This is a genomic window from Afipia sp. GW821-FHT04G03 (assembly GCF_059419985.1).
The window spans coordinates 339061-396731 of the sequence record NZ_JBWKSV010000002.1 but is presented as its reverse complement, the minus strand read 5'-3'; the positions used below and the strand labels follow the sequence as shown (position 1 = coordinate 396731).

The following is a 57671-nucleotide window of genomic DNA, read 5'->3' as shown; positions in this document are numbered from 1 at the left end:
GATATCGATGAGCGCGCCATCCAGCACAGCTCCGGTCTGAAGAATCCCGGCGAGATCGCTGCACTGCTCGCGGGCAAGAAAGCCCTGTTTGTCTCGATGACGCGTCCCGGGCGGTATATCGTCGGAGCGGACCAGACGCTGGCATTGGGTGAGCAGCTTTTCAGCAAACCTGCGAATCGGGTTGCCGCACAGGCACAAATCGCGCTGCTGTCGGGAGAGACTCATGAACTGCACAGTGCAGTCAGCGTCGTGAAAGACGGCGTTGCGCTGTTTTCTCATGTTAGCGTCGCCCGCATGACCATGCGGCCACTGACGGAAAAAGAAATCGCTGCCTATCTTGATGAAGCCGGTGACGTCGTGACCGCAAGCGTCGGCGCCTATCAGCTGGAAAAGACCGGCGTGCATCTGTTCGCACGCATCGAAGGCGACCACTTTACCATTCTGGGATTGCCGATGCTGCCGTTGCTTGGTTTCTTGCGCAGCCGCGATCTGCTGGCTGTATGACGAAAGAATTGCCGATGCTGTTGCTGGGACTGACGGGTTCGATCGGGATGGGGAAGTCGACCACCGCGAAACTGTTCGAGGAGGCCGGGGTGCCGGTCTACGACGCCGACGCCACCGTGCATAAAGTCTACGAAGGCGAGGCGACGCCCGCGGTCGAAGCGGCGTTCCCCGGCAGCACCGCGAACGGCAGGGTCGACCGGCAGAAGCTGTCGGCCATGGTCGTCAACAATGCCGAGGCCATGAAGCGGCTTGAAACGATCGTGCATCCGATGCTGCGTAGCCATCAGCTCAAGTTCCTGAGCGACGCGGAAAAATCCGGCGCGCCGGTGGCTGTGCTCGATATTCCACTGTTGTATGAGACCGGCGGTGAGGGGCGCGTCGATGCGGTGGTGGTGGTGACCACGACGCCCGAGATCCAGCGCGAGCGCATTCTGGCGCGAGACAATATGACCCCCGACAAGCTGGATGCGATCCTGGCGCGTCAACTTCCAGACGCCGAAAAGCGCAAGCGCGCCGATTTTGTGGTGGACACATCGCACGGCCTGGAGCCGGTGCGGCAGCGGATCGGTGAAATCCTCCGCGAAGTCGTTAAGATGCCGAAACGGCGAACCTGATTCGCTCAACTTGCTGGCGTTCACATGCGCGAAATTGTTCTCGATACAGAAACCACAGGCCTCGATCCGCTGCGCGGCGACCGGCTGGTGGAGATCGGCTGCGTCGAGATGGTCAATCGCATGCCCACCGGGCAGACGTTTCATGTCTATCTCAATCCCGAGCGCGACATGCCGCAGGAAGCCTTCAATGTGCACGGGCTGTCGAGCGAGTTTCTTGCCGACAAGCCGCTGTTCGTGGCGGTGGCGGACGATTTCCTGACATTCATCGCGGACGCGCCGCTGGTCATTCACAACGCGTCGTTCGATATCGGCTTCATCAATGCCGAACTTGCCAAGGTGTCGCGCGCGGCAATTCCGCGTGACCGCCTGGTCGATACGCTGACGCTGGCCCGGCGGAAGCATCCCGGCGTGTCGAACCGGCTCGACGATCTGTGTTCGCGCTATGCCATCGACAATTCCCGCCGCACCAAGCACGGAGCGTTGCTCGACGCGGAACTGCTGGCGGAAGTTTATATCGATTTGATCGGCGCGCGGCAGTCGCAACTGATCCTTGCGGCCGAGGCGCCGCGGGCATTCGGCGCAGGACAAACCGATGCGCCGCGCCGGCAGCGGGAGACGCCGCTTGCCCCGCGCCTCACTGAGGCGGACACCGCCGCGCACGCAGCCTTTGTCGCGACTCTCGGTGGGTTGCCGATCTGGAACGAGTTTTCAAAAGAGTCGTAAGCGAAGCGAGATCGCTTCGCCGTTATCAGCTCGGCTTGCTCTGCTGCTGCTGCTCGGCCTGACGCGCCATGTTCTGGCGGTAGAGGCCGACGAAATCCACCGGATCGAGCATCAGCGGCGGGAAGCCGCCATTGCGCACCGACGATGCGACGATTTCCCGGGCGAACGGGAACAGCAGCCGCGGACATTCAATCATGATCAGCGGATGCAGGTTTTCCTGCTGCACGTTCTGGATGCGGAAAACGCCGGCATAGACCAGCTCGAAACCGAACAGCAAGAAGCTCTCGTTTTCGCCCTTGCCCTCGATGGTCAGCGCGACTTCGTAGTCGTGCTCGGCGACCGCAGTGGCGGTGACGTTGATCTGGATGTTGATCGACGGCTGCTTGTCCTGGGCGGCGAGCGAATTCGGCGAGTTCGGATTCTCGAATGAGAGATCCTTGATGTACTGCGCCAGGACGTTGAGCTGGGGCGGAGCGGAATTCTCGAGAGGAGCGCCGTTGCCGTTGGTCATGAAGATGTCTCTCCGAGAATGTGGAAGCGGGATCGCATAGACGCGCCCCGGTCGGATTGGCCTGCCAAAGCGCGTCGATTGCAGCCAGGGCGGCCCCGGAACAGGCGCACGCCCTTGTCGGGGCGAGTGGCTATCATAGCCTTGCCGCATTCGACAAGGACGATAGACCCATTCTGCTCCGTTTGGGTTGGCCGCAACCGCCAGATCGGGTAGAATCGGCCTAAATCGCGGCTGCGAATGGCTAAAATCCTGCCTTTCGGGCCTTTCAAAGCGCGGCATATAGCGGTGTTGGCTGGGTCGGGTTTCGTGCCTACATGTTGTTGGCAAATGCCTGAGTGACCCATCTCGGGAAGTTTCTCGGGTGACGTGCAGCACCGATCAGAAAGTGAATGCGACGTGGATATTTACACCATCATTTTTCTGGCTTTGGCCGTCTTCATTTTTCTGCGGTTGCGGAATGTGCTGGGACAGCGGACCGGCGACGAGCGCCCGCCATTCGACCGCGCGGCGCGTGATGTTTTGCGGGGCGCTCCCGATAATGTCGTGCCGATGGGGAAGACCATCGATCAGGCGCCGCTGGCGCCGTCGGCGGAACCCACCGTCGCCCCCGACCGCTGGAAGGGAATTGCGGAATCCGGCTCCTCCCTTGCGCGCGGTCTGGACCAGATCGCCGTCACCGATCCCTCGTTCGACGCGCAGCATTTCATTACCGGCGCGAAGAGCGCCTATGAAATGATCGTGCTGGCGTTCGCCAATGGGGACCGCCGTGCGCTGAAGGATTTGTTGTCGTCCGAGGTCTATGAGGGCTTCGAGGCCGCGATCAAGGAACGCGAGCAGCGCAGCGAGAAGGTCGAGACGCGTTTCGCGTCGATCGACAAGGCCGAGATCGTCAATGCCGAGACGAGGGATCGCGCCGCGCAGATCACCGTGCGCTTCGTGTCCCAGATGATTTCGGTCACGCGCGACAAGGACGGCGCTGTCGTCGATGGCAACGCGGAAAAGCTCACCGATGTCACAGATGTCTGGACGTTCGCCCGCGACATCGCTTCGCGCGATCCAAACTGGAAGCTGGTTGGGACGGAAAGCGGACAATAGAAAAAACGCCGTTCCCGGCGCGCGCGCCGGGGCGCTTGGCGCGTGGCTGAGCGCCGGCGCATTCGGATTGCTCGCAACCGTAACGCTCGCCATCGCAGACGCCAAAGCCCGGGATATTCACAGCCGGTCCGTTGAGCATCACGGCGAGCATCATGACGCCGAGAAGCGTGGCCCGGTTCTCTGGCCGCTGGAAATCCCCGAAAGCCAATACGCACCGTTGAAATGGTCCGAGGTCATCGGTTGGGCCGAAGATGATCCGTTGCCGGCATTCAAGACGTTTCGCCTCAGTTGCAAACCGATCGCGGCGCAGAAAACCCCGCTCGCGGACAGCAAGGCCCTCGGCACCTCGTTGCGCGATCCCTGCATCGCGGCCCGCGCCGACGACATTTCCGACAGCGTGAAGGCGCGCGAATTCTTTGAGCGGCATTTCGTGCCGTTGCAGATTTCGCGCATCGGCGAAGACGTTGGTTTTGTCACGGGCTATTACGAACCCATCGTCGACGGGTCCCGCACCCAGACCGATGTCTACAACGTGCCGGTTTACCGTCGCCCGTCGAATCTGTTCGTGCGCGGATTTTCGCAAGCCAGCGCCAGTATGCCCAACAAGGGCAAGGTGTTTCGCAAGATCGGCCGCCGCAAGCTGGTGCCGTATTACGACCGCGGCGAGATCGAGGATGGCGCCATCGCGGGGCGGGGGCTTGAGGTGGTCTGGCTGAAAAGCCAGACCGATCTGCTGTTCATCCAGATCCAGGGTTCGGCGCGGATTCGCCTTGAGGACGGATCGATCGTGCGCATCAACTACGAAGCGCATAATGGTTATCCGTACACGCCAGTCGGCCGCGTGCTCATCGAGCGCAATATCGTGCCGAAAGACCAGATGTCGATGCAGAAGATCCGCGAATACATGGAGCAGAGTCCGGATGCGGCCAAGGAGTTGCGCCGGCAGAACAAGTCCTATGTGTTTTTCCGCGAGGTCACGCTGTCGGCAACCGATGAAGCGGTCGGTGCGCAGGGCGTGCCGCTGACCGCAGGCCGTTCCATCGCCGTCGACAGGAATCTGCATGTCTACGGCACGCCGTTTTTCATCGAAGGCAACCTGCCGATTGAATCCGACACATCGAACACGCCGTTCCGCAAGCTGATGATCGCGCAGGACACCGGCTCCGCCATCATCGGTCCCGCGCGCGCGGATATTTATTTTGGCGCGGGCGCCGACGCGGGCCGCGTCGCCGGCCGGCTGAAAAATCCGGCGCGCTTTACGATGCTGCTGCCGAAAAGTCTCGACCCCGCGCCGCGCGGCAAGACCATGCCGCTGCCGGCGGACCGGCCATCGGCCACCATCGCAAAGCTGTTTCCGCAGACCGATCCGGCGAAGGACGCGCCAAAAGAAGCGTCGAAGGAAATTGCCAAGGACGTCGCCAAGGACGCTCCTGCCAAGGAAACACTCAAAGATACGCCCAAGGATCAGCCAGCTTCCGCGCAGAAGCCTGCTGTGCCGCCGATCGCTCCCGTGACGTCCGCGCCGGTGACGGCTCCCCCTGCGGCCGCTGGCCCAACGGCTGCCGCGCCTGGGCAAGCGCCGGTCGCTCAGGCCGTGCCGCTGCCGGAATCGCGTCCGAAGGCGGCGCCGGAGGCGGCTCCCACAGCGGCGGTGAAATCCGAGAAGCCCCGCCGTTCGCGCCATTATCGCCGCAGCCGTCATCGCCAATGAAGCGCCCGCCGGTTCTTGATCCGCCACAAGTCACGCGCCGCAAGCGCGCGTTGAGCAATGAAGAACGTGAGTTGTGGGAAGCCGTCGCGAAACAGGCGAAGCCGCTGCGCAAGCGCGCGCGTCCAGTGAAAGGCTCAGTAGCCGAGGTTGTCGAGGAAAAACCCGCTGCTGCAAAACCGATAACGCTGCCGAAGTCTCCGGCAGTGGTTCGGAAAATTCCAGCTGCGCCCGCCGTGCCGCCGCTTGCGCCGCTGGGACGGCGCGAGCGTTCGCAGCTTTCACGCGGCAGAAAAGATATCGACGCGCGGCTCGATCTGCACGGCATGACGCAGGTCAAGGCGCATCGCGTGCTGCTGAACTTTCTGCACCACGCGCACGAGAGTGGCATGACGTTCGTTCTCGTCATCACCGGCAAGGGCCGCACGGTGGGTCCGGAATCCGAGCGCGGCGTGCTGCGCCGTCAGGTGCCGCAGTGGCTTAGCCTGCCCGAATTTCGCGGCTTTGTGGTCGGCTTCGAGGAAGCCCACATCGGCCACGGCGGCGAGGGCGCGCTTTATGTGCGGGTGAGGCGGGCGCGGTAACGCGCGCCGCTACAAAATAAACCGGCTGAGATCCGCGTTCTTCGCCAGATCCCCGACATGCGCCTTCACATAATCGGCGTCGATGCGAATGGTCTCGCCATTGCGGTCGGGCGCGACGAATGAAATCTCGTCCAGCACCCGCTCCATCACGGTCTGCAAGCGCCGCGCGCCGATATTCTCGATGGTTGAGTTCACCGCGACCGCGACATCGGCCAGCGCGTCGATGGCGTCGTCGGTGATGTCGAGCGTGACGCCTTCGGTCAGCATCAGCGCCACATACTGCTTGATGAGAGACGCTTCCGGCTCGGTCAGGATCCTGCGCATGTCGTCGCGAGTCAGCGCCTGCAATTCGACGCGGATCGGCAGGCGGCCCTGCAATTCCGGCAGCAGGTCCGAGGGCTTGGCGATGTGGAACGCGCCGGACGCGATGAACAGGATGTGGTCCGTCTTCACTGCGCCGTGCTTGGTGGAGACGGTGGTGCCTTCAATCAGCGGCAGCAGATCGCGCTGCACGCCCTCGCGCGACACGTCGCCGACCCGCGCGCCCTCGCGCACGCAGATCTTGTCGATTTCGTCGAGAAAGACGATGCCGTTGTTTTCCACCGCCTGGATGGCTTCCTGCGTGAGCTGGTCGCTGTCGAGCAGCTTGTCGCTTTCCTCGTTGACCAGCAGCTCGTGGGAATCCGCAACGGTCAGCCGTCGCGTCTTGGTGCGCCCGCCCATCTTGCCGAAAATGTCGCCGATGTTGATCGCGCCGATCTGCGCGCCGGGCATGCCGGGAATCTCGAACATCGGTGCGCCGCCGGACGACTGCGTCTCGATCTCGATTTCCTTGTCGTTCAGTTCGCCCGAGCGCAGCTTCCTGCGAAACGAATCGCGCGTCGCGGCACTTGAGTTTGCGCCGACCAGCGCATCGAGCACGCGTTCCTCGGCGGCGAGTTGCGCGCGTGCCTGCACGTCCTTGCGCTTGCGTTCGCGGGTTTGCAGGATCGCGACCTCCACCAGATCGCGGACGATCTGTTCGACGTCGCGGCCGACGTAGCCGACCTCAGTAAACTTGGTGGCTTCGACCTTGAGGAAGGGTGCATTGGCAAGCCGCGCCAGCCGCCGCGCGATCTCGGTCTTGCCGACGCCGGTGGGCCCGATCATCAGGATGTTTTTCGGCAGCACTTCTTCGCGCAGCGATCCGGTCAGTTGCTGCCGCCGCCAGCGATTACGCAGCGCGATGGAGACCGCGCGCTTGGCGTCGGACTGGCCAACGATGAAGCGGTCGAGTTCGGAAACGATTTCGCGGGGAGAAAAGTCTGTCATGGCTCTTAGCTATTGTTGAATGGGTCGAACGGCAAGCGGTGATACGAGTGTCAGAACCGGATCACTAGATGATCGGCGGGCCGCCCTGCCATTGCCGGATCGCATCGAACGGGTGGATCAGCATGATGATGTTCAGCGTCAGGTTGTCGCGGATGTGCAGGCCGACGGCGATTTCGAACACGATCGCGATCAGCACCGTCGCGATCAACGGCAATTTTCGCGCGGCGATGAAGCCGGCGATCATCGCCAGCGTGTCGGATAGCGAATTGACGATGCTGTCGCCGTAATAGTCGAGCGAGATCGTTCCCGCGCGATAGCGCTCGATGATGAGCGGGGAGTTTTCCAGCAGCTCCCAGCCGCCTTCGATCAGCATCGCGATCAGAAGACGTGCAATCCATGACACGCGCGGTAGCAGCAGCCATGTCAGGCCGTAGAACAGGAAGCCGTGAATGATATGGGAGAACGTGTACCAGTCGGCGATGTGCTGCGAGTTCTCCGAACTCAGCACCACGCCGTGCCAAAGTTTGACGTATCCGCAGGTACAGATCGGCACGCGGCCCATGCCGTAAAGGATGGCCGCCTGCAACAGAAGCAGCGATGCCGCGATGATGAATCCCTGGCGCGGCGACAGCCCCGACCTCGCAGATGAAGCCGCCTGGTCCGCCGTGGTGCTCATGCGGTCAGCGTTTCGATCGTGACATTGCGATTGGTGTAGACGCAAATGTCGGCGGCAATGTCGAGCGCGCGGCGCACGATGGTCTCGGCATCCTTGTCGGAATCCGCCAGGGCGCGCGCGGCAGCCAGCGCATAATTGCCACCGGAGCCGATCGCCATCACGCCATGCTCCGGCTCCAGTACGTCGCCGGTTCCGGTCAGCACTAGCGAAACGTCCTTGTCGGCGACGATCATCATGGCTTCGAGGCGGCGCAGATAGCGATCCGTGCGCCAGTCCTTCGCGAGTTCGACCGCGGCGCGGGTCAACTGGCCCGGATACTGCTCGAGCTTGCTTTCCAGCCGCTCGAACAAGGTGAAAGCGTCAGCCGTTGCCCCGGCGAACCCGCCGATGACGTCGCCCTTGCCGAGCTTGCGGACCTTTTTGGCGTTGGATTTGATGACCGTCTGGCCAATGGAGACCTGCCCGTCGCCGCCGATGACCACCTTTCCGCCCTTACGGACCGTGAGAATCGTCGTGCCGTGCCAGATTTCGGGCTGTGATGCTTGCATGGAGACCTCTGTTAACTTCCCTGATCTAGGCACGCGCGGGACCGGATGCAAATGACCGGTGGCCATACTGAATTCCGGTCACCATATCTGAAAACTCAGGCGAAATTCGCCCCATCCCGCAGTAGCGAAGGCGTCATACGCCTGTTAAAAGGACGCTCTTTTCCAGAGTTCTGAGGCGTTCGGAGAGCACTTTTCATGCGCACGGCCACCATCAAGCGCAAGACCAAGGAAACCGACATCATGGTGTCGGTCAATCTGGACGGCACCGGCATATCCAACATCGCGACCGGGATCGGATTCTTCGATCATATGCTGGACCTGCTGGCGCGGCATTCGCGCATCGATATCACCGTGCAGGCCGACGGTGATCTCCACATCGATTACCATCACACGACGGAAGATGTCGGCATCGCGCTCGGGCAGGCTGTGAAGCAGGCGCTCGGCGACATGAAGGGCATCACCCGCTATGCCAGCATCCACATGCCGATGGACGAGACGCTGTCGCGTGTCGTGATCGATATTTCGGGGCGGCCTGTACTGGTGTTCAAGGCGGAGTTCCCGCGCGACAAGATCGGCGAATTCGATACCGAGCTGGTGCGCGAGTGGTTCAACGCCTTCGCGATCAATGCCGGCGTCACGCTGCATGTTGAGACGCTGTATGGTGAGAACAATCACCATATCGCCGAGTCATGCTTCAAGGGCCTCGCGCGTGCGTTGCGCGCGGCGGTCGCGATCGATCCGCGTGCTGCGGGCGAGGTGCCTTCCACCAAGGGCCAGCTCGGCGGCTAACTCTTAAACGCAGCGCATGCCGGTCATGCACTGCCGTTCACTTTTGAACCCAGGGCCGAAGCCCGATCTGTAAGTCGAATTTGCAGATCGGACCCGAACGAGGTTCCGGAGAACGATCAATGGCGATTTACACGGTTCACGCTCCGGCGAGCTATTACGGCAACGATGTTCGCACGGTGCCGGACAAGCTGGTGTTCGTGCGTGACGGATTTTACTTTTGGGCTTTCGTCGCTGCGATCCTCTGGCTGATTTGGCACCGGCTCTGGCTGGCGCTGCTTGGCTATGTGGTGATTTCGGTTGCCGCTGAAATTGCGTTGTCGGCGCTCGGCATCGGGTCCGGCGCGCGGCTTCTGGTGATGGCTGTGTTTGCGCTGCTGGTCGGGCTCGAGGCCGGATCGCTGCGCCGCTGGAAGCTGTCGCGGGGCAAATGGCGTCAGCTCGATATTGTGACGGCAGATTCGGAAGAAGCCGCCGAACGGCGCTTCTTCGAGCGCTGGAATGCAAAGACAGCGCGCAACGTAACTGCTTCGCCGCCGCCTCTGCCTCGCGCATCGCTGGCGCAGCCGCAGCACGGCGTGATCGGCCTGTTTCCCGAACCCGGAGCGCCGCGTTGAGCGTTGCCATCATCGACTACGGCTCAGGCAATCTGCACTCGGCGGCGAAGGCCTTCGAGCGCGCGACGCGCGGGATGGAGCAGCCGCAAAAGATTGTCGTGACCCGCGATCCCGACACGGTGTTCCGCGCCGATCGCATTGTTTTGCCCGGCGTCGGCGCATTCGCAGATTGCCGCAAAGGCCTCGATTCGCTGAACGGCATGGTCGAGGCGATGACGGAAGCGGTGCGCGACAAGGCCAGACCCTTTTTCGGAATCTGCGTCGGGATGCAACTGATGGCGACGCAGGGCAAGGAATACGTCACCACGCCGGGCCTCGACTGGATCGCGGGCGATGTGGTGAAGATTTCGCCGAACGAAGAGAACCTGAAAATCCCGCACATGGGATGGAACACGCTCGATCTGGTGCGAGAACATCCGGTGCTTGAGCGGTTGCCGTTGGGAGACAAAGGCCGCCACGCTTATTTCGTGCACTCGTATCACCTCAACGCGGTGAACGAAGCGGACGTCATCGCGCGGGCCGACTACGGCGGACCGGTGACGGCGATTGTCGGCAAAGACACCGCCATCGGCACGCAGTTTCACCCCGAGAAAAGCCAGCGCTTCGGTCTCGCCCTGATTTCAAATTTTCTGAAGTGGAAGCCGTGATTCTATTTCCCGCTATCGATCTCAAGAACGGCCAATGCGTCCGCCTCGAACAGGGCGACATGGCGCGCGCAACCGTGTTCAACCTCGATCCGGCCGCGCAGGCCAAAACCTTCGAGACGCAGGGCTTTGAGTACCTTCACGTGGTCGACCTTGACGGCGCGTTTGCCGGCAAGCCGGTGAATGCGCAAGCTGTCGAGAGCATGTTGAAGGTTGTGAAATTCCCGGTGCAGCTCGGCGGCGGCATTCGCGATCTCGCAACCATTGAAGCCTGGCTCGGCAAGGGCATCCGCCGCGTCATCATCGGCACCGCAGCCGTGCGCGATCCAGCGCTGGTGAAGGAAGCCGCGAAGAAATTTCCGGGCCGGGTTGCGGTGGGTCTCGATGCGCGCGACGGCAAGGTCGCGGTCGAGGGCTGGGCGGAAACCTCGACCGTCACTGCTTTGGAAATAGCTCAGCGCTTTGAGGATGCCGGAGTCGCGGCGATCATCTTCACCGACATCGCGCGCGACGGATTGCTCAAGGGCCTCAACCTCGATGCGACCATTGCGCTGGCTGAAGCGATCTCTATTCCGGTGATCGCGTCAGGCGGTTTCGCGTCCATCGACGATGTGAAGGCGCTGCTGGAGCCGCGCGCCAAAAAACTCGAAGGCGCGATCTCGGGCCGCGCGCTGTACGACGGGCGCATCGATCCGGCCGAGGCATTGAAGCTCATTCGCAACGCACGGGCGGCTGCCTGATGTTCAAGGTTCGCGTCATTCCCTGTCTCGACGTCAAGGACGGCCGTGTCGTCAAGGGCGTCAACTTCGTCGATCTGCGCGACGCCGGTGATCCCGTCGAGGCAGCGATTGCCTATGACGCGGCGGGGGCGGATGAACTTTGCTTCCTCGACATCACCGCGACTCATGAGAACCGCGGCACTATTCTCGACGTGGTCCGCCGTACCGCGGAAGCCTGCTTCATGCCGCTGACCGTCGGCGGCGGCGTGCGTACCGTGGACGACATCCGCACGTTGCTGAACTACGGCGCCGACAAGGTCTCGATCAACTCGGCGGCGGTCAGCCGGCGTGAGTTCGTGAAAGAGGCGGCGGAGAAATTCGGCGACCAATGCATCGTCGTCGCTATCGACGCCAAGAGCGTCAAACGCGCCGGCGGCGGGTCGCGCTGGGAGATATTCACCCACGGCGGGCGCAACTCCACGGGTATCGACGCCATCGAATACGCGCAGGAAGTGGTCTCGCTGGGCGCGGGCGAAATCCTTTTGACCTCGATGGATCGCGACGGCACGCGGCAAGGTTTCGATATTCCGCTGACCCGCGCCATTTCCGATAGCGTGAAGGTTCCTGTCATCGCCTCGGGCGGCGTCGGCAATCTCGATCATTTGGTGGCGGGCATTCGCGAGGGCCACGCGACCGCTGTGCTGGCCGCGTCGATCTTCCATTTTGGCGAATTCACCATCCGGCAGGCCAAGGACCATATGGTCCGCGCCGGGCTGCCGATGCGCCTGGATACCTAATTCCAAATACCTGAATCCGCTCAACACTTTGCGCTCCCCGGCCGGAGCTGGACCTGATAGAAGCCGATGATGACCCGTTTCACGATCCACGACTTGGCAGCCACCATCGACGCCCGCGCGGCTTCCGGAGGTGAGGCGTCGTATACCCGCAAGTTGCTCGACAAGGGCACCGATCATTGCGCCAAGAAACTGGGCGAGGAGGCGGTCGAAACCGTCATCGCCGCCGTCGAGAATAACCGCGACCATCTGATTGCTGAGAGCGCCGATCTGGTCTTCCACCTTCTGGTGCTGCTGAAGTCGCGCGGCATTACCCTTGCGGAAGTTGAAGACGTGCTGGCGCAGCGGACGCAGATGTCGGGACTTGAAGAGAAAGCGGCGCGTAGGCGCGAGTGAAACATTTCCGGCCGGCGCAGGGACGCGCGCGGGCCGGGCAGGAGGAAATGGCTCATGGATGTGAGAGCCGAACCGGTTCAGTACAATCCCTATCGCGTTTTCTCGCGCGCGCAGTGGGCCGCGTTGCGCGACGACATGCCGATGACGCTGACCGCCGAGGAAATCGCGCGGATGCATTCGATGCATGACCGCCTCGACATCAAGGAGGTCGAGGAAATCTATCTGCCGCTGTCACGCCTGCTGTCGTTCTATGTCGCCGCGGCGCAGCGGCTGTTCGTGGCGCAGCGCCACTTTCTCGGCATCGAAGACCGCAAGATGCCCTACATCATCGGCGTCGCGGGATCGGTGGCGGTCGGAAAGTCCACCACCGCGCGCGTGCTGCAGGCACTGTTGGCGCGCTGGTCGCCGCGGCCCAAGGTCGATCTCGTCACCACGGACGGCTTCCTGTTTCCGAACGAGATTCTGGAACGTGAAGGCCTGATGCAGAAGAAGGGCTTTCCCGAAAGCTACGATCTTCCTGCGCTGCTGAGCTTTCTTTCCGACATCAAGGCCGGACGGCGCCCTGTCCGCGCCCCGGTTTATTCGCATTTGACTTACGACATCATTCCAAACGAGGGCGTCGAGATCGACCGGCCCGACATCCTGATCGTCGAAGGCGTGAATGTGTTGCAGACCGGACGCTTGCCGCGCGACGGCAAGGCCATTCCCTACGTGTCGGACTTCTTCGACTTCTCGGTCTATATCGATGCGGAGGAGCCGATCCTGCGTGAATGGTATGTGGAGCGCTTTCTGACCCTGCGCGACACGGCGTTCCGTGACGAGCGGTCCTACTTCAACCGGTACGCAAAACTCTCCGACAAGGAAGCGACCGAAAAGGCGCTGTCGCTCTGGACGACGATCAACCTCGTCAACCTCGAGGAAAATATTCTGCCGACCCGTCCGCGCGCGACGCTTATCCTGAAAAAGGGCAGCGACCACATCATCGAGACGGTTCAGTTGCGGCGGTTGTAGAGCGCGACACCGAGTTCGTCGCGTCGCTTTATTTCAGTATGGTCTGTTCCGAAAACCGGTTCCACCTTTCGGGATCATGCGGCGTGACGCGTGGCGTCAATGCCGAAATGATCGAGATAGCGCCCGCTGATCGCCGACACCGGCATCATGATCAATACGTCGGTGGTGCCGAACTGATGATCGATCACCGCGCCGTCGCCGACGAACGCGCCGACCCGCAGATAGCCCTTGATGAGTGGCGGCAACATGCGCAGCGCCGCCTTGGTGTCGATATTGTCCTTCGCGATCCGGTTCATCTCGACGCGGCGCGAGGCATGTGCGCTGGCGCGCCAGCCTTCGGGGGCCGAGGCGAAGTGATGCAGGAACGACAGCGGCAGCGCGAGGCGATCGGGGTCGGTGCCCTCGAAGCTCGCGCATCCGATCATGACATCGAGATTATGCCGGCGCACATAACTCCACACGCCATGCCACAAAAGCTCGACGGTGCGCTTGGTGCGGTAGGGCGGCAGCACGCAGGAGCGGCCGAGCTCGAGAAATTTCAATCCGGCCTGCCGTTCCATCAGGCCTGAAATGTCGAACTCGTCGGCGGTGTAGAAACCGCCATGCTTTTCGGCGGCGTCCTGGCGTAACAGGCGATAGGTGCCGACCACCGGCTGCTTGCCGCTCAGGGTCGGCTTGGCCGCATGGTCGATGACCAGCAGGTGATCGCAGATCTTGTCGAACGCATCTTTGTCGCGCTGCGCGAGCATGGTCGCGGCGTCGGCAATTGCGGAGCCGTCCTTATAGAACACCTTGTAGCGCAGCTTCTGCGCGCGCTTCACATCGCCCTTGGTTTGCGCGAGGCGCACTTCAAGCGAGCCGATTCTGCCGAGCGACGGTGACGGTGGTTGCAGCGCCGGCAGAATATTCGGAATGGCGTCGCCGCGCAGGCTTGCGTGCAGCAGGTTCGGCATCAGCCATGTCGCAGCGGCCGATGCCGCCGACTTCGCATTGCGGGGCCGGAGCATCTGGACCAGCGCATGTCGGCGAAATGCATCAAGCGGGTTTTGAGCGGCAACACGCTCAAGCGGCTGGCGTGCGGTCAATCTTGCAGTGACATCCGGCGTCGTGCCAGCCGGTTTGTTGCCGTCCATGGCGTCCTCGCGGCCGCGCGCATTGATTCGCCAAGCGCGGCCTGACGCATCAATAATCACGGTCGTGATACGGATTTATGACATCGACGGCCGCTGCGCGGCCGCGCTTACGCGGCGATTGTCCGCGACGCGGGAAGCGCCGCCAGCGCATCCGTCAGCTTGTCGCGATCGAGCGGCTTGACGAGAAAGCCATCCATTCCCGCTTCGAAACATGCATAGCGATCGTCCACCAGCGTGTTCGCTGTCAGCGCCAGAATCGTGGTTCGCCGTGAACTGCGGCCCGCCTCATGCGCGCGAATTCGCTTGGTCGCGGCGATGCCGTCGAGCTTCGGCATCTGGACGTCCATCAGCACCACATCGTAGGGCGCGCCGGCGCTGTCCGCGGCGAGCCACGATTCAAGGGCCTGTTCGCCATCGGTAGTGATGACGGGGCGATGACCGAGACGTGTCAGCAGCGAACGGATCAGCAGCGCGTTGATCTCGTTGTCTTCGGCGACAAGAATGGAAAGCATGCCTGACGATGCATTGCGGGACGTGGGGAATTCAGGCGCGTCCGCCAGTTGCACCTCGCCCTCGGGCAACTCCGGCACAAGTGCCGCGCCTGCAGCCGTCAATCGCTCGGCGAGCGAAGCCGCGCGCAACGGCTTCACGAGATAGCCGGTGAACAGCGCCATCATCGATGGCGCGATGCTGCGCCGCGCCGCCGGGGTGAACATCGCGATCCGGTGGGTCGCATGGCGCATCGCCGCCTCGCCCAGTTCCTGCATCTGCGCGTCGCCGCTCATGCAATCCACGAGAATGGCGTGCCACGACCGCTCGGGCAGCAAGGCAATGGCGATGGAGGCATCCGCCACCGTGCAGGTCTGCGCCCCCCATCGCTCCAGACGCCGCGCGATCAACGAGGCTTCGATGGTCTGCGGCCCGACCAGCATGACCGATTTGTTCGCAAGGTCCGGCGCGTGGAATGCCGGGATGCTGTCGCCCTGATCGGCCACGAGCGGAATCGAGAATTCAAAGGTCGCGCCGTCGCCCTCGGCGCTCTCCAGCGTGATGCGTCCGCCCATGCGCCGGACGATGCGGTCGCTGATGCTGAGTCCAAGCCCGGTGCCGCCGTAGTTGCGCGCGGTGCCGTCGGATGCCTGCTCGAACTCGCGGAAGATCCGTTGCTGCGCTTCGGGCGCAATGCCGATCCCGGTGTCACGCACGAGGAAGCTGATTTCACCGGGCCAGATTCCGGGTTCGACGATCAGGGCGACACCACCCGCGGGCGTGAACTTGATGGCGTTGCCTGCCAGATTGAGCAACACCTGCCGCAGGCGCGCGGCGTCGCCAACGACAGTCTGCGGCACGCGCTCGTCGACATAGGACGCGATCTCAAGGCTGCGTGCCTGCGCGCGCGGCGCGAGCAGTTCGGTGATTTCCTCGATCATCGCGGCCAGCGCAAACGGACGATGTTCTAGATCGATCTTGCCGGCCTCGATCTTGGAAAAATCCAGCAACTCGTCGATCAGCGCCATCAAGGCGTCGCCGGAGGTCTTCACGGCCTTTGCATAGGTGACTTGTTCCGCCGTCAGCGGCGTGTCGAGCAGCAGGTTGCTCATGCCGATGATGCCGTTCAGCGGCGTGCGGATTTCATGCGACGCCATGGCGAGGAATTTCGATTTCGCCCGGTTCGCCGTGTTTGCGAGGTCGCGCGCTTCGGCAAGCGCACGCTCGGTCTCGGCGCGGTCCGTCACGTCGCGGCCGACGCACTGCACGTCGGCGGGCCGGTTGGCGTCGCTGCGAATCAGGCCTTCCCGCCAGGCGATCCATCGCGGGCCGAGGGGGCTGTCGATCTTCTGGTCGTGAACCCGCGTTCCGTTCGGCTCGACGGCTGCAGCGCCTTGTTCCAATACCGGCAGCGTGAAGCGCGTGCCGATCAGGACACTCCGCGGCTTGTTGGCGAGCGTGCAATAGGCGTCGTTGACCGACGTGATAAGGCCGTCGCTGTCGCGCAGGACGATCAGGTCGCTTTGGGATTCGAATAGACTGCGCGCGTGCTCCTCCGAACCCTTCAGTTCCCAGTTGCGATCGGCCAGCGCTTCATTGTGCATCTCGATCTTGCGCATCTTCTTTCGCAGCCAGCGCATCCGCATGCTCAGCGTCGCGAGCGCAAGACAAGCCAGCGCGAACAGAAAGCTCGCGCCGATAGCGAAAGCCTGGGGATCGTAGCCCGACGACTCGCCCCGGCTTCCCGACATGAAGCCGTAAGCCCCGCCGAAGGTGGCGGAGAAGATCATGAAGGAGCGGATGATGAAACTGATTCGAGGATATCGGCGCGCCAGACGGCGGAGTCGCGATCGGATGCGTAAAGCCCGCAGCATGGTTGTCCGCTCCGCTGTTGGAAGGCGCGTCTGGCCGGTCGGCGGAAGAATGTGTTCAGGATGTTTCGAAGTGTTTGAAGCGCCGGCGGATCGTCGGCGCCGATACAAACGTGGCTAACGAGACGTTAACGAGAGATTACGTCGCGCTATCGGCCAGATGCGTGCGGCGGCCCGCGCTTACCACAAGTGCTGCGGCGTCGCGCGCGCTGAAGGTCCGCGATTGCACGAAGATCCGGTAATCCGCACCGGCGTTTTCCGACAGGTAAATCACCGGTTCCGACGCGGAGACGCGATCCGCGATGCTGACGAAGGACGTCTCGGGTGTGACGGCGCAGCTTTCGTCGTCGGCCGTGCGGGTGTCGTCGATCACGGTGAAGTCGGCCATTTCGGGGCTGTCGACGATCTGCACGCGCACCGTCGCAAGTGCCGGATTGTCGGTGAAACTGACGTGGAGGGGATTCTGCCAGGGCGCGGTCGCGATCTGCATCGAGGCGCGTCCGAGGGCGATGCAGGGTCTCGCGCTCGGAACGATCTCGCCGCCGGCCACCACGCCGGCAAGGACCAAAGGTACGACCGAGGCGAGAATTTTCACACGCAACATGGAACGCCACTCACAGCAACAAGACCCGACGACAGGATCGCGCGGACCACCTGACCGGCGGTCCGGATCATGCGCCACAGCAGCCGCGACAGGGCCGCTTATGGTTCCTGAAGTGTAAAGAGAGATCGTTACGGAAGCGTTTCTTGGAACTGTTCTTGGAACCGGTTTTGGCGTCAGGCCGCGCGGCGCAGGTCTTCCGCCAGCACGCGATAGGATAGCGCCTCGGCGAGATGCAGTCGTCCGATGGTGTCCGCGCCATCGAGATCGGCAAGCGTACGCGCCACCCGCAGCACGCGGTGATAGCCGCGCGCCGACAGCCGCATGGTCTCGGCGGCATCGCGCAACAGTTTTTGTCCCGGCGCATCGGGCCGCGCGATCTCTTCCAAAATCGCAGCCGGTGCTTCCGCGTTGGTGCGGATATGCGGCAGGCCCAACGCGCCGTAGCGTGCGATTTGAATCGCGCGGGCCGCAGCGACGCGCGCGGCGACGTCCGCAGAGCCTTCCGCAGGCGCGGGCAGAATCAGATCGGAGGCAGCGACCGCCGGAACTTCGATCCGCAGATCGATGCGGTCCATCAGCGGGCCGGAAATGCGTCCCTGATAATCCGCCGTGCAGCGATCGATCCGGCCGCGCTTGCAGGAATAGCCGGGTTCGTAAGCGTGACCGCAGCGGCAGGGATTCATCGCCGCCACCAGCATGAAGCGCGCCGGATACGTCACGCGATGGTTAGCGCGCGACACCGCGACCTCGCCGTTTTCCAGCGGCTGACGCAGCGAATCCAGGACTCGCGCGTCGAACTCCGGCAACTCGTCGAGAAACAGAACGCCATTATGCGCCAGCGAAATCTCGCCGGGCCTGGCGCGGATTCCGCCGCCGGTTAGCGCAGCCATGCTGGCCGAGTGATGCGGCGCGCGGAACGGACGCCGCGCCGTCAGCGCGCCGCCTTCGATTTCGCCCGCAACGGACGCGATCATCGAAATCTCGAGCAGTTCGGCCGGCGACAGCGGCGGCAGGATCGACGGCAACCTTGCCGCGAGCATGGATTTGCCTGAGCCGGGCGATCCGATCATCAGCAGGTGATGGCCGCCGGCCGCGGCGATTTCGAGCGCGCGCTTGGCGCTTTCCTGCCCCTTGATGTCGCGAAGGTCGAGCGATGCGATCTGCCGCTCGGTGATTTTCGGTTCGGGCCGCGACAAGACTTGCGTGCCCTTGAAGTGGTTGGCGATCTGAATCAGCGATGCCGCCGCCACGATCTGGATGTCGGGGCTGGCCCATGCCGCTTCCGCGCCGCAGGCCGCGGGACAGATCAATCCCTCGTCGCGCGCGTTGGCGCCCATGGCGGCCGGCAGCACGCCCGCAACGGGCGCGATCGATCCGTCGAGACCGAGTTCGCCCAGGACCGTAAAGCCTGACAGCGCGTCAGGCGGGATTGCGCCGATGGCGGCCATCAGCCCGAGCGCGATGGGAAGATCGTAGTGACTGCCTTCCTTGGGCAGATCCGCCGGTGCGAGATTGACCGTGATTCGCCGCGCCGGCAGCGCAAGACCCGACGCAATCAGCGCCGAGCGCACCCGCTCACGGGCTTCGGACACGGCCTTGTCCGGCAGGCCGACAATGGTGATCGTAGGAACAATTAACCCAGACGCTGCGGGGGGAATGCGACAAGCGGATGGCTGGAATGATCCTTTTCGTGGAATAGCTGAATACAGAATTGGCGCTGTCGAAATTCAGAGAATATGCGGCCTCACCCATTAAAACTGTCGCGCGATAACGATGAGTCTAATGCCAAAGCTCGAACGTAGAACAAAGTCGAACATCCTCATTCGGAATGGAAAACTGACCTTCCGTAAGAATTTTGCCCTAGACCCGCCCGACCCTCGAGGCCGCACAAGCAAAGAAGATTGGGAAAGAATTCTGATCGCGGCACCTTCGATTTCTAAGCGTGGAAGGTATCGAATCCTTCATTTGATCGCGGATTATCGAGGTAGAACTGCTAGCGATCAGCGCTCTTTGACCAGCAAGCGACGCGTCGTTCGTATGCGAAACGCCATCCGGAAGCTTCTCGCCGACGGAGAAAGACTAAGCAAAGATCCGATTTTTTTTAGCGCTGGTTTAACACCGAGTGGATCCCGGACCGGCCCGATCGAAAAAGATCTGAATACGCGTTTCCAGAGCCTCGTCGAGCTCGATCAAATTCTCAGCGATGCTCAAGATCGAATGGTCGCCCGGCGCGGACGAAAATCCTTTATGAATTTGGAGAACTTCATTTCCGGGTTGGTGGGCGTTTACGCGGATTCCAGCGGAGGAGCGCACCTGAAGCGCTCAACAAAGGCTGGCTTCAACCGTCCCACGAATAGATTCGTGGTCGAATGCGTAAAAATTGCAGATCCTAATCTAACCGGCGGAAGTATCGAGTACGCCCTTACTCGCATCATCTCGGGCCATCATGACGCCCTTTCCCGGTATGGATACGACTCCGCTTCAGGAAATTGGGTTGGAATTTAATTCGACAGAAATCTGTCGAATTTCCTCGCATGAGTAGTTGCTGCAAACCCGTTGTCCATGTGCAATTTGGTCAGCCGTTCCCGGGCATCCCGCCCGCACAAGGAGAACGGCAATGTCAAAGTCCAAACACGTCAAATCGGTCGAACTTCCATTCGGACAGCAGGATAGCGCTCCAGTCCTGAGCTTCGTCACGAAGCTGCAAGCATCTGAGCCTGAGGCTATTGCTCAGTCACTGCTCGAATGTATCCAGATTGGAAACGAGGCAATCATTCAGGCCGGTGAGATTTCCCACTTCGCCCTGAAGGTTTATCTTCCCGGATCGCCCGAGCGCACACGATTCTTCAACGCTCTTGTCGAAGGGGGATTCCTCTCCAAGGAGGAAGCGCGAGCAGAAGGGCAGTCGCCTAAGATTTCAAAGCTGAGCACGATCGGTCAGTATGCGGAGGTTCTTCGCACGCCGGAAATCAAGGCGCGACTCAGTCCGGGTTACACGATTTGCTACACTGCCGTGCAGCTTTTCAAGGAGATTGAGGGGGCCCCTAACGCTATCTCAATGCTGATCGGCATCTTGGAAAAGGCAAACGGTGATGTAAATCGAGAGTTCCTCGACGAGGAGAAGAAAGAGCTGAAGCGCGGCAAAGCGAAATCTGTGGCGACTGAGAACCGCGAAATCAGCGTTTCACCTCAGCAGATCACCGAGCACGCTACTAAAAAGGCCGAGCTCGTGTATCTCACGCCGACCGTCAAGGACAATAAACGATTCCAGAACGAGTACGCTGAGCCTGACGCGTTGAGCACATCCTATCGTGTGAATGAGCTTGTTGCGGAAACCGCAGTTGCCGTTTGTGTGACCGAGCTGCGAAACTACTCAATCATGATCGACGTCATCCTCCCGTACTCTGGCTTCAAGTACGTGAAGAAGGTCTATCTCCTTGAACGGCCGCACTCGGCTGAAATCAGTGAAGCAAAAATTGCTATCATTGCCACAAAAGCACACGCCCATGAATTGCCGGTCATAAACGATCCATGGGATGGTGAAAGCCATGATGGGAAGGCACTCGCAGACAGGATGGTGCCCGACGCATCAGCGCGTCTGCACGTATTCGCCAGCGAACAAACCTCCGGATGGCAATGTCTCACCAGTGACACGGTCTGGACTGACAAGCCGAGCCTTCAGGGAGCGGCATGATGTCTGTCACCATGGAAGCCGACAAGATCCCAGGCTATCAACCGTACAGTATGGGTGATGTTCGACGCCGATCATCGACTCGCGGGTTCACAGTCATCAGCACGTTTTCAGGTGGAGGAGGATCTTCCACCGGCTATCGGCTTGCCGGCGGCACGGTTCTCGGGGCGAATGAGTTCGTCCCCGAGGCCGCGCGAACTTACCTGGCAAATTATCCTGATTGCCACGTGAATACGGACGACATTCGGAAGTTGCTGCATTCGTGCACCGCGCTTACGCAGTTTCTGACCAATTCGGGGGCGGCACGGGGTGTTATCGACCTGCTCGATGGGTCTCCGCCTTGTTGCCAGTTCAGCACTGCCGGAAGTGGCATTAGCGACCAAGGCGTCATGCGGGCTTATTCAGACATTCGCCAAAAACACATCGCGACTTTGGCGCATGACTTCGCGGAGCTGGCGCTCGAAGTTGATCCGAAAGTTATTGTCATGGAGAACGTGCCCCAAATACTGACAACCGGATCAGAAATCTTTGAAGGGGTAAGACGCAGGCTTCGCGGCAGGTACTTTACTAGTGCGCGAATCCTGTCGGCACATGAGCACGGCGTTCCCCAAAAACGACGGAGAGCGTTTCTTGTCGGGGTTCGTCATGATGTCGCGAATAAGGTTGGCATTAATTCCGACGACGACGTGCAGCGGGTTTTCCCAAAGCCGACTGCCAATATTCCTACGATCCGTGACGCGCTGACGGGCTTGAAGCAGTCTCCTCGGGACATGCAGGTCTATGTTAAATCGGCCCGCATGAGTTCGCTGGCTGGTCTCATCCGTCGACTTCCCAAGGAGCCCGCGAAGAACACGAAGCTCGCTCATATTTCACCGGGTGAAACCAAGCACTTCAGTCTCGTCCGGACATCGTGGGACTTGCCAGCACCCACGTTGACGGCCTCCGGTCAAAAGCCGAACGGCCTCACGGGCGTGTGCCATCCGCTACACGACCGAAAGTTCACAATTCCGGAGTTGAAGCGGCTCTCTGGCCTTCCGGACGACTTCATCCTGACCGGGACGGTATCTCAGGCGGCAGAACGAATCTGCAGAATGGTGCCACCGCCGCTTACAGCAGCGCTGGCTGAAAGCATCTACGAGAATGTACTTGAACCTTACGGGGTGGCAAATGAGTGTTGACGATTTCTCATTCCGCGATCAGGCGCCCACATTCCAGAAGCACATTAGCGATTCCATCCCTGGATATGACGATCTCATGAGGAAGTGCGTCGGACTTTCGAGACGTTTCGTGCGGCCGAGCACTAAGGTAATCGACTTGGGATGCTCAACAGGGAACTCCTTGTATGAGATTTCTTTGGAGAACGCCGGTCGTGCCGATGTTTCCTACGTAGGACTCGAGATCGAGAGCGAATTCGGTAGGTCTTGGGATGAATATCGGTCCGAACGCCTAAACTTCCTCACTGAAGACGTGAGGACCTTCGGGGGATATGAGAACTGCTCTTTGGTCACCAGCTTTTTCACCCTTCAGTTTTTGAAGGAGGGTGATCGACTTCCGCTGTTGAGGAAACTGCAGGGCGGGCTGATTGAGGGCGGCGCGGTTCTCATCGCGGAGAAGATCCTTGCTCGCACATCTCGCCTCCAGGACGCTCTGACCTTCCCGTTCTACGACCACAAGCTGTCGAGAGGTTTTACAGAAAGCGATGTTCTATCGAAGGAACGAAAGCTGCGTGGACAAATGGTCCTATGGACTCAGGACGAACTCGAGCAGGCTATTCTTGATGCGGGGTTCGCGGAGTTTCAGGTGGTTTGGACGAACTTCCCGTTCATTGCCATCTTGGCGATCAAGGCCTCAAGCTCGCTTCTGTCGGATACCGCCTTCAAGTCTCCCTTGATCCGAACCGGACACGCGGGTCATGACAAGTGGGACAAGGCGCGTCGCGTAGTGAGAGCTGCTATCCGGCAATCGCCGTTTGGCCCGCTTGATGAGTTGTTCTGAGGAATGGAAGCCCGCGTGCAAAAAACCCAGCCTGCGCTAAGCGGAGGCTGGGTTTTGACTAAAGCTCGGACTTTGACCGGGGAAGGATGACGATTGCATCATCGTACGTCAGTCTGCCGTTACCGACAGTCTTGAGAACGTAGTCCAGCACTTGGGTTCTATCATGGGTGACGGGACGAACATCGATCCGGTTGATGCTCGTTGATCCGACCCCATACAGGGCCGGATGCTTCGTGAAGTGATCGGACACCTCGTCTTTTAGCCGAGATGGCTGGGGGACCATCAGAACCCCGTGAAAGTGAAGCCCATCATTTGGTCGAACTAGGGGCGTTGAACCTCGCTTAAGTTTGCAGACCGGAAGGTCCAAAGCTCCGATCAGGAACGGCAACTCGTGGGTCGGAGCCGATTTTGGTTTCCTGTGAACGCGAGTGAGAAACGTAGAGTAGACCCGCTGAATCGCATCCTTCATCTGGTCAATTTGTTTCGGCTTTGAGCCATATAACTGGCCAAACAGGATCGTAATGAGGTGGCATGAGCAGCCGGTCTTAACCCGGTCCTCAATGATCTCGGAAAATCCTGAAGTTAAGCGGTCTTTTAGATGAAGGGTATTCGGTGAATAGTTCTCGTTACATTGTTGGGGCATTGCGAAGGTTGTGACCTGTATTCGTATTAGTTGGGGTTTGATTAGGTTAAGCTTCTCTCATCGTTCTGATTGCAGCTGATCATATGCCGCTCGAAGGCGATCACTGGGGAACGATGGGGCAGTTTTTCACCTAGAGGCCGTCCTTCAAGGCAAGAATATCTGCTCGGTACTTAGGAAAAGCGCGTCATCAAAACCCCCCGGTCGAAACTTTTATTTTCAAACCAGTTCGACAACCCGCCGCTGGGCCTCGGCCTCACCGTCGATGTATCGTTGTGTGATCCGGAGGTCGCTATGTCCGGCGAGCATCTGGACGTCCCGGAGCGATCCACCTACCGACGAAATTTTCCGGGCCGCGTTCGTGATGAAGGTCCGACGCCCGGAGTGGGAGGAGCAGCCAACGAACCGGAGCTCGGAGTACCATCGGAAGAACATGTTTACGATCGCTTGGACGCTCGTCCGGGACGACCGCTCGGTGCTGACGACGTGTTCCGAGACCGGCTTTTGTTCGGTGCGCCACTTCAACAGTGCCTCCCGAAGCTCCCGGTTAATCGGGATGACGCGACCGGAGCGGCCCTTGCTGGCGCGGTCTTCGAGCCGGATGTCCGATCCGATGCCGCCGGAGGCGTCCGAGAGCATGTCCCACGTCAGGTGGGCTATCTCATGAGCCCGAAGGCCGGCTCGAACCGAGAGAAGACAGATGGCGACGTTTCGGGGAGCGCTCCGACGCGAGCCTACGAAACTCAGGAGGGCCTCGACTTGGTCGCGGGCCAAGGTCTTCGCCTGTTTACTGAGGGGCATAGTATCTCCGATCAGAACTCGGAGATACTATGGCGCGAGGTCCGAAATGCAGACCGGAAGGTGGCCTTCCTCGGATCAGGCACTAACGCGGCATTTATAGTCCTTCCCGAGCGCTTCGTCGGATCTCTATCGCTCTTCCATCTCCCTGGACGAGATAGGCTTACCTAGGTCGCTGAGCACATTTGCTGCCCATTTCAGCAATCCCTCGAGGATCGGCACCAACTCACGCAATTGCGCTGCATCTAGGACGCCGTAGAGCATAGAGTCGATGCCTTCAGGCATCTTGCCGTAGACTCTGCGGAAATCAACGGCGCTCTTCGTCATGAACACATAGGCGTCGTCTTCGGGAAAGCGGCGTACGACGAAGTGAGCCACGAGATTCCGGATGCGCCGGTGCACTTCTATTTCCTCAAGGGCAGCTCTGTTTGAGCCGATCCAGATTGGAGATGATTGTATTGCTTCGGCTACCTGAGCCATCGTGAGCTTTCGCGTTTTTCCGGCCCACGGTTCCGTAAACATGTCCTGCTCGTCCATGGTCTCCGCCATATAGCGAATGATAAAGTCGAAGACGCTGTAGATGTGGGTGATCTTCCCAAAAAGCGCGTAATCCTGATCGTTCGGCCTGGGCCAGCCCAGCATTTGCTCTGGGTCCATCTCTTCCACGATCTCGCGGAGCACTAGCGTGGATTCTGTCTCGGTTGAATCAGGAAGCGCCATCAAACCCTCCGGACAGAGTCATAGCTCAAGACCCTAAAAGCCAGTACTATGGAAGTCCAAAAACTATTCCAGCACATGACCTCTTCCTTCAATCATCGCCTATTCTGAAGATTTTGCTATGTTAGATGATCCACCTCATTTCGTCATGCTGGATACAAACTCGCTGATGCACTTTCAGCGACCGGACCAGATTGACTGGCAATCGATTTCGAAGAGTAAAGGCGTAGTACTCATCGTTACGCCCACGCTATTGAGAGAGCTCGAAGAACAGAAGGTTAAGAACCGATCGAAGCGCTTACGAGACCGAGCCCAATCCCTCGTGCAATGGATCGCCGACTATATCGAACGCGAGGAAGCCGTCGAGATAAGGAGCGGTGTAAGCTTCTGTTTTGTCCGACACTCCCCTACACTTGATTTTGCCGCGCACCGACTCTCGCCTACCATCTCTGATGATGAATTCATCGCACATGCAATCGAGTTCAAAAAAGAACATGGCTGTGAAGTTACCTTTTTCACAGCAGACACTGGAATGCGTCTAAAACTGCCAGCGCATGGATTCAAAGTGCTTCAACCACCGGCCTCTCTGAAGCTTCCTGATGAACCGGACGCGACCGAGAGGGAAAATGCGAAACTAAAGGCTGAACTCTCAAGACACACCAACCGACTTCCCAAGCTCGCGTTGAGATTCTTCGAAGGTGAACCCAAGCAGGCTTTGAAATCCATTAGGTTAGCTATTGACGAAATCGAGCCGGAACCGCCTGCCCAGTGGGGCATGACCAGCCAGCACCAGTACGAAGAGTACCTAGAAGACCTCGGTGAATGGAAAACGGCGGCAAGATCCTCGACGGCCTTTCGAATTCGGCTGGAGAATGCTGGAAGCGCGGTCGCCACAAAGATCAGTGTTGTTCTTACCTTTCCGGATCTTGTCCGGGCGCAGATAATGCGAAGCCAACCTGAGGTGCCCAGTAGCCTCGCTTTAGCGAGGTTCTATAAAGATATCCAACTGCCGTCGCAGGACGAGCCCACATACGGTGATGACGGAAGTACCGCTTCCTTTTACATAGCGGATCTAGTGCACAACCGAACTTTTGAATCCCAGTTGGTATGGCTGCGCTTTCAGGCGGACGAACTCATCAAGAACTTCTCCGCAGAGTATGAAATAACTTGCGTTGAAATCCTTGAGCCTATTCGAGGCTCTCTGCACTTTACGGTGGAAGACTGGATCGCAATATTGAAGGGCGGGGATGAGAGTGCCACAGGATAAAGACACACTGCGGATGCGCGTGAGCTCGCATGGCTCAGTTCAGAAATCGTATTTGTTTCTAATCCAAATAAGCAACGAGGCATTCATATTTGGGTACGTGCGTCGGAGCTTGACGGCCATATTAGCTAATGCGCGCCTCGGCCACGATGGAAATAAGCATCATCCCTTCGCTGATGGCCTCTTCTGCATAAAATATTTGAACAAGGGGTTAGCCATTGATCCAGTTCTTTGTAATTCCGAGAAGCGGAAATATTCCGTCAGCGGGAGAGAACACGGCGTTTCTCCACATTGACTACTGGAACGACTATTCATTTGTGACCATGTTTCAAGTCACTGTGTTCGACGAGAATGCCGTCAAGCACGAGCTGGGAAGCGTTAAGATAGGCTTTAGAGGGCAGACTGAGGCGACATCGACTCATTCAACGCTCGGCGATGGCTTTGCCTCGTTACCCTCCGGATACTTCTCTGTTGGTAGCGACGTCGATTATTACGTTACTTTATCGCGTAAAGTGTCGGATAAATTTCGCAAGGACTATCTTACAGCATTGCGCGATATTGCGTATGACAACGCGACTTTGAATCTGGCGCGCGATGAACCTGTCTTCCAGACATCTCTGCTTCGAACGATTAGCTTAAACACGGTAGTTGCTCAGTTTAAGCGAGTACTAGGCGGCGGTGTTCCGCTGACTGACTATGCGTTTCGGTTCACTCAAGACGGAAGTGAGCGCCTGGCTTCCTTTCAGCTGGATTTTGAAGTTGAGGCGAACTCAACACCAACCACGAATATTCACGCTATCATTGGGCGTAATGGCGCTGGTAAGACCACGTTACTTAATAACATGACAAGAGCAATCACCGAACCGGACCGCGCTGATATCCGTTTTGAAAATCATGGGCCGTGGAGGTACCAACCAATAAGTAGAGATTACTTCAGCGGCCTAGTTTCAGTATCGTTCAGCGCGTTTGATCCATTTAACCCTCCACCAGAGCAATCAGACCCTTCCAAGGGGACCTGCTACTTTTATGTGGGATTAAAGAGTTATGCTGATGAAGACGGAGCTTTGCTGAAGTCCCAAAATGAGCTTGCTGACGAGTTTGTGGAGAGTCTCGAGCTATGCCTTAGCGAGAGGTCGCGCAGCGGCAGATGGCTGGAAGCTATTCGAGATTTGGAATCGGATGACAACTTCGCTGAAATGAATCTGGCGCAGTTTCTCGACTTCCGCGGAGAGGCATTAGGCCGATTTGCGCGTTCGCTCTTAAAGCGAATGAGTTCTGGACACGCTATAGTTCTGCTGACCATCACGAAGTTAGTCGCAAGAGTCGATGAGAAGACTCTCGTTCTGTTCGATGAGCCCGAGAGTCATCTCCACCCTCCCTTATTGTCTGCCCTTATTCGCAGCCTAAGCAAGCTACTTTCGAATAGGAACGGGATCGCGATTATGGCGACACATTCCCCGGTTGTTCTCCAAGAGATCCCCAAATCTTGCGTGTGGAAGATCACGCGTTCCGGTTTATCGTCGGAATGGCAGCGGCCCGAGACCGAGACTTTTGGCGAGAATGTTGGGTTGTTGACGCGCGAAGTATTCTCGCTTGAAGTAACAAAGTCTGGTTTCAATGAGCTGCTGTTATCCGAGGCGGCAAGAGCGACGAGCTACGAAGAGGTTATTGCGGTATTTAAGGATCAATTAGGCTTAGAGGGACGAGCAATCCTACGGTCGATCATGCATCGACGTGAGGATAGCTGATGAAAAAGCTGCCAATACCGAGGGTGGGCTTTTCTGACGCTTTAGCCGACGCAATCTCTGGGATAGGGAGCGAAGCCACACGTATTTCACACGCCGCCGCATTTGGAAGCCCGGAAATTATCGAAACAGGCTACGAAACTCATGCTCGAGCGGCTACGCTATACTCACTTCCAAGAGTGGGTACCGCAGATAATCCTATCATTCAGGGTGATCTTTACAAATCGGATCTGATCAAGCTTTACACTCAGTACTTTGTGCCCGAACCAAAGCCCGCAAGACGGCTCTACGAAGCCATCAAAGTGGCCGCCGGCGGAAAATGCCCTTTGTGCGGCGGTGTCGGTCAAGTTCAGACGTTGGATCATTATTTGCCCAAAGCGAACTTTCCGCTCTATTCGATAATGCCGACAAACCTGGTTCCTTGCTGCAGAGATTGTAACTCCGAGAAATTCAACGCATTTGCTGAGGTACAGGAAGACCAAACCCTTCATCCCTACTTCGATCACGATAAGTTCTTCGTCGAGAAATGGATTCACGCCCGAGTAATTCGGACGGACCCACCGGTTCTAGAGTACTTTGTATCGCCGCCAAATGAGTGGCTTGAATATGAAAAGTCCCGCGTGCGGTCTCACTTCGTTGAGTACAATTTGGCAGGAAAGTTTTCGGTCGAAGCAGCAGCAGATCTCCCCGAGACTATACAAACTAGGCGAACGACGATGTTGGCGAGCAGCGCTGAGGATTTTTCGCGCTACTTATCGGAGAAAAGCCAAACGACGGCATTGCCTGTCAATAACTGGCGGAGAGTAATGTTCTCTGCTCTTGCAGCCGATGTTTGGTTTTCCAGCCAAACATTCACCTGAAATGGGAGAGCCACATCTCCGCGGCAAATCGATTCCATGCCACTGGCATCAAGCAAATGGTTTTGGCACCACCACCGATAGCGGCGACACAGTCGTGATGCTCAAGATGCCGAAATCAACTGATGTTAGAATGGGTCAAGTATCATCAGTGGTCCGACTCGACGAAACCATCGCTCGGCACCCGCGCTGTTGATCTGTCCAGAATCAATTTGCTTGTGTGCGGTAGACCGCTCGGGCTCTGCAAAATTCGAACCTGCACCGATATCAGCGGCGGGTGTACCTAAAAGCCGCAAGCTATCGGTGCTTGCCGACGTCGAGACGTTCTTTCAGCCGGCCGTGCTTCACTCGATCTGTGAGTCGATTGATAACGCCGTCCCACGGCGCCGTAGGCACTTCGCTGGCCTACTGAAAATCACGACACGCGATATCTGTTTGCAGATACCGGTCGACTTCAGGGTGCCGAGTCGGGCGGCAATCGATCGCCTCGAAAAGGTGGCGGCGGGGTAAGCTCGTCGTCTCACAGCATCCAGACGTTGCCCGACCGCGCGCCGAGTTGCGAGACCAGCACTTTTACCTATAATGGTCCGACAATTCGCAGAGATGTTGTAGAGGATCATGCCAGAACGGGGCGGAGCCACCACGCAGGCGGGTGTTTTTTACCAGAACACAGTCGCCGCCCGTCACTTGGCGGATCTTCTCGATCTCAGTCCGCTCTCACCTCGGGAGCGCGTAGTAGAGGTTCGCCTCGAGGCACCCGTACGCGTCGATGACATAGTGTTGCGTTTCGCAGATGGTCACCGTGATTGGATCCAAGCTAAGTTGAACTTGCGAACCGGGGACGATGCATGGCGCAAACTGTGGACCAACGTACTTGCGCAGTCTCGTGATAAGGCGTTTGGATCCGACGATCGCTTGCTGATCGTGATTGGTGATCATGGTCCCGTCGCGACGCAGTTACGCGATATTTGTGATCGGGCCGCGACAGCCGTTGATGCTGCCGAATGGCTCAGCCGCTTGGGCGAAGACATGCGTCGGCTGATCGCTGCGATCGAACGCGTGCTTAGCATACTCATGGCCGATATCCTCGAATTACTCCGGCGCGTCTCTGTGGAGGTCATTACGCAGGATGAGCTGGAGCGAACGTTTGAACGACGCCGCTTCGGAGCCGCATCCATATCACCGAGGCAACTTCTTTCTAGCCTAAGAGACCTTGCCGGCGGCGAAGCTCGGCGGCGAGCCCTGCTTCTCGCGCCTGAGTTGCGACGCCGACTCAAAGAGGAATTTGGGGCCGAAATCACTGAGCCCGCCGAGTGGGGCTTATCTGCTTATCGGGCCGCAGTCGAACGCTTCGCGCGTATTGAGGTTCCGGGGACTAGTATTTCAGGCCCAGCTTTAGAACTTTTCGTTTGGCCACGTGCGCGCAATTATGACCGCACGACCGTCAGTGATTTCGAAGATGAGGAGCCTCGTTGGGATATCGATAAGGAAGCCGCGCCCGTTGACCTTCAAGCTTTTCCTTCTGAGGAGCTCGATCGGTGCATTGTGATCGCCGGGCCTGGGCACGGTAAGTCTGCGCTGCTTCTGGCTATTGCGGCAAAGTTGGCGCGTAGCCCCTTCGTCCCCGTATTGGTGCCCTTGGGAACCTTCTCTGCGACGTCAGTGAGCGTGATTGAGTTCCTGACCGCACAAGTCAACAGTGAGTTCGAGGTTCGCATTGATTGGGGTCGCCTCGCAGAGCATGGGCTCCTTGTGGTACTCTTCGACGGTCTTGACGAGATACCGGTTGCCGCGCGTCAGGCTGTCCTTGGCAAGATCGGTATCTATTCGGCGCGCTATCCGAGCGTCCCATGGTTGCTCACGGTTCGTGATCCTGCGGTGCTGGCGGGCCCGGCGGACGCTCGCATGATTGAGCTCCTGCCACTCGAGAATGAAGATATCGCACGGTTCGCGGACACGCTACGCAGTCGACTGCCTGGTTTGGATGGATGGGAGCTCACCCAACACCTCGCTGCTTACCCCGACCTCGCACGACTCGCTCGCATACCTCTATTTCTGACATTGCTCATGGCGGGCTGGAAGGATGGGGACAGCCTTCCCAATAGACGGGCAGATCTCATTGAAAGCTATCTGAAAACTCTGTTCAGCCCTCACGAGCACAAGGTGCTGCTGACCACAGGCGCCGGTGGTAGCCATGTCCATTCATGGCTTAGAATTCTCGCCGAGTCTCTCGCTTATTCGCGTGTGCAACGGCAGGAAATTGGCGTGACTGAGCGTGAAGTGAGAGAGGCGGCTAGCCGATTCTCTGATCAACCGGACGGGCCAGATAGATTGCTCGCGGGCCTGCTGGCCTGCGGAATTTTAAAGCGGCAAAGTGCGATCCGGCTTCAATTCCCTTATCCAATTGTCCAAGAATATCTCGCTGCGTGCCATCTCGTGCGCGAAGTGCCAGACAGTCTTGCAAATCGGGCCGATGACGCCGTTGAGCGCCCTTGGGCTCAAGTGGTGCAATTTGCCCTCGAACTTCACCCTTCGCCTTCAGCTATCGTTCGAGAAATCCTTGATCGAGAGGACGACGCCTTCGCCACCGCGCTGCGTCTCGTCGGGCGCTGTATTGCCAATGGTGCCGTAGTCGATTCCAGCTTAAAGGAAGAGGTAGCCTCGAAGCTCGCTGCATTTTGGCAGAGTGCGCCATCACGCATTCGAGAACGGGTAGGGCGACTGCTCGTCGACGCTTTCTCAGTCCCCCTCGATCCAAGCGTTCGCGGTCGGCTCGGCCATCGCTGGCTCATTCAAGACGGAGCAGGCGAGATCGTTTGTCGCGCCAACGCGTCAGAGTTAACATTGGAAGTCGTAGCGACCTTGCTGGAACGGGGTCTGGACCGATTTATGCCGGTCCGCCCTCTCCGACCTGCTCTCAATCGAGTCGCTGATGACGTGTTGATGCTCTGCTCGGAGCGGGCAAGACGTCCTGGGACCACTGAAAACGAACTCGAAGGCGTTGTGGATTTCGTCGCAGCTCTAGACGCGAAGGCGTTAACGCAGGATGTTGGCGTAAACATCGCGCGCGACCTAGCAGAAGACGAGTGCCTTCCGGACGGTTTACGTTTAGCAGCCTTTCGGCTACTCCCCAGACCGCTCGACCATAGGGTATGGCCATTAATTCATCGCGCTCTTCGCTCGAATAGATCTAGCGACTCTTGGTCTGCCAAGGAGACTATTGCGGCGACTGACGATCCAGAGCAGGCAATTGTCGCGTTGGTCAGCAACCCTGAACTCACGGAAGAATTGCGACGCAATATCCTGAACAGTTTCCGGACCCTTCTTCCAGAAGAACCCAGACGACTTCGCTTCGTTGAACGGTGTGTGAACGAGCAGTTGCTCCCGACGCCCTACCACGACCTGATGCTCGCCTTTTCTGCCCGTTTCGGCAACGAGATTGCTTACGGTGGACTCGTCGAACGTCTTGCAACCCTGCCCATAGAGCTCGCCACGATTACCGTATCGCTGCTTGGTCACTATCGCTCGCGTACGATAGGGATTCGAATGACCGAATTGGTCAAATCGCGCAGTATGGATGCGCACGAGGTGACAGCGATGGCCCAGAGTGCTGTTACGGGAACGACTTACATCTACGAGATGGATGGCATCGACGGTGGAGGACTAAGACATTGCCCGCCCCACCCGTCCATCGATGCCTGGGCGGAGTTGGTGGAAGCGTGGAGCGATCGGAATGACCTCTCCTTTCTTCAGCGCTGCAGGGTCTTACGCGCATCGGTGGATCTCGGATCCGTTCGCGCCCTCGACAGGCTCGAGCAAGCAGTGCTGTCCGTTACCGATCCAGATTCTCGGGAATATGACGAGGACGACTATGGCAACATCCTGCGGTCCGCGATGGATGATCTGCGCACAAGACGGCGGGTAATTCCGCTAACTACGGCGGAGGCTTTCGCCAGAGCCCGCAGGCCGAATCTTCCATACGCAGGCATCGCGGCCGTTGCCGCGCACGCCAACCGGCCCGCACTCGATCTGCTTATTAGGCTTTACCACCAAATTGACGACTGGCATGCCAAGGGCCTAGTGCTTGAGGCCTTGGAATCTCTCGCCGGCAGGTTAGGGGTCACCGTCCGAAGGCGCGACGGACAACTCGTTGTAGAACAATGAGACGCAACGTACGTTATGTTGGAATGGGTTCGATTCAACAACGGAAAACCCGGCTCTAGCCGCGAAGTTCATTTCCTTCCGCCGTTGTGCTCAGGACCGCTGTGCAATTCAGGGCGTTTTCTTGTTGGCACAAAATCTATAACGTTTTCAACGATCAACGAGATCCTTTAGGTGGGGGCCATATGACTGATTTTGAACAACAGCCTTTTGGCGACGCGGAATTCTTGGACAATCCGCAGGCAAGGTGTCCTTGCATTTTGCTGTTGGATGTTTCCGCATCAATGTCAGGTGCGCCAATCGAGCAATTGAATGAGGGACTTCGCCACCTCCAAGAAGAAATCCAGAGCGACAGCCTCGCGGCAAAGCGTGTTGAGTTCGCCGTTGTGACATTCGGCCCCGTCACCACGGAAATGGAATTCACCAGCGCAACCAATTTCTTTCCGCCGCATCTCTCGACGCAGGGTAATACTCCAATGGGAGAAGCCATTGAGGTCGCTCTGCGTATGCTGCGCGAGCGCAAAGATCGCTACCGCGCCAATGGCGTGAACTTCTATCGTCCTTGGGTCTTCCTCATTACCGATGGCGCGCCCACCGACAATTGGAAGCCCGCAGCACAGTTGGTACGGGAAGGCGAAGAGTCCAAAGCCTTTATGTTTTACGCGATTGGCGTTGAAGGCGCTGACCTCGGAACCCTCTCGCAAATCTCGGTCCGCCAACCTCTCAAGCTCAAAGGACTTCAGTTCAAGGAGTTCTTCCAGTGGCTTTCCAACTCGCTGAGCGCCATGTCCCGCTCCAATCCGGGCGATCAGGTGGCGCTTGAGAACCCCACCACGCCAGATGGTTGGGCTGTCGCCGGATAGGACTCAATGAACTGGTGTTACGCAGCCGCCTCGGTAATCGGCCTATCGCACATTCGTGCCGGGACTAGGCTTCAGGACGCCAAGCATTGCTTTGTCTTTGGGAGTGACAAAGGCGAACGACGATTTTTCGCCGCGATCGCTGACGGTGCTGGGTCCGCCGAGTTTGGTGGACAGGGCGCGTCTATTGTATGTCGCACCGTGGGCAGTCAAGCTCGAACCGCGTTCCGTGATGCGGGCGGCTTGCCAGATGACGAGGCAATCTGGTCGTGGATGGATATTGCACGCGACCGCATACAATTGGCGGCAGGCAAACGTCAGCGGACGCGCAGAGATTTTGCTGCAACGCTAGTCATGGTCATGGTGTCGCAAGATGAGATTGTCTCGGCACACGTAGGCGACGGTGCTGTTGTCGCTCGCGACAAAGACAGTGCCGCATGGATAGTGCTGAGCAAACCGCATCACGGCGAGTACGCCTCGACCACTTACTTTGTGACCGATGATCCGCACCCCTCTCTGCGCATTACCAGACGTTCAAATCAGTTCGATTCGCTGGCCGCCTTCTCTGACGGTATCGAAAATCTTGTTATCGACAGCACCACTGGCGAGCCGTCCGCCGCATTTTTTAATCCCATGGTGAGACCGCTAAACGCGTCAACAGTCATCGGTAAAGATAGCGCGCTCAGCAAGAACCTCTCTGCCTTCCTAGCGAGCGACCGTTTGAATGAGCGGACGGATGACGACAAGACGTTGATTATTGCGGTGACGAAATGAAAGCGGCCAAGCTGTTCGCTAACGGTCGCGAACTGCACATGGATAAACGAATCGGAAAGGGCGGCGAAGGAGAGGTCTTTGCCGTCAGCAATATGCCAGGCTTTGCTCTCAAAGCCTATCTGCCCAACCTCGTGGCCGAGCGCGAAAAGAAAATCCGAGCCATGGTCGGCATTCGCCTCTCGGATAGTGCGCCCTTAGTCGCCTTCCCGGATCAGGTTGTTGTTGATGGGCGGGGCGCATTCGTCGGCTTCGTGATGCGTCTTGTTGAAAGGCACAAGGAGATCCATGAACTTCAAACACCGTCCTCGCGACAAAAGCATTTCCCAAAGGCCGATTACGCCTTCATCGTGCGCGTGGCGCTCAACATTGCCAGAGTATTTGCGCAGGTTCATGCGACGGGCTGCGTCGTAGGCGACATCAATCAGCGAGGGATTCTGGTTTCTCTCAAGGCAACAGTTGCGTTGATTGACGCAGATAGCTTTCAGGTAAGCGACGGCGCCCAACGCTATCTCTGCTTGGTCGGCGTTCCCGAATACACGCCTCCCGAGTTGCAGGGAAAATCCTTAAAGTCGATCATACGCACCACCGACCATGACGCCTTTGGGCTGGCCGTATGTCTGTTTCAATTGCTTTGTATGGACAGGCATCCGTTCTCCGGCAGGTTTACCAGCAATGGTGATATGCCGCTGGAAAAGGCGATTGCCGAGTATCGCTTTGCATACTCCGCCAGAAGTACCGGCATGATTCCGCCGCCCGGTACCGTCCGGCTCAATGACTTTACGTCCAAGGTCGCTCAGCTGTTCGAAGATGCCTTCTCACCCAATCATGTTAGCAAACGTCCATCGGCGTCGACATGGGTTGAGGCCCTTGGCGAACTGGAAGCTTCTCTCAGGGTTTGCAACCGAAGCAAGCTTCATAAGTACGCACGCGCCGCTGGAGAGTGCCCTTGGTGCCGGATGGAAGCCGAATACGGGCGTCCACTGTTTATTGATACCGACTTTTCCAGCATCCACGTTCCGAATGGGCGCCTGGATCCGGCAGCAGGGTTTGTCCTCGACATTCCGGCGCTGATGGCAGCGATAAATGGCGTTTCCATCCCAACTTCAATATCTGTTGCGCTCCCACAGACGCAAAGTTCGCCTAAGCCAAGTCAGGCGGCGCAAGACGTTATCTCTCAGAAACATTTCGGCCCGATAACCAAAATTGCTGGGGCTGGTGTACTGCTCGGCGCTATCTATGCCCTCGCTTCCGGTATCCCCGGCATTCTTGCTCTGGGCATTGCCGTTTTCGGAGGCTGGCTTCTATTCCGATCATCGTCACCAACAGACGGATTGCTTTCCGACTACAGACAACGCGCAAATGCCGTTTCTTCTCGTATCGAGCACCTACAGCGCACGGCACCCATAGAGCAGGTTCTGAGGAAAAAGGCAGAGGCTCTGGCTGCCATCGATGAGTTCAAGCAGCTCGCGACGACTTTTGGCAATGTCCGAAGCGAATATGACAAACACAGGAAGCAAAAACAGCTAGACGACCATCTTTCGCAGTTCTCCATCCGTGGTGCGCGCATACCAAAGGTCAACTCGGGCGATCTGGCCCAGCTGGCATCCTACGGATTCACCACGGCGTTGGATGCCAAGCAGCGTGATGTTCAGCAGGTCCACGGCATTGGCCCGGTCAAAGCATCCAACATTGAGGCGTGGATTCGTCGTGTGGAAGCGAAGTTCCAATTCCACAGCACCTATACACCAGAAGACCAACGGAACATCCAAAAGGTCCAGAACGAGATCATCAGCAAACAGCAAGGTCTGGAAGAACGAATAAAGAAGGCGATTGATGAGTTCCGTCGAGAAGCACAAGGGTTTGAAAGGTGGAAGGCTTTACATGATCCGGATCTGATGAAGCTTTCCCAGCAACTCGCCCAAGCCGTGGTCGATCTACAGCACGTTGGTGTCCCGGTCCCGCCGCGCCCCAGCGTTGCACCTACGCCGGTCCAGCAAGTTTCTACATTTCAGCGGTCATCATCAAACCTCGGCGCAACATTCGGTGGCGGGGCGCGGACCGCAACTCAGGTCCAGCCACATGCGGTTAGTTGCCCGCGATGCGCTAACCCCATGGTGCGACGAACGGCTCGACGAGGCGCGCTTGTCGGCAAAGCCTTCTGGGGTTGCTCGCGATATCCGAGATGCACCGGGACTCGGCCGATCTGAACCGCCGCTTCTGCTGGATTCGTGATCGTGCAGGGCTGACGCGATGAGTGGACGAAGCTGAGAGGCGGCCCATATCGTGGTTGTCAGCCTTCGACGACCTGCTGCGAGAATATGCTACCGCTTTGCCAGTCTTCGAACGACCTCCGCCGGGTCAAAACCGAGCACCCTGCCAAGCTCGATCAACTCGATCACATCGACCCGCCGCTGGCCAGATTCCAGATGGGTCACCCACGACTGGTAGACGCCGAGCTTTTCCGCCAAGTCGACCTGCCGCAGACCAGCTGCCCTCCGATACTGGACCAGCATAGCAGCGAGCTTCTTTTGAAGCGGTGAGGTCACCGTTTTTGGCATCTGGCCTCCGGCGAAGGGGGCCAAATAACTAAAACGAATTTTCAGATACCGAAAAAATCGGTATTTGCGGTATGGTCTACCCACAATAGCTTTGACCTTCGACGGGTTCGCCGGGACCGGCGCTCACCGTCTTTCCGCAACCGAAGAAGGACTTTCCAAGTGACGCAGCTGAACAGCCACCAGACAAGAGCGACTTCTAAAAGGACGTTGATAAACGGGTCGTGCCTCGTCCTGACCGTTATAGGCCTCGCCCTCGTCTCCAACCGGCTGCTCGACATGGCGGACCTCGCCAATGAGCAGGGCCTGTCGGTCGAGGAGCGGAAGGAAAAGGCTCGTCGGAACGACGAGGGCTACGCGCAGATTCCTTCCGGAATGACCCGGATCGGATGGTTTGGAAGCGACTTCGATTGTAATCACGATGCTGTCGTCGAAGAGGTCAGGGAATACGTCGCCTGTCGCTTTCTTATGACATGTACCGACGCAGGATTTTCCAACCTGTCCCACATCAGTAAGCTCGACGCCGTCGGCATGCGGAAGTGGTTTGACGAGTACCAGAGTCGAAAAACACGAGAGGGCGTCGCAAAAATGGTCAATCCGACCGAGGGGGAGTTGCGCTGGGGTCGAAACACCATAGCAAAGGTTACAGACGATCAGCGCCTGGTCTACAGCGCGTTTCCTAAGCTTTTCACCAGCGCACGGACGCTCACCGACGACGTCAATCCGGCTTCGAAGAAATACTTCTGCCGAATGACCTTCAGCTATGACCCTGCAATGGTCCTAGCTTGGTACGACTACGGAGTCCGAACAAGCCTCGCACGGGACAACCTCTTCATGGCTGGCGTGAACGCCTCGATCCAGAAGAATCCCGACTTCGACATGCTCGATCAGACCGCGCAGGTCTGGCTCAAGACGAACAACATCCAACAGAAGGCGACGAGCAACCCGCCCGCAACCGCGAAATTCACGGTTCAACCATCGAGCGATGGGCGCTTTGCTGTTGATGTGACCTACGTCACCCCTCCCGGAGGAGACTAACGGCGATGGGTTTCTGGCTTGAGGTATTGAAGTCAGCAGCAACTGCCATAGGCGGCGCCTCATCGTCCGACGTAAAGATTCAAACCCGAGGGCCAAGCGAGAACATCTGGCGCGATTTCTCGCGCGTATCCGGAAACACCGAGGCTATACAAAACGGAATCGAACTGGCCGGTTCTGCTTATCCGGATGCCGACATAAGGGCGATCGATAAGGAGGGAGGGATGGTGGACTTCCGATGAAAGGGGCCCCGCCCGACGCCTCCGAAAATCATAATCAGACCGGTCTGCATTTTGTAGCCGGGGAGGTATTGCCCTAGCCCAGAGATTGGAGATCGCCATGGCTCTGGGCAAACAAGCGAAGACACTTTCTGGCGACCAGATAGGGGCTCTCCTCAACTTGGTCGCCACTTCTCGCTACGCGACGAGAAACAAGGTTATCTGCCTTTTATCTGTTCGGGCCGGCCTTCGAGCCCACGAGATAGCTCACGTTATGTGGGACATGCTTTCCGATGCTTCCGGCGCCATCGGATCGGAGCTTCGGTTGGAGGATAGAGCTAGCAAGGGCCGCTCGGGACGCATCATCCCGCTCAACCGGGAGCTCCGGGACGCGCTCGTTTCGTGGCGTACCGACCAGCAGCCGAGATCGGAATATGTCGTAAGCACGGAACGGTCATCCCGGACCAGCGCCCAGTCAATCGTGAACATGTTCTTCCTCTGGTATGCGCAGCTCCGGTTCGTCGGATGCTCAAGCCACTCCGGAAGGCGAACGTTCATCACTAACGCCGCCCGGAAGATTTCGACCGTAGGGGGCTCTCTCCGGGACGTGCAGATACTAGCTGGACACAGCGACCTGAGTATCACGCAGCGATACATCGACGGTGAGGCAGAGGCCCAACGGCGGGTGGTTGAACTGATCTGACCCACTCAGAGCCCCGCTAGGCGGCTGGCGGCCCTCAGATCGACGACCACAACGTTCGCGCACTGGAGAATTTGGCGGCCGCGATCAGCGGAGGAGCTTTATCGTATCGAACCGCCGATCCTGCGGCCATCCGGCGTCGTGCGGAAGAGTTGCTGGCGCGGGCGCTCGCAGTCGATCCGAATTCCTATTCCGCTCATTTTGCAAAGGCAGCTGTTTTGCTGACGACGCGACCCGACGAATCGATCGACGAGGCTGAGCGCTCGGTGGAACTAAACCCGAGCTTTGCACCGGCGTATTTCATAATTGCCGCAGGCCACCTTTTAGCGGGCAAGCCTGAGAAAGCAATCGATGTCGCCGATCAGGCGCTGCGCCTTTTCCCCCGCGATCCCGGCGCGCCCCTCCTACTTATTGTACAAGGACGGTCTTTTTTCGTTCTCACGCGTTACGAAGAGGCTAATGATCTGCTGAGGCGATCGATCACGGCTATTCCGAATTCTACGGTTGCGCGTTCGGGCCTGATCGCATCGCTTGCGCTGTCCGGACATGATGAAGAGGCAAGGGAAAGTCTGAGGCAGTATCTCGCGTTGCCGGGCAACATCCCCAAGACCGTCGCCCAGTTCAAAGCGCAAGATCCTTACGTCAACCTTCCCAGTCGAAATGACCAACTCATCCACCTCTTCGAGGGCTTGCGCAAGGCCGGCATGCCGGAGGAATGAGCGCGCGTCCTCGCCGCGATCTTGGCGTCAAGAAATTTCGATTTAGCATCGCTAGCCCGATTCGAGCTTCATTTGACCGATGTCGCCTAATGACCCATCTGAGACATATATCCAGGAGGGTTGCAGCGTGTTACTTTGTCGGCGCGTCCTTTAGTTCTGCACTGTCGACCTCAAGGGGGAAGCAATGCTCAAAAAGATAATAACAGCGGCTGCAATTCTTGCGGCAATAGACGTGTCGGCGAATGCTCAGTTGGCGCGCTTAGAAGTCTATCCAATTTCGTCCGTCACTCTTAATGATTCAGATTTCTTGGCGGGCCGGGGCGAAGGGCAACCGGTGACTATCGCTGGCGAACTGCGCATTCCAAAAGCTGGCAACGATAGATTGCCTGCCGTCGTCCTACTCCATGGCTCCGGCGGTATCGGCGCCACCGGAAGTATGATTGACGAGTGGTCGAGGGAGCTGGCTCAACTCGGCATCGCGACATTTGCCATCGACAGCTTCGCTGCACGAGGGATCGTTTCCACAGTAATGGATCAGACGCAGCTAGGTCGTCTTAACATGGTTGGCGATGCCTATCGGGCTCTCGACCTTTTGGCTAAGCATCCGCGAATCGATCCCAACCGCGTCGCTGTGATGGGCTTTTCCAGGGGCGGACAGTCGGCCCTGTACTCGGCCATGAACCGACTATACGGAACGCTCGGTCCAGCCAACAACTTGCGCTTCGCAGCGCACATTGCCTTCTACCCTGATTGCGTGACTACTTACCTGCAAGACACCGATGTGAGCGATAGGCCCATCCGAATCCTCCACGGCAGTTCAGACAACTACAACTCAGTTGCACCGTGTCGCGCCTACGTGGAGCGACTGACAAACGCTCACAAGGACGTTAAGCTGATTGAGTACCCGGACACGTACCACGTATTCGACGCCCCGGCTTTTCGGACGCCTGCAGTTTTAAAGGGAGCGACAACAACTCGCCGCTGTCAGCTGGTGGAAGGAAACGATCATCAAATAATCAATCGTGAAACCCAGAAGCCTTTCACCTTTACCGATGCCTGCGTCGAAAAAGACCCAACGATTGCTTACAACGAGGCCGCAAGCAGCAAGGCTCGCATATTCGTTCGAGATTTCTTGACGGAGGTTTTCCAAGTCAAATAGTGAGAGCTAATGATAGAATACGCAAAAGCTTATTAGTCGACGATCGGATGAATTTGAGTGTCCGCTCCTGACCCAACCCGGACATTGGCCCTAGCCGAACAGCAGCCCAACATGCTTTGATAAGTGGAGCCATTTTTCTGATTTAGGGGCTTTTTTTGACCAGCGAGCGGATGGAGCGGCGTCTGGCAGCGGTGCTGGCGGCAGATGTGGCCGGGTATAGCCGCCTTATGGGCGGCGACGAGGAAGGCACGCTAGCTCGGCTAAAGGCCGTCAGAAAGACCCTTGTTGACCCAACCATCGCAGCCCATCGAGGTCGTATCGTCAAGACTACGGGTGACGGCATGCTGGTCGAGTTTGCCAGTGCCGTAGACGCCGTGCGCTGCGGCGCCGAAGTCCAGCGCGGCATGGCCGCGATGAGCGCCGACGACCCGGCAGACCGCCGAATTGAATTCCGCATCGGCATTCATGTTGGCGATATCATGATCGACGATAATGATATCTTCGGCGACGGTGTGAATATTGCGGCCCGGCTCGAAGGTATCTCGGAGCCTGGCGGCCTTTGTATTTCCGACGACACTCAAAGGCAAATTCGCAGCAAAGTCGATGTCGTATTCGAAGACATCGGCCTGCAGACGCTCAAGAACATCGCGGAGCCTATGCGGGCGTGGCGCATGGCGCTCATTGGCAATGTGTCTCCGTCTGGATTGCAGAAAATACCACCCGGTACGCCGAATTTGCTTGCCTTACCTGATAAGCCGTCGATCGCGGTGCTACCGTTCCAGAACATGAGTGGCGATCCCGAGCAGGAATATTTTGCGGACGGCATCGTCGAAGACATCATCACGGCGCTCTCGCGCTTTCCTTCCCTGTTTGTCATCGCCCGCAACTCCTGTTTCACTTACAAAGGAAAGGCCTTTGATATTAGGCAGATCGGGCGGGAGCTCGGCGTTCGTTACGTGCTCGAAGGCAGCGTTCGAAAGGTTGGTGGCCGCATCCGCATCACGGCACAATTGATTGAAGCTCCTTCGAACAAGCACCTGTGGGCTGAGAAGCTCGACGGCGAGCTAAACGATCTTTTCGAATTGCAAGATGCATTGACGATGAAAATCGTCAGTTCGGTTTCGCTCAAGCTGGAGATTGCCGAATTCGAGCGCATCAAAGCCAAGCCAACAGTCGATCTCGATGCCTACGAACTCTTTCAAAGGGCAACAGCCCTTCAACGATATGACAGACGCTTTGACGAAGCACACGATCTGTATTGCAAGGCTTTCACGCTTGACCCCGGTTATGCGGCTGCCTACGTCATGGCGGCGTCATGTCTCTTCAATCGGCAGTTCGGCTACGGCACTCCGATGCCTCCGGAGACGCGAGCCGAAATCATCCGGTTGACCGAAACCGCGATCGCGCTGCCACGCGAGGACGCGCTGGCGTTGGCGCGGGCGGCCCATCACTTGTGTCATCTTGGTAGGCAATACGACGTCGGGAAAGAGCTCGCCGATCGCGCCGTAGAGCTCAACCCAAGTCTTGGAGCAGCCTGGATCGCGCGAGGCTGGGTTTCCGTCATGCGGAGTGAGAGCCAGCCGGCGATCGACGCCTTCTCGACGGTAATGCGTCTCGACCCGCTTGACCCCGCGCGGCCCGCTGCATGGTCCGGATTGGGCTGCGCATACAATATCAACGGAGAATACGACAAGGGATACGAATGGTCATCGAAGGCTATGGAAGCCCATCCGGCGATGCACTCGTTCGCCTACTTTGTCATCAATGCCGTGCCTTTCGGCCGTGTTACAGAAGCACAGGAAACTGTAGCGAAAATGCTGCGGATCGATCCCAAAATGACCATCTCGGATGCGATGGTACTTTGCCATACGCGGGATCTGGAGTGGCACCATCGAATGCGGCAGGCATTCTGTACCGCCGGACTGCCCGACGAATGCAGCTGAATCCTGATGTGAGGTTGCGAGCCCGCCAAGGTCTGGTTGTGACACGAAGCGGACATACGCCTTGGTCGGCCATAAGCGAAGGCTGAGAGCTAATGATAGAATGTGAATTCTATCACGAGTTTTCCTCGTGACGTCGTGAACCCGTGGAGCGGTGTTGACCCTCATTGCTGAAATTGAGGCTGGCAGGCCTATCGGGCTGTGAGGGCTGATAGAGTACGCAGGCCCCATCGGGCCGGGAGAGCTGATGAGAGTATGCAGAATCTCTCCAGCCATAACTTGTATAGCCTTGCGCGACTTGACGTTACCGGGCAGGTCAATTGTTATTGTCGCCGTTGTGACCTGCAGTAGCGTTTGAGACTTCTGCTTTCCCTTAGCTTCTTCGGGATTTAGTAGAAAAGGTCTCAGGTGTGCGCCGCAACATCGCGTGTAAGAACAAGAGGCAAGCCTATTGGTCTGTTTTGCGATCGCGTTTAAAATTTCGCATATCACAGCCCACGCGTGAGTTAGAAATATGCGAGCGGACCGCTTCCAAGAACTAGAGGCATTCGTCCAAATTGCGCGAAGTGGTAGCTTTTCAGCAGCAGCTCGAGTTCTTGACCTTAGCCCGTCGGCGATAAGCAAGCTTGTCGCAAGGCTTGAAAAAAGATTTGGAGCACGGCTCTTCAACCGGACGACACACTCGATCCGGCTATCAGAAGAAGGTGAGGCATTGCTGCATCGTGCTTCTCGCGTTATCGAAGCAATGCAAGATGCTGATCATCTTGTCGATCAATTCTCTGCAGCACCTAGCGGCCAACTTCGCGTTTACGGGCTTCCATCCTTTGCACTATCGCAGTTGGCGCCAATCATTCCTGAGTTTTTGCTCCTTAACCCACAGATCCGACTTGATCTGCAGTTAGGCACGGAGAAAATCGATACCGTTGAAGTGGGTGTCGATGTCGTTCTCAGGTTTGGACATACTAACGACAGCACGTTGATGTCCCGGAAGATCGCCGACAGCGGCTGGGTTGTATGTGCGGCACCATCTTACCTAAGCAACCGTGGTATCCCGGCGACGCCAGCAGATCTTGCTTTTCATAATTGTCTGAATTTCTCTGTGCGAACGCACGCGATTGTTTGGTCATTCGAAAATGACAAGGCCGAGACCGGACCGATCGTCGGCAACGCAACGTCGAACCAAGCGCCGATGTTGCGAGAATTGGCCTTGCGCGGTGTCGGAATTATTCGCGTTGCGGACTTTGTCGTGGCGGAAGATATTCGGGCGGGCGCGCTCGTGCAGGTACTTCCGGAGTTTACCGCAAATGCCAGAGAGCCGATTTTTGCCCTGTATCAACGGCAGCCTGATCAATCACTGAGGATCAGGACATTCGTCGATTTTCTGTGTCAGAAGTTCTCGGAAAGTCCATGGCGGCTTCCCAATATCGGCCGATAAGCGCGTGCTTGTGAACCTCCGTCACAATCGTTGTCCCAATCAAGGGCTGGCCGATTTTCTATTCAACTGAAATGTTCGCGTCCGATCGCAGTCTGCGGAGGGCGTTTTTGTGTCGTACTGCTTCTACTTTGTCTTTACGCGGCCCAAGGCTGGACAAGACCAAGAGTTCAACAATTGGTATTCCAAGCGGCATATTTACGATCTCGTCGCGATACCGGGTATTGCTGCGGCGCGGCGCTACCGTCTCCTCGATATTGAAACAAAAACGGAGACGCCGGACTATCTGGCGATCTACGAGTTTTCCGACGTTGATCTCGCCATCAGTGGTATCGCTGAGCGCCGCGGGACCGATCGGATGCCGTCGACCGAGGCTATCGATCGCGACGCAAGCAAGGGCGTCGTCTTCAAGCCGCTGTGGGATGTCACCAATGAGTGGCGCTTCGGAAACGGCATGCTCGATCTTGTCAAGTTCGACAAACCTATCGATGCGGTGACGTTGCATCCGCAAGCCGGGCTGCTCGTTGCCAACCACAAGCAATCCAGACCGGGGTCGCCTGTTTTTGATGTCGCGCATTTCGTTGGCGACAAGAGCGCGAAGGGAGCCGCAATGGCTTCCCCGGAAAAATACCATGCCAGGCTAAGCGTATTGATGTCGCCGATCACCGAGCGCGTCGCAGCTTCGGCGTGACGGGAGTCAAATCATGAGAAATGACATCGAATTCGACGCCGAAGGAACCACGCTTCGCGGGTGGCACTACGTACCCGACAAGGGCGACGGCCCATTCCCAACCATTGTAATGGCTCACGGATCGGCTGCCCTTAAAGAACAATATCTCGATCGCTACGCCGAGGTGTTCGCTGCGGCGGGGCTTGCCTCCGTTGTCTATGACCATCGCAATTTCGGCGCTAGCGACGGCAACGTCCGGCAGGAGATCGACCCCATCCTGCAAATGCGGGACTACCGACATGCGATTACGTTTGCGATGACGCTGCCGAACGTCAATCCGGACAAGATCGGTGCATGGGGAACGAGTCTGAGCGGCGGGCACGTTCTGATGCTGTCGGCGATCGACAGGCGCGTCAAATGTGTCGTTGCGCAGGTGCCGTCGATCAGCGGAAGTGCGGGGGCCGCGCGCCGTACGCGCGCGGACCTGATGGCAGCATCGCGCGCCCGCTTCGACGAAGACAGGAAGAATCGTTTTGCCGGCGAGCCGCCGGGCATGATGCCGCTCGTTGCAAAAGATCCGGCCACGGCGTGCTTCAACGGCGGTCTCGATGCTTGGGAGTTCTTCCAGGAGAGCCTGAAGGTCGCACCGACGCGGAGGAATGAAGTCACGCTGCGCAGCGCCGAGATGCTGAGAGAGTATGAGCCGGGAAGCTATATCGAACGGATCAGTCCGACGCCGTTGCTGATGATCGTCGGCAATCGCGATGTTCTTACGGCGACGGACCTGGCACTGCAGGCCTACAATCGCGCGTTGGAACCGAAGAAACTCGTTTTGTTCGATGGTGGGCACTACGATCCGTATGTCAATCTGTTTGCTATCTCCAGCAGCGCGGCGCGCGACTGGTTCGTGACACACCTTCTGAATTGATGCGCGTTTTGTATAAAGGGATGCCGCATGACTATTGAAGCGAACACGAACGCGCAGGGGACATCGCGCCGCTATCTGATTGCTGCGGATACGGGCGGGACGTTCACCGACCTAGCTGTCTACGATTCGCAGACAGGTGCCACGAAGTTCGGAAAAACATTGACAACGTATGGCGATCTCGTCGACGGGGTCATTACCGGTCTCGAAGACACCAGCGCGCAGCTCGATCAGGCCTCGCTGTTCAAGCATGGGACAACGCATGTCATCAATGCGTTCATCCAGCGCCACGGTGCCAGGACCGCGCTTATCGCGACCAAGGGTTTTCGCGATGTTCTCGAAATAGGGCGCGGTAACCGGCCGGAGACGTTCAATCTGCGCTATCGTCGTGGTGAGCCGCTGATTCCGCGCTCACTGCGGTTCGAGGTCGTCGAGCGCATCGATGGACAGGGACGTGTGGTCCAGTCGCTTGACCTCGATAGCGTGAGGGCGCTCGTTCCGCTCTTGCGGAAGTCCAACGTCGAGTCCATCGCAATCTCACTGCTGAACTCCTATGCCAATGCGGCGCACGAGGAGCAGGTACGAGATCTTCTGCATGAACTCATGCCAGATGTGTACGTCACGATCGGATCGGAACTGTCGCGCGAGTGGATGGAGTACGAGCGCACCTCGACGGCCGCTGCGAATGCGTTCGTGGGCGCGCGGATGTCAGCCTATGTCGAAAGCTTTGGACAGGCGCTCACCGATCGCAATTTCGGCGGCCACTTTTACATGATGGGCTCGAACGGCGGGGTCATGACATCGCAGGCGGCCATCGCGCAGCCGGTGACGCTGGTCGAGTCAGGGCCAATCGGTGGCTGTATTGGCGCCGCGGCTTATGCGCAGGAGTTGGGTCTTGGCAAGATGATCGCCTTCGACATGGGCGGCACGACAGCGAAATGCGCGCTGGTTGAAGACGGTCGTTTCGAAGTCGTCAACACCTATTGGGTGGGCGGCTACGAGCGGGGCTTTCCCATTCGCACACCAGTGTTGGACATTGTTGAAGTCGGCGCGGGCGGCGGATCGATCGCCTGGATCGACGACAACAATCGCATGCGCCTCGGGCCACAGAGCGCGGGCTCGGATCCGGGACCCATTGCGTTTCGCAGGGGCGGCGAGGAGCCGACCGTAACCGATGCAAACGTCGTTCTGGGGCGTATCGGCTCCGACAGCTTCATGAATGGTCGTCTCAAGCTGGATCAGGAAGGGGCTGCGAACGCCATCGATCGTCAGTTGGCTTTACCCCTTGGCTATTCGGGCCCGGCCCGGACGGATCAGGTCGCGCAGGGAATCATTGATCTCGCGACAGTAACGATGTCCGGCGCGATCAAGGAGATCACCATCGAACGCGGCCGCGATATTCGGGAATACCAACTGTTCGTCTTCGGCGGCGGCGGCCCCCTGTTTGGCTCAGATCTGGCGCGTAGCCTCGGTATCCGCGAAGTGGTGGTTCCGCCTCACCCAGGAGCGTTTTCGTCGCTCGGAATGTTGATGGCCGAAGCCAGACGGGATGGTGCGCGAACCTTTCTGCGCGATCTGACTGAGACCGCTCTGGCCGACGCGCGCGACATGCTCCGGCAGATGGAAGACGAGTTGCGGGATTCCATGGCATCGGAATTCGATGTCTCGAAAATTTCCTACATCCATGAAGCCGATATGAATTATCAGGGACAGTCGCACACGGTGCGCATTCAGTTGCCACCAGAACCAACTATCGCGAATGTGCAGGCTGCGTTCGAGGATGTCTATCGCGCGCGCTACGGTCACCTGAACGAGGGTACCGACCTGGCTTTTGTCGTGTTGCGCGTCGGTGCTCTAGTGCCCACGCAACGGCCGAAGCTCGATGCTCTGAGCGCAATTTCCGCGTCAGGAAAGGTGGAGCCGCATTCCCATCGATCGGTTTACTTCGCTGGCGCAGGTCAACGACTGAATACACCGATTTATCGCCGCAGCGAGTTGCCGGAAGGGTTCTCAACCAAGGGGCCAGCGATTGTCGAGGAATACAGTTCGACCACCGTGGTGTCCCCTCAAGACACGTTGACAGTCGGACGGCTGGGCGAATTGCGAATATCCTGCGCTCCTGCATCGCGAAAGGGAGAAGCGTCTCATGGATGACATCTCTCATTCCCTCGAATTCGCCAGAGCGATTGATCCCATTGAATTGCAGATCATTCGTCAACGGCTGATCGCCATCCCGAATTTGATCGAGAAAAATATCGAGCGCACGGCGTTCAGTCTTCTTGTGCAGGAGTACAAGGACTATGCGGTCGGTTTTGTCGATGCTTCCGGAAGCCTTGTCACGCAATCCCGGTACAGCTTGCCGGGCTTTGTCGCAAATGCGCTGGGCTTGGCCGTTCGCGCCGGACTCGATGTTTTTGGCGAGGAAGAGATGCATGAGGGGGACGTTTTCATCATCAACGATGCGGCTACACTCGGAAAACATCTGAACGACGTTTGTGCTTTCACGCCGATCCGGATCGAAGGCAAGTTGCTCGGGTTCTTCGCTGTGCTGGTGCACTGGGTCGATGTCGGCGGCAATATGCCGGGGTCGTGCCTCTCGCCCACAACGACAGAGATTTTTCAGGAGGGTATTCAGTTTCCGGTGTTGAAGCTGATCGATCGCGGACAGCGCCGTCGCGAGATATTCCGGCTGATCGAGATCAACACGCGTTTCCCGCGGCTCGTGATGGGCGACCTTGAGGCGCAGCTCGGCGGCTGCCGGATGGGGCACGACATGGTACAGGAAGTCGTCGCGCAGCACGGATTCTCAGAGGTACTAGCGGCCATGGATGCCATGCATGCGGATGCATCCCGTAACATGACGCGTGCTTTGCGTGATGTGCCGCATGGAACCTATACGGCGTCCTCTTTCTTCGACGATGACGGGATTCGTGTCGGCGTCCCCATCAAGGTAGACGTCAAGGTCATCGTTGATGACGACGGACTGACCATCGATTTGTCGGACGTCAACGAGCAGGTGTCCGGCCCATTCAACTCTGGCCGCGAAGGCGGTGCGGTAGCGGTCGGACGTATGGCCGCGAAATTTCTATTCTCTTCATCTACGCCGGTGAATGAAGGTGATTTCGAGCGTGTCAGGATCGTCATTCCGGACGGCACGTTCCTGAGCGCAAGACCAGATGCTGCCTATGGCAGCGCCGGCAACACGCACGCGAGCGTAGTCGATACGATCCTCAGTGCATTTTCCGAAGCGTTGCCCGACCGCATCCCCGCCGGCCATCACGGCATCTACGGGACGCATACAGTCACAGGTATCAATGCGGAGACGGGCGTGCGCTTTCTGTGCCTCGATGCGATGTCAGGCGGATGGGGCGCCTTTTCCGATGCTGACGGTCCGGGACCGTACCGTTCGACGACACACGGCGACGTGCGCGACGTGCCGGTCGAGATTCAGGAGGCGATGTATCCATACCGGATCGAGTCCAAGCAACTCCGCCCCGACTCCGGCGGTCCCGGTAGATTCCGTGGTGGGCTTGGCATCGAGAAGGTCTACCGCTTCCTGCAACCACTGACGCTCATGAACAAAATGGATCGGACACAGTGTCCACCGTGGGGGCTTGCCGGTGGCGGAGCCGCGCAGACCGCAGGCGGGGAAGTGATGCGTGCGTCGGGTGACCGAAGCGTGCTGCGCAAAGGAAAAATGGAAATGGAACGCGACGATGTCGTCGTCATTTCCAGTGGCGGCGGTGGCGGGCATGGCCTTGCCTTCGAGCGCGATCCTGCGCGCGTCATGCGTGACGTCGCGGAGGGTTATGTGTCTGTCGAAGCTGCGGAGCGCGACTACGGTGTGGTCCTTGCAAAGGATGGATCGCTTGATGAAGAGGCGACGAGCGTACGTCGCTTTGCTTCATCGCTCAGAAAGGCCTGAGAGAACACCGAGCGGACGATCACAGAAGGCCGATCAAACAGGCCACGAACTGAAAATCATCAAAAGGGAAACGCCATGAATCTAGCCAAGGTCGCCGCCGCCGTGTTCGGATTGGCTTTGATCGGATCGTCAGCGATCGCGCAGGATACGCAACCGATCAAGATTGTTGTTGGATTTTCAGCTGGCGGCGTGACGGACGTCCTTGCCCGCGTCATGGCGGAGGACTTGCGCAAGCGCCTGAACACCACGGTGATAGTTGAGAACAAGCCCGGCGGCTCCGGAACGATCGCGACAGCGATGGTCTCAAAATTACCGCCAGACGGCACGACGCTGATCATGATCCCTGGTACGCATACGATGGTGCCGTCGATTCAGAAGGTTGATTTCGACACCAAGACAGCGCTGACTTACATCAGCTTGATTGCCACAGCGCCATCAATGCTGACCGTGAACAAGGACACCAAGTACAAGGATGTGAAGTCCGTAGTAGAGGACGCCAAGGCACGGCCCGGCGAAATCGCTTACGGCAGTTCCGGAGTCGGTTCCACCTCGCACTTCATGGGAATTCTTTTCGAGCGCGAATCCAAGGTGAAGCTCAATCACATTCCCTTCAAGAGCTCAGGCGAATCCCTCCAGGCAGTGATGGGTGGACACGTTCCGATGTCCTTTTCGGCCGTTAATCAGGCGCTCGGCGCCGTTAAGTCCGGCGATGTTCGCGCCTTGGCGATCGGCTCGGAGAAGCGATCGATCTACCTTCCGGACGTTCCGACGTTCGCCGAAGTCGGTCTGCCGAAAGTGCTGTCCGAGACCTGGATCGGACTCGCGGGACCAGCAAACATGCCTCCCGATGTTGTGAAGAAGATCAACGATGCCGTTATGGCCGGTATCAAGTCGCCGGATGTTCAGAAGCGGCTTTCCGAAATTGGCGTCGATGAAATCGGCGCGGGCCCCGAAAAGTTCAAGAAGATCGTTGCCAGCGAAGTAGACACCTACGAAACGCTTGCGCGCGATATGAACTTGCTACGCTGAGTAGCACTGCCTGCATTTTGATAGAAAGACCGAATCCATGTTTCTGGTACGTTCGTACTTGATCGCTCTTTGCACTGTGACAATTACAGGTGGTGCTGCTGCTGCTGCCCAAAAAGCGTATGGTCCTGGTGTTACCGACACCGAGATCAAGATCGGGAATATCATGCCGTACAGCGGGCCTGCATCAGCTTATGGGCTCAATGGCAAGGTGCAGGCCGCATACTTCAAGAAGATAAACGATCAAGGTGGCATTAACGGCCGCAAGATCAACTTCATCTCCTACGATGACGCTTACAGTCCGCCAAAAACGGTCGAGCAGGCGCGAAAGCTTGTCGAGAGCGATGAGGTGCTTTTGATCTTTAATCCGCTGGGAACGCCCGGCAATGCGGCAATTCATAAGTACATGAATGCCAAGAAGGTGCCGCAAATCTTCGTGGGAAGCGGTGCCAGCAAATGGAATGACCCGAAGAATTATCCGTGGACCATGGGCTGGATTCCGAACTTCCAGACGGAAGGCCGGATTTTGGCTCAATATGTCTTGAAGGAGAAGCCAGCGGGCAAAGTTGCTGTTTTCTATCAGAATGACGATTACGGGAAAGATTATCTGAAGGGTTTCAAGGATGGGCTTGGCGATCGCCGTAACATGCTTATCAGTGAGGAAAGTTACGAGGTAAGTGAGCCGACGATCGATACACACATCGTCAAGATGAAGTCAGTAGGCGCTGATGTATTGGTCAGTTTCACGACGCCGAAATTTGCCGCTCAAACGATCAAGAAGGTAGCCGAACTAAACTGGAAACCTCTTCACATCGTGCCGAGTGTGAGTTCGTCAATTGGCGCAGTCATCAAGCCTGCAGGTATTGATAATGCCCAAGATATTATCTCTGCCACCTACGCCAAGGATGCCACCGATCCTCAGTGGGACAACGACCCTGGGATGAAGGAGTTTCGTTCGTTGATGAATGAGTATCTTCCGGGAGCCAATCTTGCGGAGAGTTCGGCCATGGTCGGATATAACACGGCTACCTCAATGGCCGAGGTGCTTCGGAGGTGTGGCGATGACCTGACGCGAGAAAACGTAATGAAGCAGGCCGCAAATCTGAAAGATTTCGAGCAAGGTGGCTTGCTGCCAGGAATCACAGTCGGGACAGCTCCGACCGATTTCGCTCCCATTAAACAGCTGCGACTTATGCGCTTTCAAGGAGACCGTTGGCAGCTTTTCGGAGATGTGATTTCTGAGGTGTCCCTTCAAGAGAACTCAAAATAGGCGACTACGAGTCCCCGAACGGGCTGATGATAGAATGTGAAAGCCCTACCGGGCCGGGAAGGCTGATAGAGTATGGAGGATCTCTCCAGAGATAACCGGTTAGACTTGTGCGGTCTAACGACGCCCCGGCACCCCCCGCTTTTGGAGCAGAGCGGACTTCAACCAGTAGGCAAATCCGCTGAATAGGTCGGAAATGGCCCAATTCGGATCTAAGGCACGTCCCTTCTGCTCCTCGAAATCCTGTGCCCAAGTTCTATAGATGTGCCAATCTGCTTTCTTAGGGCAGATGGGGTCAACTGCATGAGCGATCTTCGCGACTGGTTGCGTGGGAATAATTTGGAGCAGTACGCCGACGCGTTCGAAGCGAACGACATCGACCTGGATATCCTGCCCGACCTCAATGACCATGATCTCAAGCAACTAGGTCTGTCCCTCGGCCATCGCCGTCGGCTCCTGAAGGCGATCACGGCGCGTAACACCGAGGCGGTCCCAATTTCCGCCTCCAACAAGGCTTCCTCACTCGATAAATTTTCTTCCGCCGCCTCGTTTTCGTCGGGCGAGAAATCGTCCGTCGCGGAGGAGCCTGGCTTTGGCGAAGCCGAGCGGCGGCAAGTGACCGTGATGTTCGCCGATATGGTTGGCTCCACGGCGCTGTCGGCGAGGCTCGATCCGGAGCTGCTCGGCGGCCTGATCCGGCGATACCAAGACGCGGTGGCTGGTGCGATCGGGCGTTACGGTGGGTTCGTCGCCAAGTTCATGGGCGATGGCGTGCTGGCCTATTTCGGTTTTCCACGCGCCTTCGAGGATGCGGCGGAACGCGCCGTTCGCGCAGCGATTGGAATTCTGTCGGAAGTCGGCGCAATCGAAATGCCCGACGGCACGCGCGTGCAGGTACGGATCGGCATCGCCACAGGTCTCGTCGTAGTCGGCGAAATCATCGGCACCGGCTCGGCGCAGGAGCGGACTATCGTCGGTGAAACCCCCAACCTCGCCGCGCGTCTACAGGCGCTGGCCGGGGCGGATTGCATCCTCGTCAGTGAGTCGACCCAAAAATTGTTAGGCGGCCTTTTCGAGCTCGCCCATACCGGCGAGCACGAGTTGAAGGGCTTTGCCCGCCCGGTGCCGGCCTGGCGGGTGGACGGCGAGGCCACGGTCGAAAGCCGTTTTGCCGCAATCCGCGCCGGAGGCCTACCGCTGGTCGGCCGGGCGCACGAAATGGGCTTGATGCGCGAACGCTGGCATCTGGCGCGGCAAGGCGAAGGCCAGATATTGACTGTGACCGGCGAAGCCGGCATCGGCAAATCGCGCGTGATCGAGGCGCTGCAACAAGAGCTTGCAGCCGAAGCTCATGCGCGCATCAATCTGCAATGCTCTCCCTATCACAGCGACAGCGCGCTCTACCCCGTGATCCAGTTTCTCAACCGCGCCGCCGGCTTTGCGCCTTCCGATCCACCGGATGTGCGCGCCGAGAAACTCGGCGGCCTTCTTGGCGCGCGGCACATCGCCAATCCAGCTGCGCTGCCACTGTTGGCCGAGCTGTTGTTGATCCCGCTGACCGAGGCGGCACCCGCCGCGTCGCCGGCGCAGCGCAAGGCCGCAACGCTCGCGCTGATCGTCGAGATCATGACGCGGACCAGCGACAGCGATCCGGTGCTGATCGTGCTGGAAGACGCTCACTGGATCGATGCGACCACGCTCGAAATGATGACGCGATTGGCCGACAGCATCACCCGCGCGCGGCTCCTTGTCGTGGTGTCGGCGCGGCCAGATTTCACGTCGTCGTGGCTATCAAGGCCACACGCCACACTGATTACGCTCGGACGCCTCAGCCGTCCCGAATCGATGCAGGTGGTTGCGAGCGTCGCTGCCGCGCATGGACTGGCGGCGGACACGATCGCTGCGATCATCGCCAAGACCGATGGTGTACCGCTGTTCGTCGAAGAGCTGACCCGAAGTGTGCTGGAATCGGTGGGCGAGGATTCGGTGCCAGCGACGCTGACGGACTCGCTGATGGCCCGCCTCGACCGTCTCGGCGGCGCGCGCGAGGTGGCCCAAATTGCCGCAGTGATCGGCCGGCAATTCACCTTTGCCTTGCTGGAAGCGGTTGCCGGCAAGGACAACGACGAATTGGAAGACATGCTGGCAAAGCTGGTTGCCGCAGGAATTGTGTTCCCCGAGGAGCGTGGCTTCGAGCTGAGCTTCAACTTCAAGCACGCGCTGGTGCGTGACGCTGCCTATGAAAGCCTGTTGCTGATGCGCCGCCGCGAATGGCACGGGCGCGTCGGTGTTGCGCTCGAGCAGCGTTTTAGCGACATCGCCGCGAAGGAACCGGAGGTGCTGGCCTATCATTTCGGCAAAGCGGGGCAGCTCTCTCTCGCCTGCGATTACCGTATGCGCGCCGGCAACCAAGCCGTAAGCCGCTCGACCTATGTGGAGGCGATCGCGCATTTCACGGCGGGTCTCAAGCTCGCCGAAACCATGCCGCCGCAAAACGGCCTGCGACGGCAACTGGAGTTCTGGCTGAAACTTGGCGCGGCGTCGGTCGTCATGCACGGCATGCAAAGCGTCGAGGCTGAAACGGCCTATACCAAAGCTGGCGAGATCGGTGAGCAGCTCGGCGACGGCCCCGCTTCCTTCCAAGCCAAATGGGGCCTCTGGATCAACGCCAACCTAAGGCGCAAAACGGCCTTAGCGCGCGACCGCGCCGGCGAACTGGTGTCGCTCGCGCAACGGTCAGGCGATCGCGAGCTGTTGCTCGAAGCCTACCATTGCCAGTTTTCCACGGCGTATTTTCGCGGCGACGTCGGCGGCGCGCTGGAGGGCTGCCAGCACGTCATCGAGCTTTACGACATGACGCAGCATCGTCATCTCGCGCACGCCTTTGGTGGCCACGATCCCGCCGTCTGCGCCCATATCCAGTGTGGCAATTCATGGCGGCTATCGGGCGACGAACAACAGGCAAGGCCGCATTTCACGCAAGGCATTGCGCTGGCCGAAATGCTCGATCATCCGAATAGTCTCGCGCACGGGCTGCATAACGTCGGTATCGGCTATCAGCTCGGAGGAGAGCGCGATGCGACCTACGCGGCAGCGCATCGCGCGGCCTCGCTGGCCGACAAGTTCGGCCTGCCGCCGTGGCGTGCCAGCAGTCTGATCTTGGTCGGCTGGGCCACTGCAAGCGGCGCAGCCGCTGCGGACGCCGTGCGGCTGATCGATGCTGAGATCGCCAATGCCACCGCAGCCGGTCCGCTGCCGCAATATTATCTCGGCCTGGCAGCCGAAGTTCTGCTTGCCGCGGGCCGACCCGCGGACGCACTCGGTCATCTCGACCGCGCGATCGCAGGTATCGACGAGGCGGGCATCGGCATCTACCTGCCCGAGATCTATCGCTTGCGCGGCGCTTGCCTGCTGGCGCTCCACCGCGGCAACAAGACTGAGGCACGATCAGCCTTCGCAACCGCAGCCGATATCGCCAAGCGCCAGGGCACCGTCATTTTCGAGCGTCGCGCGCAGGCTTCATTGTTCGAGTTCGCAATGTAGGAATAAATTGGATAACGGCCGTGGAGCGAAGCCTAAGATATCAGCTGAACTGCGCTTACAGAACCGGCTTATGAGTACGCGCACTAGAAGAAGTGCCCAGGGCCCGCAGCAAAAGTAAAATGATCGAATATGCAGCCCTGCCGGACGAAGCGTGGCGGAGTATGCAAAAGCTTGTCAGTCGATGGCCGGATGAATTTCATATGCTGAATGTCTGCATTTGACCCGAAGCGTACATCCGCTTGACTATAGAATCTCATTCCGCGCGGCGAGCTCAAGGCCTACCCCCTGAAGTGGTCTTCTCGGAAGTATGTTTTTGGCTGTAGACTCGCCCGATCCTACGTGAATCTGCGCCGCCGCTTGCTGGCCGCGCTTCCCTCCAATATCATTGATCTCTCGAGTGGCCAGTGGCCGGGGCGTATACAAGCTCTACTGAAGCGCCATCGGGATCGATGAGATAGGTAGGCGTCGTACCTGTCGATGACGCAGGTGGATTATCAAGTACCAGACACAGCATCTGGAGACTCGATAACTCGCGGTGAGCTGGCGAGAATATCAGCGTGACGCCCGCTTTTTCCCGGTTCATTCGTACAGCTGTGATACCGCCGCGACCAAAATCAAACCATCGACTATCTTCCACCAACCCTGCGTTTTGGCGATACCAATCCACGGCCCTGTCGAGGTTCGACACAAACAGATTAACGTCAGGCGTCGTAGGAGCGGCCGTTTTGCAGGGGCCGAGCTGCGCCGCCGCCGGCCGAAGGGATGTGATGCCGGAAAGCATGGCCAGGGACAGGACAGCCGAAATTGAACACCGTCGGAATGTGTTCATGGCGTTTCCTTCTGAATGAGTTGTACAACGGAGTCCGCATCCGGATCGGCAGCGTTCGAGTGTTGGGCGTCCTGCCGCCGAGGTGGGGCCTCTGATGTGTGTTCGGATTCAGATTTCGGATCAGGCCCTGACTGCAACATGCCGTCCTGCCGAATGGTCGTTGCGAAACGCGGGTCGATTGCCGCGCGATTCAGCAATCTCTGGATTTCGGGCCGCAAACCATCGCCTCGTTCGGCTGCAAACGCGTGAAAGCTTCGAAATGATGTCATCGCACGATCTCCCAGATAGGGACGCCTGTGTATGATCGCGAGAATGAGCAGCCAGCAGAAAGAGTGCACTCCGATTGTTGCCTTGGTATTCGCAAATTTGAATGACGTCGCTGACGATCAGTTTAGCCAAGCCGCGGTATGGCAATTCGTCCAACCAGACCGGCTCGGCGCGTTCCGTAAGCACGCACCGAGCCTGACCCTTCGCAGGAGGAAAGTAGTGCTGCGACTGGCTTCTCTGAGCCTAGTTCCAAACCGACATGCGGCTACATTACGGCTCGCGTGGAGGGGGAAATATATTTTCGATGTGCGGACGATTTGAAGGCAAGAAACGGATTGCAACAAAGTGCCGTCATCCATGAATCCTGCGTCGTCAAGTTGCCCGGGATTCCGAACACATGACTACCGATATCGAAGTTCGTAAATTGACCACCTTCGAAACAGCTACGGACGGAACAGCCGTTCGATTGGTTGTGCAAGATGTCGCAGGCCGTACGGTAGGTATTGTATTCACGATCGAGACGCTTACGGCGTTACTCATGACGTTGCCGACCATGGCCTCCAACGCAGTCAAGCAGTCTCATAATGATCCTAATATGCGGATCACCTATCCTCTAACGGA

Annotated in this window: 50 protein-coding genes and 1 pseudogene (2 of these 51 only partly in view); 39 read left to right on the top strand and 12 right to left on the bottom strand. The window is 58.3% G+C overall.

Annotated features, from left to right (window positions below; translation table 11 throughout):
- The 3 genes in view from AC07UB_RS11165 to dnaQ are tightly spaced (at most 24 nt apart) and all read left to right on the top strand, a layout consistent with a single transcriptional unit that may run on beyond the window.
- Positions 1-504, top strand: the 3' portion of a protein-coding gene (locus AC07UB_RS11165; protein ID WP_492791435.1) for a Maf family protein. It extends 105 nt beyond the left edge of the window; 504 of the gene's 609 nt are visible here — the last part of the coding sequence; its start codon lies beyond the left edge, outside the window; its stop codon occupies positions 502-504.
- Positions 505-518: 14 nt separating this feature from the next.
- Positions 519-1118, top strand: coding sequence for a dephospho-CoA kinase (gene coaE, locus AC07UB_RS11160; protein ID WP_492792735.1), 600 nt, complete (start codon positions 519-521; stop codon positions 1116-1118).
- 24 nt (positions 1119-1142) lie between these two features.
- Positions 1143-1841 carry a DNA polymerase III subunit epsilon gene (dnaQ, locus tag AC07UB_RS11155; RefSeq protein WP_492791436.1) on the top strand — a complete coding sequence of 233 codons (699 nt, stop codon included), beginning with the start codon at positions 1143-1145 and terminating at the stop codon, positions 1839-1841.
- Between the two features lie 25 nt (positions 1842-1866).
- Here dnaQ and secB read toward each other — a convergent pair whose 3' ends face one another.
- Positions 1867-2352 carry a protein-export chaperone SecB gene (gene secB, locus AC07UB_RS11150; RefSeq protein ID WP_492791437.1) on the bottom strand — a complete coding sequence of 162 codons (486 nt, stop codon included), beginning with the start codon at positions 2350-2352 and terminating at the stop codon, positions 1867-1869.
- 396 nt (positions 2353-2748) lie between these two features.
- Here secB and AC07UB_RS11145 point away from each other — a divergent pair, with 396 nt between their 5' ends.
- From AC07UB_RS11145 to AC07UB_RS11135, 3 genes are read left to right on the top strand one after another with little or no spacing between them, the layout of a single operon-like run.
- Positions 2749-3447, top strand: coding sequence for a Tim44/TimA family putative adaptor protein (locus AC07UB_RS11145; RefSeq protein WP_492791438.1), 699 nt, complete (start codon positions 2749-2751; stop codon positions 3445-3447).
- Entirely contained in the window at positions 3425-5158 is a 1734-nt protein-coding gene (mltA, locus tag AC07UB_RS11140; RefSeq protein WP_492791439.1) for a murein transglycosylase A, read from the top strand. The genes AC07UB_RS11145 and mltA overlap by 23 nt, the downstream gene beginning before the upstream one ends.
- A complete protein-coding gene (locus AC07UB_RS11135; RefSeq protein ID WP_494653022.1) occupies positions 5155-5739 on the top strand; it encodes a Smr/MutS family protein in 585 nt (194 codons plus the stop codon). The genes mltA and AC07UB_RS11135 overlap by 4 nt, the downstream gene beginning before the upstream one ends.
- Positions 5740-5748: 9 nt before the next feature.
- Here the strand turns inward: AC07UB_RS11135 and hslU are convergent, their stop codons facing one another.
- From hslU to hslV, 3 genes are all read right to left on the bottom strand, one after another.
- The gene (hslU, locus tag AC07UB_RS11130; protein ID WP_492791441.1) at positions 5749-7050 is read right to left on the bottom strand and encodes an ATP-dependent protease ATPase subunit HslU; all 1302 of its coding nucleotides are present in this window, start codon (positions 7048-7050) and stop codon (positions 5749-5751) included.
- Positions 7051-7114: 64 nt separating this feature from the next.
- Positions 7115-7726, bottom strand: coding sequence for a DUF2585 domain-containing protein (locus AC07UB_RS11125; RefSeq protein WP_492791442.1), 612 nt, complete (start codon positions 7724-7726; stop codon positions 7115-7117).
- Positions 7723-8274 (bottom strand): ATP-dependent protease subunit HslV, encoded by a 552-nt coding sequence (hslV, locus tag AC07UB_RS11120; protein WP_492791443.1) that lies wholly within the window; start codon positions 8272-8274, stop codon positions 7723-7725. Before hslV ends, AC07UB_RS11125 begins: the two co-directional genes overlap by 4 nt.
- Positions 8275-8469: 195 nt before the next feature.
- Between hslV and hisB the strand changes: the two genes are divergently transcribed.
- The 7 genes from hisB to coaA all read left to right on the top strand — a co-directional run bounded on the left by hisB (position 8470) and on the right by coaA (position 13241).
- The gene (gene hisB / locus AC07UB_RS11115) at positions 8470-9063 is read left to right on the top strand and encodes an imidazoleglycerol-phosphate dehydratase HisB (RefSeq protein ID WP_492791444.1); all 594 of its coding nucleotides are present in this window, start codon (positions 8470-8472) and stop codon (positions 9061-9063) included.
- Positions 9064-9182: 119 nt separating this feature from the next.
- The gene (locus tag AC07UB_RS11110; protein WP_492791445.1) at positions 9183-9677 is read left to right on the top strand and encodes a DUF2628 domain-containing protein; all 495 of its coding nucleotides are present in this window, start codon (positions 9183-9185) and stop codon (positions 9675-9677) included.
- The gene (gene hisH, locus AC07UB_RS11105; RefSeq protein WP_492791446.1) at positions 9674-10324 is read left to right on the top strand and encodes an imidazole glycerol phosphate synthase subunit HisH; all 651 of its coding nucleotides are present in this window, start codon (positions 9674-9676) and stop codon (positions 10322-10324) included. Before AC07UB_RS11110 ends, hisH begins: the two co-directional genes overlap by 4 nt.
- A complete protein-coding gene (hisA, locus tag AC07UB_RS11100; RefSeq protein ID WP_494653018.1) occupies positions 10321-11061 on the top strand; it encodes a 1-(5-phosphoribosyl)-5-[(5-phosphoribosylamino)methylideneamino]imidazole-4-carboxamide isomerase in 741 nt (246 codons plus the stop codon). The genes hisH and hisA overlap by 4 nt, the downstream gene beginning before the upstream one ends.
- Complete coding sequence (gene hisF / locus AC07UB_RS11095) at positions 11061-11837, top strand: imidazole glycerol phosphate synthase subunit HisF (RefSeq protein ID WP_492791448.1); 777 nt, start codon at positions 11061-11063, stop codon at positions 11835-11837. Before hisA ends, hisF begins: the two co-directional genes overlap by 1 nt.
- A gap of 69 nt (positions 11838-11906) precedes the next feature.
- Entirely contained in the window at positions 11907-12230 is a 324-nt protein-coding gene (locus tag AC07UB_RS11090) for a phosphoribosyl-ATP diphosphatase (RefSeq protein WP_492792736.1), read from the top strand.
- 54 nt (positions 12231-12284) lie between these two features.
- Positions 12285-13241, top strand: a complete 957-nt coding sequence (gene coaA, locus AC07UB_RS11085) for a type I pantothenate kinase (protein ID WP_492791449.1) — start codon at positions 12285-12287, stop codon at positions 13239-13241.
- A gap of 74 nt (positions 13242-13315) precedes the next feature.
- Here coaA and olsB read toward each other — a convergent pair whose 3' ends face one another.
- The 4 genes and pseudogenes from olsB to AC07UB_RS11065 form a co-directional block, all read right to left on the bottom strand.
- Complete coding sequence (gene olsB, locus AC07UB_RS11080) at positions 13316-14374, bottom strand: l-ornithine N(alpha)-acyltransferase (RefSeq protein WP_492791450.1); 1059 nt, start codon at positions 14372-14374, stop codon at positions 13316-13318.
- 107 nt (positions 14375-14481) lie between these two features.
- Positions 14482-16737: an ATP-binding protein gene (locus AC07UB_RS11075; RefSeq protein ID WP_492791451.1), complete on the bottom strand. Its 2256-nt coding sequence runs from the start codon at positions 16735-16737 to the stop codon at positions 14482-14484.
- Positions 16738-16873: 136 nt separating this feature from the next.
- Positions 16874-17338 (bottom strand): hypothetical protein, encoded by a 465-nt coding sequence (locus tag AC07UB_RS11070; RefSeq protein WP_492791452.1) that lies wholly within the window; start codon positions 17336-17338, stop codon positions 16874-16876.
- Between the two features lie 173 nt (positions 17339-17511).
- A pseudogene (locus AC07UB_RS11065) lies at positions 17512-18969 on the bottom strand (YifB family Mg chelatase-like AAA ATPase); the annotation flags it as partial.
- Between the two features lie 151 nt (positions 18970-19120).
- Here AC07UB_RS11065 and AC07UB_RS11060 point away from each other — a divergent pair.
- From AC07UB_RS11060 to AC07UB_RS11045, 4 genes are all read left to right on the top strand, one after another.
- Positions 19121-19843: a hypothetical protein gene (locus tag AC07UB_RS11060; RefSeq protein WP_494653015.1), complete on the top strand. Its 723-nt coding sequence runs from the start codon at positions 19121-19123 to the stop codon at positions 19841-19843.
- 112 nt (positions 19844-19955) lie between these two features.
- Entirely contained in the window at positions 19956-21032 is a 1077-nt protein-coding gene (locus AC07UB_RS11055) for a hypothetical protein (RefSeq protein ID WP_494653013.1), read from the top strand.
- Entirely contained in the window at positions 21029-22207 is a 1179-nt protein-coding gene (locus AC07UB_RS11050; RefSeq protein WP_494653011.1) for a DNA cytosine methyltransferase, read from the top strand. The genes AC07UB_RS11055 and AC07UB_RS11050 overlap by 4 nt, the downstream gene beginning before the upstream one ends.
- On the top strand, positions 22197-23024 hold the full coding sequence (locus tag AC07UB_RS11045; protein ID WP_494653009.1) for a class I SAM-dependent methyltransferase: 828 nt from the start codon (positions 22197-22199) through the stop codon (positions 23022-23024). The genes AC07UB_RS11050 and AC07UB_RS11045 overlap by 11 nt, the downstream gene beginning before the upstream one ends.
- Before the next feature lie 859 nt (positions 23025-23883).
- On the opposite strand, the gene AC07UB_RS11040 is transcribed toward AC07UB_RS11045, so the two are convergent.
- Together AC07UB_RS11040 and AC07UB_RS11035 are read right to left on the bottom strand one after the other, a co-directional pair.
- Positions 23884-24465 carry a tyrosine-type recombinase/integrase gene (locus tag AC07UB_RS11040; protein ID WP_494653007.1) on the bottom strand — a complete coding sequence of 194 codons (582 nt, stop codon included), beginning with the start codon at positions 24463-24465 and terminating at the stop codon, positions 23884-23886.
- Between the two features lie 126 nt (positions 24466-24591).
- Positions 24592-25182 carry a hypothetical protein gene (locus tag AC07UB_RS11035; protein ID WP_494653005.1) on the bottom strand — a complete coding sequence of 197 codons (591 nt, stop codon included), beginning with the start codon at positions 25180-25182 and terminating at the stop codon, positions 24592-24594.
- Between the two features lie 118 nt (positions 25183-25300).
- Between AC07UB_RS11035 and AC07UB_RS11030 the strand changes: the two genes are divergently transcribed.
- From AC07UB_RS11030 to AC07UB_RS11000, 7 genes are all read left to right on the top strand, one after another.
- On the top strand, positions 25301-26446 hold the full coding sequence (locus AC07UB_RS11030; protein ID WP_494653003.1) for a PIN domain-containing protein: 1146 nt from the start codon (positions 25301-25303) through the stop codon (positions 26444-26446).
- Positions 26447-26661: 215 nt separating this feature from the next.
- Positions 26662-28191, top strand: coding sequence for an AAA family ATPase (locus AC07UB_RS11025; RefSeq protein ID WP_494653001.1), 1530 nt, complete (start codon positions 26662-26664; stop codon positions 28189-28191).
- Positions 28191-29048: an HNH endonuclease gene (locus AC07UB_RS11020; protein WP_494653000.1), complete on the top strand. Its 858-nt coding sequence runs from the start codon at positions 28191-28193 to the stop codon at positions 29046-29048. The genes AC07UB_RS11025 and AC07UB_RS11020 overlap by 1 nt, the downstream gene beginning before the upstream one ends.
- A 615-nt stretch (positions 29049-29663) precedes the next feature.
- Complete coding sequence (locus AC07UB_RS11015; protein WP_494652998.1) at positions 29664-33209, top strand: NACHT domain-containing protein; 3546 nt, start codon at positions 29664-29666, stop codon at positions 33207-33209.
- A gap of 182 nt (positions 33210-33391) precedes the next feature.
- Positions 33392-34069: a vWA domain-containing protein gene (locus AC07UB_RS11010; protein WP_494652996.1), complete on the top strand. Its 678-nt coding sequence runs from the start codon at positions 33392-33394 to the stop codon at positions 34067-34069.
- A 6-nt stretch (positions 34070-34075) separates the two neighbouring features.
- A complete protein-coding gene (locus AC07UB_RS11005; RefSeq protein WP_494652994.1) occupies positions 34076-34840 on the top strand; it encodes a PP2C family serine/threonine-protein phosphatase in 765 nt (254 codons plus the stop codon).
- The gene (locus AC07UB_RS11000) at positions 34837-37047 is read left to right on the top strand and encodes a helix-hairpin-helix domain-containing protein (RefSeq protein WP_494652992.1); all 2211 of its coding nucleotides are present in this window, start codon (positions 34837-34839) and stop codon (positions 37045-37047) included. The genes AC07UB_RS11005 and AC07UB_RS11000 overlap by 4 nt, the downstream gene beginning before the upstream one ends.
- Before the next feature lie 114 nt (positions 37048-37161).
- On the opposite strand, the gene AC07UB_RS10995 is transcribed toward AC07UB_RS11000, so the two are convergent.
- Positions 37162-37398 carry a helix-turn-helix domain-containing protein gene (locus tag AC07UB_RS10995; protein ID WP_494652990.1) on the bottom strand — a complete coding sequence of 79 codons (237 nt, stop codon included), beginning with the start codon at positions 37396-37398 and terminating at the stop codon, positions 37162-37164.
- Between the two features lie 159 nt (positions 37399-37557).
- Here AC07UB_RS10995 and AC07UB_RS10990 point away from each other — a divergent pair, with 159 nt between their 5' ends.
- The 14 genes from AC07UB_RS10990 (at position 37558) to AC07UB_RS10925 (ending at position 55954) form a co-directional block, all read left to right on the top strand.
- Positions 37558-38433 carry a hypothetical protein gene (locus tag AC07UB_RS10990; protein WP_494652988.1) on the top strand — a complete coding sequence of 292 codons (876 nt, stop codon included), beginning with the start codon at positions 37558-37560 and terminating at the stop codon, positions 38431-38433.
- Positions 38434-38438: 5 nt separating this feature from the next.
- Positions 38439-38672, top strand: coding sequence for a hypothetical protein (locus AC07UB_RS10985; protein WP_494652987.1), 234 nt, complete (start codon positions 38439-38441; stop codon positions 38670-38672).
- A 97-nt stretch (positions 38673-38769) separates the two neighbouring features.
- Entirely contained in the window at positions 38770-39351 is a 582-nt protein-coding gene (locus tag AC07UB_RS10980; protein ID WP_494652985.1) for a tyrosine-type recombinase/integrase, read from the top strand.
- A 71-nt stretch (positions 39352-39422) separates the two neighbouring features.
- Positions 39423-40067: a tetratricopeptide repeat protein gene (locus tag AC07UB_RS10975; RefSeq protein WP_494652984.1), complete on the top strand. Its 645-nt coding sequence runs from the start codon at positions 39423-39425 to the stop codon at positions 40065-40067.
- A 184-nt stretch (positions 40068-40251) separates the two neighbouring features.
- Complete coding sequence (locus AC07UB_RS10970; protein WP_494652982.1) at positions 40252-41226, top strand: dienelactone hydrolase family protein; 975 nt, start codon at positions 40252-40254, stop codon at positions 41224-41226.
- 155 nt (positions 41227-41381) lie between these two features.
- The gene (locus AC07UB_RS10965; RefSeq protein ID WP_494652980.1) at positions 41382-43169 is read left to right on the top strand and encodes an adenylate/guanylate cyclase domain-containing protein; all 1788 of its coding nucleotides are present in this window, start codon (positions 41382-41384) and stop codon (positions 43167-43169) included.
- Between the two features lie 511 nt (positions 43170-43680).
- Positions 43681-44601: a LysR family transcriptional regulator gene (locus AC07UB_RS10960; RefSeq protein ID WP_494652978.1), complete on the top strand. Its 921-nt coding sequence runs from the start codon at positions 43681-43683 to the stop codon at positions 44599-44601.
- A gap of 109 nt (positions 44602-44710) precedes the next feature.
- Positions 44711-45289, top strand: coding sequence for a hypothetical protein (locus AC07UB_RS10955; RefSeq protein ID WP_494652976.1), 579 nt, complete (start codon positions 44711-44713; stop codon positions 45287-45289).
- Between the two features lie 13 nt (positions 45290-45302).
- A complete protein-coding gene (locus tag AC07UB_RS10950) occupies positions 45303-46196 on the top strand; it encodes an alpha/beta hydrolase (protein ID WP_494652974.1) in 894 nt (297 codons plus the stop codon).
- A gap of 27 nt (positions 46197-46223) precedes the next feature.
- Positions 46224-48347, top strand: a complete 2124-nt coding sequence (locus tag AC07UB_RS10945) for a hydantoinase/oxoprolinase family protein (protein WP_494652972.1) — start codon at positions 46224-46226, stop codon at positions 48345-48347.
- Positions 48340-50118, top strand: coding sequence for a hydantoinase B/oxoprolinase family protein (locus tag AC07UB_RS10940; RefSeq protein ID WP_494652970.1), 1779 nt, complete (start codon positions 48340-48342; stop codon positions 50116-50118). The genes AC07UB_RS10945 and AC07UB_RS10940 overlap by 8 nt, the downstream gene beginning before the upstream one ends.
- Positions 50119-50193: 75 nt before the next feature.
- Positions 50194-51147, top strand: a complete 954-nt coding sequence (locus AC07UB_RS10935; protein ID WP_494652968.1) for a Bug family tripartite tricarboxylate transporter substrate binding protein — start codon at positions 50194-50196, stop codon at positions 51145-51147.
- Positions 51148-51184: 37 nt separating this feature from the next.
- On the top strand, positions 51185-52414 hold the full coding sequence (locus tag AC07UB_RS10930; protein ID WP_494652967.1) for an ABC transporter substrate-binding protein: 1230 nt from the start codon (positions 51185-51187) through the stop codon (positions 52412-52414).
- Positions 52415-52714: 300 nt separating this feature from the next.
- Positions 52715-55954, top strand: coding sequence for an adenylate/guanylate cyclase domain-containing protein (locus AC07UB_RS10925; RefSeq protein ID WP_494652965.1), 3240 nt, complete (start codon positions 52715-52717; stop codon positions 55952-55954).
- Positions 55955-56336: 382 nt separating this feature from the next.
- On the opposite strand, the gene AC07UB_RS10920 is transcribed toward AC07UB_RS10925, so the two are convergent.
- Entirely contained in the window at positions 56337-56783 is a 447-nt protein-coding gene (locus AC07UB_RS10920; protein ID WP_494652964.1) for a VOC family protein, read from the bottom strand.
- A 664-nt stretch (positions 56784-57447) separates the two neighbouring features.
- Between AC07UB_RS10920 and AC07UB_RS10915 the strand changes: the two genes are divergently transcribed.
- A protein-coding gene (locus AC07UB_RS10915; RefSeq protein ID WP_494652962.1) for a hypothetical protein crosses the window boundary here: on the top strand, positions 57448-57671 show its 5' portion. The gene runs 154 nt beyond the window's last position; the window shows 224 of its 378 coding nt (coding positions 1-224); it begins with the start codon at positions 57448-57450; its stop codon lies beyond the right edge, outside the window.

What these genes read in the sequence shown, in the direction of transcription:
- coaE (WP_492792735.1), top strand. Translation starts at nt 519, where the DNA reads ATGCTGTTGCTGGGACTGACGGGTTCGATCGGGATGGGGAAGTCGACC.
- dnaQ (WP_492791436.1), top strand. Translation starts at nt 1,143, where the DNA reads ATGCGCGAAATTGTTCTCGATACAGAAACCACAGGCCTCGATCCGCTG.
- secB (WP_492791437.1), bottom strand. Translation starts at nt 2,352, where the DNA reads ATGACCAACGGCAACGGCGCTCCTCTCGAGAATTCCGCTCCGCCCCAG.
- AC07UB_RS11135 (WP_494653022.1), top strand. Translation starts at nt 5,155, where the DNA reads ATGAAGCGCCCGCCGGTTCTTGATCCGCCACAAGTCACGCGCCGCAAG.
- hslU (WP_492791441.1), bottom strand. Translation starts at nt 7,050, where the DNA reads ATGACAGACTTTTCTCCCCGCGAAATCGTTTCCGAACTCGACCGCTTC.
- AC07UB_RS11125 (WP_492791442.1), bottom strand. Translation starts at nt 7,726, where the DNA reads ATGAGCACCACGGCGGACCAGGCGGCTTCATCTGCGAGGTCGGGGCTG.
- hslV (WP_492791443.1), bottom strand. Translation starts at nt 8,274, where the DNA reads ATGCAAGCATCACAGCCCGAAATCTGGCACGGCACGACGATTCTCACG.
- hisB (WP_492791444.1), top strand. Translation starts at nt 8,470, where the DNA reads ATGCGCACGGCCACCATCAAGCGCAAGACCAAGGAAACCGACATCATG.
- AC07UB_RS11110 (WP_492791445.1), top strand. Translation starts at nt 9,183, where the DNA reads ATGGCGATTTACACGGTTCACGCTCCGGCGAGCTATTACGGCAACGAT.
- hisF (WP_492791448.1), top strand. Translation starts at nt 11,061, where the DNA reads ATGTTCAAGGTTCGCGTCATTCCCTGTCTCGACGTCAAGGACGGCCGT.
- AC07UB_RS11090 (WP_492792736.1), top strand. Translation starts at nt 11,907, where the DNA reads ATGACCCGTTTCACGATCCACGACTTGGCAGCCACCATCGACGCCCGC.
- coaA (WP_492791449.1), top strand. Translation starts at nt 12,285, where the DNA reads ATGGATGTGAGAGCCGAACCGGTTCAGTACAATCCCTATCGCGTTTTC.
- olsB (WP_492791450.1), bottom strand. Translation starts at nt 14,374, where the DNA reads ATGGACGGCAACAAACCGGCTGGCACGACGCCGGATGTCACTGCAAGA.
- AC07UB_RS11075 (WP_492791451.1), bottom strand. Translation starts at nt 16,737, where the DNA reads ATGCTGCGGGCTTTACGCATCCGATCGCGACTCCGCCGTCTGGCGCGC.
- AC07UB_RS11070 (WP_492791452.1), bottom strand. Translation starts at nt 17,338, where the DNA reads ATGTTGCGTGTGAAAATTCTCGCCTCGGTCGTACCTTTGGTCCTTGCC.
- AC07UB_RS11060 (WP_494653015.1), top strand. Translation starts at nt 19,121, where the DNA reads ATGCCAAAGCTCGAACGTAGAACAAAGTCGAACATCCTCATTCGGAAT.
- AC07UB_RS11055 (WP_494653013.1), top strand. Translation starts at nt 19,956, where the DNA reads ATGTCAAAGTCCAAACACGTCAAATCGGTCGAACTTCCATTCGGACAG.
- AC07UB_RS11050 (WP_494653011.1), top strand. Translation starts at nt 21,029, where the DNA reads ATGATGTCTGTCACCATGGAAGCCGACAAGATCCCAGGCTATCAACCG.
- AC07UB_RS11045 (WP_494653009.1), top strand. Translation starts at nt 22,197, where the DNA reads ATGAGTGTTGACGATTTCTCATTCCGCGATCAGGCGCCCACATTCCAG.
- AC07UB_RS11040 (WP_494653007.1), bottom strand. Translation starts at nt 24,465, where the DNA reads ATGCCCCTCAGTAAACAGGCGAAGACCTTGGCCCGCGACCAAGTCGAG.
- AC07UB_RS11035 (WP_494653005.1), bottom strand. Translation starts at nt 25,182, where the DNA reads ATGGCGCTTCCTGATTCAACCGAGACAGAATCCACGCTAGTGCTCCGC.
- AC07UB_RS11030 (WP_494653003.1), top strand. Translation starts at nt 25,301, where the DNA reads ATGTTAGATGATCCACCTCATTTCGTCATGCTGGATACAAACTCGCTG.
- AC07UB_RS11020 (WP_494653000.1), top strand. Translation starts at nt 28,191, where the DNA reads ATGAAAAAGCTGCCAATACCGAGGGTGGGCTTTTCTGACGCTTTAGCC.
- AC07UB_RS11015 (WP_494652998.1), top strand. Translation starts at nt 29,664, where the DNA reads ATGCCAGAACGGGGCGGAGCCACCACGCAGGCGGGTGTTTTTTACCAG.
- AC07UB_RS11010 (WP_494652996.1), top strand. Translation starts at nt 33,392, where the DNA reads ATGACTGATTTTGAACAACAGCCTTTTGGCGACGCGGAATTCTTGGAC.
- AC07UB_RS11005 (WP_494652994.1), top strand. Translation starts at nt 34,076, where the DNA reads ATGAACTGGTGTTACGCAGCCGCCTCGGTAATCGGCCTATCGCACATT.
- AC07UB_RS11000 (WP_494652992.1), top strand. Translation starts at nt 34,837, where the DNA reads ATGAAAGCGGCCAAGCTGTTCGCTAACGGTCGCGAACTGCACATGGAT.
- AC07UB_RS10995 (WP_494652990.1), bottom strand. Translation starts at nt 37,398, where the DNA reads ATGCCAAAAACGGTGACCTCACCGCTTCAAAAGAAGCTCGCTGCTATG.
- AC07UB_RS10985 (WP_494652987.1), top strand. Translation starts at nt 38,439, where the DNA reads ATGGGTTTCTGGCTTGAGGTATTGAAGTCAGCAGCAACTGCCATAGGC.
- AC07UB_RS10980 (WP_494652985.1), top strand. Translation starts at nt 38,770, where the DNA reads ATGGCTCTGGGCAAACAAGCGAAGACACTTTCTGGCGACCAGATAGGG.
- AC07UB_RS10970 (WP_494652982.1), top strand. Translation starts at nt 40,252, where the DNA reads ATGCTCAAAAAGATAATAACAGCGGCTGCAATTCTTGCGGCAATAGAC.
- AC07UB_RS10960 (WP_494652978.1), top strand. Translation starts at nt 43,681, where the DNA reads ATGCGAGCGGACCGCTTCCAAGAACTAGAGGCATTCGTCCAAATTGCG.
- AC07UB_RS10950 (WP_494652974.1), top strand. Translation starts at nt 45,303, where the DNA reads ATGAGAAATGACATCGAATTCGACGCCGAAGGAACCACGCTTCGCGGG.
- AC07UB_RS10945 (WP_494652972.1), top strand. Translation starts at nt 46,224, where the DNA reads ATGACTATTGAAGCGAACACGAACGCGCAGGGGACATCGCGCCGCTAT.
- AC07UB_RS10940 (WP_494652970.1), top strand. Translation starts at nt 48,340, where the DNA reads ATGGATGACATCTCTCATTCCCTCGAATTCGCCAGAGCGATTGATCCC.
- AC07UB_RS10935 (WP_494652968.1), top strand. Translation starts at nt 50,194, where the DNA reads ATGAATCTAGCCAAGGTCGCCGCCGCCGTGTTCGGATTGGCTTTGATC.
- AC07UB_RS10930 (WP_494652967.1), top strand. Translation starts at nt 51,185, where the DNA reads ATGTTTCTGGTACGTTCGTACTTGATCGCTCTTTGCACTGTGACAATT.
- AC07UB_RS10925 (WP_494652965.1), top strand. Translation starts at nt 52,715, where the DNA reads ATGAGCGATCTTCGCGACTGGTTGCGTGGGAATAATTTGGAGCAGTAC.
- AC07UB_RS10920 (WP_494652964.1), bottom strand. Translation starts at nt 56,783, where the DNA reads ATGAACACATTCCGACGGTGTTCAATTTCGGCTGTCCTGTCCCTGGCC.